The sequence below is a fragment of the Pantoea sp. WMus005 genome, from assembly GCF_013415305.1.
Taxonomy (GTDB): Bacteria; Pseudomonadota; Gammaproteobacteria; order Enterobacterales; family Enterobacteriaceae; genus Pantoea; species Pantoea rara.
In genome coordinates this window covers 57,672-114,272 of the sequence record NZ_JACBXU010000006.1, presented here as the reverse complement: position 1 = coordinate 114,272, position 56,601 = coordinate 57,672, and the positions used below count along the sequence as shown (strand labels likewise).

52 protein-coding genes (1 of these 52 cut by a window edge) are annotated in these 56,601 nt (G+C 56.4%); 26 read left to right on the top strand and 26 right to left on the bottom strand.

Going from position 1 to position 56,601, the window contains the following annotated elements:
• Positions 1–60: 60 nt before the first annotated feature.
• Positions 61–657, top strand: a complete 597-nt coding sequence (locus HZZ01_RS18800; RefSeq protein WP_179898972.1) for an HD domain-containing protein — start codon at positions 61–63, stop codon at positions 655–657.
• Between the two features lie 38 nt (positions 658–695).
• Here the strand turns inward: HZZ01_RS18800 and HZZ01_RS18795 are convergent, their stop codons facing one another.
• Positions 696–992 carry an HTH-type transcriptional regulator gene (locus tag HZZ01_RS18795; protein WP_003848045.1) on the bottom strand — a complete coding sequence of 99 codons (297 nt, stop codon included), beginning with the start codon at positions 990–992 and terminating at the stop codon, positions 696–698.
• A gap of 734 nt (positions 993–1,726) precedes the next feature.
• On the opposite strand from HZZ01_RS18795, the gene HZZ01_RS18790 reads away from it, so the two are divergent.
• The 6 genes from HZZ01_RS18790 (at position 1,727) to HZZ01_RS18765 (ending at position 8,932) form a co-directional block, all read left to right on the top strand.
• Positions 1,727–3,325 (top strand): gamma-glutamyltransferase family protein, encoded by a 1,599-nt coding sequence (locus HZZ01_RS18790; RefSeq protein WP_179898971.1) that lies wholly within the window; start codon positions 1,727–1,729, stop codon positions 3,323–3,325.
• A gap of 203 nt (positions 3,326–3,528) precedes the next feature.
• Positions 3,529–4,245: a DUF3053 domain-containing protein gene (locus HZZ01_RS18785; RefSeq protein WP_179898970.1), complete on the top strand. Its 717-nt coding sequence runs from the start codon at positions 3,529–3,531 to the stop codon at positions 4,243–4,245.
• A gap of 431 nt (positions 4,246–4,676) precedes the next feature.
• Entirely contained in the window at positions 4,677–6,611 is a 1,935-nt protein-coding gene (locus HZZ01_RS18780) for a PTS mannitol transporter subunit IICBA (protein WP_179898969.1), read from the top strand.
• Between the two features lie 96 nt (positions 6,612–6,707).
• Positions 6,708–7,856, top strand: a complete 1,149-nt coding sequence (mtlD, locus tag HZZ01_RS18775) for a mannitol-1-phosphate 5-dehydrogenase (protein ID WP_179898968.1) — start codon at positions 6,708–6,710, stop codon at positions 7,854–7,856.
• A 64-nt stretch (positions 7,857–7,920) separates the two neighbouring features.
• Positions 7,921–8,466 (top strand): mannitol operon repressor MtlR, encoded by a 546-nt coding sequence (gene mtlR / locus HZZ01_RS18770; RefSeq protein ID WP_133248908.1) that lies wholly within the window; start codon positions 7,921–7,923, stop codon positions 8,464–8,466.
• A gap of 103 nt (positions 8,467–8,569) precedes the next feature.
• On the top strand, positions 8,570–8,932 hold the full coding sequence (locus HZZ01_RS18765; RefSeq protein WP_013359626.1) for a YibL family ribosome-associated protein: 363 nt from the start codon (positions 8,570–8,572) through the stop codon (positions 8,930–8,932).
• Positions 8,933–8,941: 9 nt separating this feature from the next.
• On the opposite strand, the gene HZZ01_RS18760 is transcribed toward HZZ01_RS18765, so the two are convergent.
• From HZZ01_RS18760 to HZZ01_RS18750, 3 genes are all read right to left on the bottom strand, one after another.
• Complete coding sequence (locus HZZ01_RS18760) at positions 8,942–9,910, bottom strand: VirK/YbjX family protein (RefSeq protein ID WP_179898967.1); 969 nt, start codon at positions 9,908–9,910, stop codon at positions 8,942–8,944.
• A 202-nt stretch (positions 9,911–10,112) separates the two neighbouring features.
• Complete coding sequence (gene sodA / locus HZZ01_RS18755) at positions 10,113–10,730, bottom strand: superoxide dismutase [Mn] (protein WP_179898966.1); 618 nt, start codon at positions 10,728–10,730, stop codon at positions 10,113–10,115.
• A 282-nt stretch (positions 10,731–11,012) separates the two neighbouring features.
• Positions 11,013–12,353 (bottom strand): aspartate aminotransferase family protein, encoded by a 1,341-nt coding sequence (locus tag HZZ01_RS18750; RefSeq protein ID WP_179898965.1) that lies wholly within the window; start codon positions 12,351–12,353, stop codon positions 11,013–11,015.
• Between the two features lie 206 nt (positions 12,354–12,559).
• Here HZZ01_RS18750 and HZZ01_RS18745 point away from each other — a divergent pair, with 206 nt between their 5' ends.
• Complete coding sequence (locus HZZ01_RS18745) at positions 12,560–13,333, top strand: DeoR/GlpR family DNA-binding transcription regulator (protein ID WP_179898964.1); 774 nt, start codon at positions 12,560–12,562, stop codon at positions 13,331–13,333.
• Here HZZ01_RS18745 and fdhD read toward each other — a convergent pair.
• Positions 13,330–14,154 (bottom strand): formate dehydrogenase accessory sulfurtransferase FdhD, encoded by an 825-nt coding sequence (gene fdhD, locus HZZ01_RS18740; protein WP_179898963.1) that lies wholly within the window; start codon positions 14,152–14,154, stop codon positions 13,330–13,332. The genes HZZ01_RS18745 and fdhD overlap by 4 nt on opposite strands.
• Before the next feature lie 395 nt (positions 14,155–14,549).
• On the opposite strand from fdhD, the gene fdnG reads away from it, so the two are divergent.
• From fdnG to HZZ01_RS18715, 5 genes are read left to right on the top strand one after another with little or no spacing between them, the layout of a single operon-like run.
• A complete protein-coding gene (gene fdnG / locus HZZ01_RS18735) occupies positions 14,550–17,600 on the top strand; it encodes a formate dehydrogenase-N subunit alpha (protein WP_179898962.1) in 3,051 nt (1,016 codons plus the stop codon).
• Positions 17,601–17,612: 12 nt separating this feature from the next.
• Positions 17,613–18,512 (top strand): formate dehydrogenase subunit beta, encoded by a 900-nt coding sequence (fdxH, locus tag HZZ01_RS18730; RefSeq protein ID WP_179898961.1) that lies wholly within the window; start codon positions 17,613–17,615, stop codon positions 18,510–18,512.
• Positions 18,512–19,153, top strand: coding sequence for a formate dehydrogenase cytochrome b556 subunit (gene fdoI / locus HZZ01_RS18725; RefSeq protein ID WP_179898960.1), 642 nt, complete (start codon positions 18,512–18,514; stop codon positions 19,151–19,153). The genes fdxH and fdoI overlap by 1 nt, the downstream gene beginning before the upstream one ends.
• Positions 19,153–20,076, top strand: a complete 924-nt coding sequence (gene fdhE / locus HZZ01_RS18720) for a formate dehydrogenase accessory protein FdhE (RefSeq protein ID WP_179898959.1) — start codon at positions 19,153–19,155, stop codon at positions 20,074–20,076. The genes fdoI and fdhE overlap by 1 nt, the downstream gene beginning before the upstream one ends.
• A gap of 21 nt (positions 20,077–20,097) precedes the next feature.
• The gene (locus HZZ01_RS18715) at positions 20,098–20,709 is read left to right on the top strand and encodes a glutathione S-transferase (protein WP_179898958.1); all 612 of its coding nucleotides are present in this window, start codon (positions 20,098–20,100) and stop codon (positions 20,707–20,709) included.
• A gap of 405 nt (positions 20,710–21,114) precedes the next feature.
• Here the strand turns inward: HZZ01_RS18715 and glyS are convergent, their stop codons facing one another.
• Both glyS and glyQ read right to left on the bottom strand, forming a co-directional pair.
• Entirely contained in the window at positions 21,115–23,184 is a 2,070-nt protein-coding gene (gene glyS / locus HZZ01_RS18710) for a glycine--tRNA ligase subunit beta (protein ID WP_179898957.1), read from the bottom strand.
• Positions 23,185–23,193: 9 nt separating this feature from the next.
• Entirely contained in the window at positions 23,194–24,105 is a 912-nt protein-coding gene (gene glyQ, locus HZZ01_RS18705; protein WP_003849680.1) for a glycine--tRNA ligase subunit alpha, read from the bottom strand.
• Positions 24,106–24,325: 220 nt separating this feature from the next.
• Here glyQ and HZZ01_RS18700 point away from each other — a divergent pair, with 220 nt between their 5' ends.
• The gene (locus HZZ01_RS18700) at positions 24,326–25,321 is read left to right on the top strand and encodes an acyltransferase (protein ID WP_179898956.1); all 996 of its coding nucleotides are present in this window, start codon (positions 24,326–24,328) and stop codon (positions 25,319–25,321) included.
• Here HZZ01_RS18700 and HZZ01_RS18695 read toward each other — a convergent pair.
• Positions 25,306–26,238, bottom strand: a complete 933-nt coding sequence (locus HZZ01_RS18695; protein ID WP_179898955.1) for a GlxA family transcriptional regulator — start codon at positions 26,236–26,238, stop codon at positions 25,306–25,308. The genes HZZ01_RS18700 and HZZ01_RS18695 overlap by 16 nt on opposite strands.
• 11 nt (positions 26,239–26,249) lie before the next feature.
• Complete coding sequence (gene yieH / locus HZZ01_RS18690; protein ID WP_179898954.1) at positions 26,250–26,909, bottom strand: 6-phosphogluconate phosphatase; 660 nt, start codon at positions 26,907–26,909, stop codon at positions 26,250–26,252.
• Between the two features lie 152 nt (positions 26,910–27,061).
• Between yieH and HZZ01_RS18685 the strand changes: the two genes are divergently transcribed.
• Positions 27,062–28,375, top strand: coding sequence for an NCS2 family permease (locus HZZ01_RS18685; RefSeq protein ID WP_179898953.1), 1,314 nt, complete (start codon positions 27,062–27,064; stop codon positions 28,373–28,375).
• Between the two features lie 36 nt (positions 28,376–28,411).
• Here the strand turns inward: HZZ01_RS18685 and HZZ01_RS18680 are convergent, their stop codons facing one another.
• Complete coding sequence (locus HZZ01_RS18680) at positions 28,412–29,161, bottom strand: 4'-phosphopantetheinyl transferase superfamily protein (RefSeq protein ID WP_179898952.1); 750 nt, start codon at positions 29,159–29,161, stop codon at positions 28,412–28,414.
• A gap of 218 nt (positions 29,162–29,379) precedes the next feature.
• On the opposite strand from HZZ01_RS18680, the gene HZZ01_RS18675 reads away from it, so the two are divergent.
• Both HZZ01_RS18675 and HZZ01_RS18670 read left to right on the top strand, forming a co-directional pair.
• Positions 29,380–29,763, top strand: coding sequence for a DUF4440 domain-containing protein (locus tag HZZ01_RS18675; RefSeq protein ID WP_179898951.1), 384 nt, complete (start codon positions 29,380–29,382; stop codon positions 29,761–29,763).
• Positions 29,764–29,876: 113 nt separating this feature from the next.
• Positions 29,877–30,344 (top strand): helix-turn-helix domain-containing protein, encoded by a 468-nt coding sequence (locus HZZ01_RS18670; protein ID WP_179898950.1) that lies wholly within the window; start codon positions 29,877–29,879, stop codon positions 30,342–30,344.
• A 70-nt stretch (positions 30,345–30,414) separates the two neighbouring features.
• On the opposite strand, the gene HZZ01_RS18665 is transcribed toward HZZ01_RS18670, so the two are convergent.
• The 6 genes from HZZ01_RS18665 to rpmH form a co-directional block, all read right to left on the bottom strand.
• On the bottom strand, positions 30,415–31,005 hold the full coding sequence (locus tag HZZ01_RS18665) for a malonic semialdehyde reductase (protein WP_090966549.1): 591 nt from the start codon (positions 31,003–31,005) through the stop codon (positions 30,415–30,417).
• 263 nt (positions 31,006–31,268) lie between these two features.
• Positions 31,269–32,633 carry a tRNA uridine-5-carboxymethylaminomethyl(34) synthesis GTPase MnmE gene (gene mnmE / locus HZZ01_RS18660; RefSeq protein WP_179898949.1) on the bottom strand — a complete coding sequence of 455 codons (1,365 nt, stop codon included), beginning with the start codon at positions 32,631–32,633 and terminating at the stop codon, positions 31,269–31,271.
• 92 nt (positions 32,634–32,725) lie between these two features.
• Complete coding sequence (gene yidC, locus HZZ01_RS18655; RefSeq protein WP_179898948.1) at positions 32,726–34,372, bottom strand: membrane protein insertase YidC; 1,647 nt, start codon at positions 34,370–34,372, stop codon at positions 32,726–32,728.
• A gap of 2 nt (positions 34,373–34,374) precedes the next feature.
• Positions 34,375–34,632 carry a membrane protein insertion efficiency factor YidD gene (yidD, locus tag HZZ01_RS18650; protein ID WP_008926397.1) on the bottom strand — a complete coding sequence of 86 codons (258 nt, stop codon included), beginning with the start codon at positions 34,630–34,632 and terminating at the stop codon, positions 34,375–34,377.
• The gene (gene rnpA / locus HZZ01_RS18645; RefSeq protein WP_008926396.1) at positions 34,596–34,955 is read right to left on the bottom strand and encodes a ribonuclease P protein component; all 360 of its coding nucleotides are present in this window, start codon (positions 34,953–34,955) and stop codon (positions 34,596–34,598) included. The genes yidD and rnpA overlap by 37 nt, the downstream gene beginning before the upstream one ends.
• 14 nt (positions 34,956–34,969) lie before the next feature.
• Positions 34,970–35,110 carry a 50S ribosomal protein L34 gene (gene rpmH, locus HZZ01_RS18640; RefSeq protein WP_003849659.1) on the bottom strand — a complete coding sequence of 47 codons (141 nt, stop codon included), beginning with the start codon at positions 35,108–35,110 and terminating at the stop codon, positions 34,970–34,972.
• A gap of 597 nt (positions 35,111–35,707) precedes the next feature.
• Between rpmH and dnaA the strand changes: the two genes are divergently transcribed.
• From dnaA to HZZ01_RS18605, 7 genes are all read left to right on the top strand, one after another.
• Positions 35,708–37,123: a chromosomal replication initiator protein DnaA gene (gene dnaA / locus HZZ01_RS18635; RefSeq protein WP_179898947.1), complete on the top strand. Its 1,416-nt coding sequence runs from the start codon at positions 35,708–35,710 to the stop codon at positions 37,121–37,123.
• A gap of 4 nt (positions 37,124–37,127) precedes the next feature.
• Positions 37,128–38,228 carry a DNA polymerase III subunit beta gene (dnaN, locus tag HZZ01_RS18630; protein WP_090966562.1) on the top strand — a complete coding sequence of 367 codons (1,101 nt, stop codon included), beginning with the start codon at positions 37,128–37,130 and terminating at the stop codon, positions 38,226–38,228.
• A gap of 241 nt (positions 38,229–38,469) precedes the next feature.
• On the top strand, positions 38,470–39,555 hold the full coding sequence (recF, locus tag HZZ01_RS18625; protein ID WP_179898946.1) for a DNA replication/repair protein RecF: 1,086 nt from the start codon (positions 38,470–38,472) through the stop codon (positions 39,553–39,555).
• Between the two features lie 18 nt (positions 39,556–39,573).
• On the top strand, positions 39,574–41,982 hold the full coding sequence (gene gyrB, locus HZZ01_RS18620; RefSeq protein ID WP_179898945.1) for a DNA topoisomerase (ATP-hydrolyzing) subunit B: 2,409 nt from the start codon (positions 39,574–39,576) through the stop codon (positions 41,980–41,982).
• A gap of 192 nt (positions 41,983–42,174) precedes the next feature.
• Entirely contained in the window at positions 42,175–42,654 is a 480-nt protein-coding gene (locus tag HZZ01_RS18615) for a YhcH/YjgK/YiaL family protein (protein WP_179898944.1), read from the top strand.
• Between the two features lie 99 nt (positions 42,655–42,753).
• Positions 42,754–43,563 (top strand): sugar-phosphatase, encoded by an 810-nt coding sequence (yidA, locus tag HZZ01_RS18610; RefSeq protein ID WP_090966570.1) that lies wholly within the window; start codon positions 42,754–42,756, stop codon positions 43,561–43,563.
• 116 nt (positions 43,564–43,679) lie between these two features.
• Positions 43,680–44,948 carry a DUF3748 domain-containing protein gene (locus HZZ01_RS18605; protein WP_179898943.1) on the top strand — a complete coding sequence of 423 codons (1,269 nt, stop codon included), beginning with the start codon at positions 43,680–43,682 and terminating at the stop codon, positions 44,946–44,948.
• Here HZZ01_RS18605 and HZZ01_RS18600 read toward each other — a convergent pair.
• A complete protein-coding gene (locus HZZ01_RS18600; protein WP_304622179.1) occupies positions 44,914–45,282 on the bottom strand; it encodes a YceK/YidQ family lipoprotein in 369 nt (122 codons plus the stop codon). The genes HZZ01_RS18605 and HZZ01_RS18600 overlap by 35 nt on opposite strands.
• A 290-nt stretch (positions 45,283–45,572) precedes the next feature.
• Between HZZ01_RS18600 and ibpA the strand changes: the two genes are divergently transcribed.
• On the top strand, positions 45,573–45,989 hold the full coding sequence (ibpA, locus tag HZZ01_RS18595; RefSeq protein WP_003849623.1) for a small heat shock chaperone IbpA: 417 nt from the start codon (positions 45,573–45,575) through the stop codon (positions 45,987–45,989).
• 62 nt (positions 45,990–46,051) lie between these two features.
• On the opposite strand, the gene HZZ01_RS18590 is transcribed toward ibpA, so the two are convergent.
• From HZZ01_RS18590 to HZZ01_RS18565, 6 genes are read right to left on the bottom strand one after another with little or no spacing between them, the layout of a single operon-like run.
• Entirely contained in the window at positions 46,052–46,963 is a 912-nt protein-coding gene (locus HZZ01_RS18590) for an EamA family transporter (protein ID WP_179898941.1), read from the bottom strand.
• Positions 46,964–46,984: 21 nt separating this feature from the next.
• Entirely contained in the window at positions 46,985–47,485 is a 501-nt protein-coding gene (locus tag HZZ01_RS18585) for a YbaK/EbsC family protein (protein ID WP_179898940.1), read from the bottom strand.
• A gap of 29 nt (positions 47,486–47,514) precedes the next feature.
• Positions 47,515–48,315: a hypothetical protein gene (locus tag HZZ01_RS18580; RefSeq protein WP_179898939.1), complete on the bottom strand. Its 801-nt coding sequence runs from the start codon at positions 48,313–48,315 to the stop codon at positions 47,515–47,517.
• Between the two features lie 5 nt (positions 48,316–48,320).
• On the bottom strand, positions 48,321–49,028 hold the full coding sequence (locus tag HZZ01_RS18575; protein WP_179898938.1) for a class II glutamine amidotransferase: 708 nt from the start codon (positions 49,026–49,028) through the stop codon (positions 48,321–48,323).
• Complete coding sequence (locus tag HZZ01_RS18570; protein WP_179898937.1) at positions 49,016–50,290, bottom strand: acetyl-CoA carboxylase biotin carboxylase subunit family protein; 1,275 nt, start codon at positions 50,288–50,290, stop codon at positions 49,016–49,018. The genes HZZ01_RS18575 and HZZ01_RS18570 overlap by 13 nt, the downstream gene beginning before the upstream one ends.
• A gap of 17 nt (positions 50,291–50,307) precedes the next feature.
• Entirely contained in the window at positions 50,308–51,774 is a 1,467-nt protein-coding gene (locus HZZ01_RS18565) for a hypothetical protein (RefSeq protein WP_179898936.1), read from the bottom strand.
• Between the two features lie 166 nt (positions 51,775–51,940).
• On the opposite strand from HZZ01_RS18565, the gene HZZ01_RS18560 reads away from it, so the two are divergent.
• The gene (locus HZZ01_RS18560; protein WP_179898935.1) at positions 51,941–53,401 is read left to right on the top strand and encodes a PLP-dependent aminotransferase family protein; all 1,461 of its coding nucleotides are present in this window, start codon (positions 51,941–51,943) and stop codon (positions 53,399–53,401) included.
• On the opposite strand, the gene HZZ01_RS18555 is transcribed toward HZZ01_RS18560, so the two are convergent.
• The 3 genes from HZZ01_RS18555 to HZZ01_RS18545 form a co-directional block, all read right to left on the bottom strand.
• Entirely contained in the window at positions 53,398–54,648 is a 1,251-nt protein-coding gene (locus tag HZZ01_RS18555) for a valine--pyruvate transaminase (protein WP_179898934.1), read from the bottom strand. The genes HZZ01_RS18560 and HZZ01_RS18555 overlap by 4 nt on opposite strands.
• An 81-nt stretch (positions 54,649–54,729) precedes the next feature.
• Positions 54,730–55,704 carry a glyoxylate/hydroxypyruvate reductase GhrB gene (gene ghrB, locus HZZ01_RS18550; RefSeq protein WP_179898933.1) on the bottom strand — a complete coding sequence of 325 codons (975 nt, stop codon included), beginning with the start codon at positions 55,702–55,704 and terminating at the stop codon, positions 54,730–54,732.
• A 74-nt stretch (positions 55,705–55,778) separates the two neighbouring features.
• Positions 55,779–56,601, bottom strand: partial view of an MFS transporter gene (locus HZZ01_RS18545; RefSeq protein WP_179898932.1) — the 3' portion only. Its footprint extends 458 nt past the window's final position; the window shows 823 of its 1,281 coding nt (coding positions 459–1,281); its start codon lies beyond the right edge, outside the window; it ends in the stop codon at positions 55,779–55,781.

Sequence of the window (56,601 nt, the reverse complement as noted above, 5' to 3'; positions counted from 1 at the left end):
AGTTAATATAGATAGCGCGCTAGATAATTGCAAGCAAACTTTTAGTCAGGGGAGAAAAGCATGCAGGATTCACTGGAAGAACAGGCGCGTCGCTTCGCCACCGAGGCACATGCCAGTGCCGGACAGCGCCGCAAATATACCGATGAGCCTTATATTGTTCATCCGGCAGCAGTGGTGGAACTGGTGCGCAGCGTCAGCCATGACGATGCATTATTAGCGGCAGCCTGGCTGCATGATACCGTAGAAGATACCTCGACTACCCGGCATGATATCGAAGCCCACTTTGGCGCGCGCGTGGCCAGCCTGGTAGAGATGCTGACCGACAGCACACCCGCAGCGGCAAAAAATCGGGCGGCCCGTAAACTGGCGCACTTCCGCCATACGGCCAGCGCCAGTCCTGAGGCCCAGACCATCAAACTGGCGGACATCATCGACAACACCCGCGCGATTGTGCGTTTTGATCCTGACTTTGCGCGGGTTTATCTGGTGGAAAAGCAGATACAGATTGAGTTGCTGAAGCAGGGCGATGCACAGTTGTGGCAGCAGGCTTCGACAATCATTGAAAGCGGGCTTGCTCAGCTGCGGGAGCCGCCCTACAGCGTGCCGGAGAGCTGGTTTGTCAAACAGGCCGCTAAATACAGCGAAAGACACGCATAAAAAACCCGCCAATGGCGGGTTCTTTTCGGGATGTCTGGTTACTCAAGCAACTGGCGTCCCAGATAAGGGTTCGCCTGTAATAACTTCATCAGTTTCTGCGCCGTCGCGGAAGGACGGGTACGCCGGGCTTCCCAGCTTTTCACGGAAGAAACGCTCACGCCCATTACTTTTGCAAACTCATCAACCTGCATGCCTGTCATCTCACGCAGACGCTGCGGCTCTGGCTGGGCGGGTTGCTGACGCTGAATAAGTAACTCGGCGGCGCGATCATCACGTGTCAAAACAATCTGCTCAAGGCTGCTGAGCAATTCAAACATCGGGTCTTTTAATTCCATAGAGAACTCCTTAAAAACTCGCTATGAAGCACGTGAAAGTAGAGAGGTACGAGCCTGAAGTCAGGACTCTGAAACCGGGCCTGTTCAGGCTGGATCCCACAAGGGTTTGTTTTTGTTATGAGAAAAACCATTACGGGACTCAGCCTGCGGTGCATTGCTTTAAAGATGTCAGTTCAATGCAACAAATGCCGGGAGACTAAGTATGGATAGAGACCTGACTATTTGCCGCGCAATTTATAATTATTTTTTTAACTATCGTTAGCCGGAAAGGTTCCAGCACCTCTAACCTGCTGAGGCAGTTGATTTTTGTCCTTACATAGCGGGCAAAAAAATCAAATGATGTTTGCTATTTATGTGGATGCCATCAAGTTTTTTGCTGGCAGATTCTCATTTCTGTGAGCACTACACCTGTTCAGGTAGTGATTGCAAAATATACGCCAATGGTTTACTTCATGAACACTTATATTCACAGTTCTGATTAATTTAAGAATAGTCCTGGTTTGGCTCTGAGCCCTGGCGCGCTGCGGCTCACAGTGCAATGCGGGGAATTCTTTTATTCTGGACGCCGTTATTTGGTCAGATAAATCAGCAATCACCTTAACGAAACGGCTGACGCCTCATACCGGTGCAGAAACCTGTTATTTATCGCGCTGATGCGCGTTAAAAGTGCGGCCAAATAATAGCAATCTGATAACCGGCAAAAAGACACCTGTCCCCTGAAAGGATGAAGAGCGATGCGAGAAACAGATTTTAACGTTGGCTACCCTTCTCATCGCGTCCCGATGATGGGCCGTAATGCCGTCGCGACCTCACAACCGCTGGCGGCACAGGCGGGTTTACGGATGCTGCAGCAGGGCGGGAACGCCGTGGATGCGGCGATCGCCACCGCCATCGCTTTAACCGTGCTGGAGCCAACAGGAAACGGCATCGGCAGCGATGCGTTTGCCATTGTCTGGGACGGCAGCGAATTGCATGGATTAAACGCCTCAGGCCGCTCGCCTGCCGCCTGGCATCCTGAGCGCTTCACGGGTTTGAGTGCGATGCCTGAAACCGGCTGGGAGTCCGTTACCGTGCCAGGGGCCGTCTCGGCATGGGTCACACTGGCGCAGCGCTTCGGAACTTTACCCCTGACCACGCTGGCGCAACCGGCAATTGAGTATGCGCGCGACGGCTTTCCGGTATCACCACTGATTGGTCAGCTCTGGCAACGCGGCTATGACAAGCTGCGGGATCAGCCAGGCTTCATCGACTGCTTTGCGCCGCAGGGGCGACCACCCTGCACAGGCGAGCTGTTCTGCAATCCGGCTCAGGCCCGCACCCTGCAGGAGATCGCTGAGACCCGGGGCGAAAGCTTTTATCGCGGCGCACTGGCAGAGAAGATAACGGCGTTCGCCCGTGAGCATGGCGCGGCGCTGACGCTGGAGGATCTGAAAAACCATCGCGCCGACTGGGTTACCCTGCTGTCACATCCCTTTGCCGGGGGGTCGGTCCAGGAGTTACCGCCTAACGGTCAGGGCATTGCGACCTTAATTGCGCTTGGCATTCTGGAACAGTGGGAGATTCACCGCTATGCGCCCGATTCGTCTCAGTGGCTGCATCTCTCCATAGAGGCAATGAAACTGGCGCTGGTCGATCTGGAGCATCACGTCACCGATGAAGATCACCTCAGGTTTCCGGCTGAGTTACTGCTGAGTAAAGACTATATCCGCCAGCGGGCAGCGTTAATTGATCCGGACAAGGCGGGAGATTTCCGCTTTGGATCACCCCAGCAGAGCGGCACAGTGTATGTCGCGACGGCCGATGCCAGCGGTATGATGGTCTCATTCATCCAGTCTAATTACATGGGATTTGGCTCCGGCGTGGTAGTACCCGACACCGGCATCAGCCTGCAGAACCGTGGCGCGGGTTTTTCACTCGATCCGGAACATCCCAACATCGTGGCAGGCGGTAAGCGCCCTTTCCACACCATCATCCCGGCCTTTGCGCGGGATGAACAGGGCCAGCCGCTGATGGCGTTTGGCGTGATGGGCGGACCGATGCAGGCGCAGGGACATGTCCAGCTGGCGCTGCGAATTATGCTGCACCGTCAGAATCCGCAGGCCGCGATTGATGCGCCGCGCTGGCGCGTGGTGCAGGGACGCGAGGTGGTATTTGAATCCACACTCGATCGCAATACCCTGAGCACACTGCGCCGCATGGGTCACAACGTGGTACTGGAAGATCCCCTGAGCAATTACAACTTTGGCGGCGCACAGGCGATAGTGCGCGATCCGCAGGGTTTCTATATTGCAGCCAGCGAGAGTCGTAAAGATGGTCAGGCGGTGGTGTTTTAAGGGTGTGGCAGCGAGCCTCAGGCTGTTAAACGTTACGTTCAGGTACGTGCTTTAACGCGCAGGCGATGCCATTGTGTAACCGGTGTTGAAGAAAGCATCTGTTTCACAGGTGGTTTCACATTGTGCCGTGACGGCGGTTTGTTCTATTCTTTAGGCCATTCCTACCTGGACATCAGACAGTTTCACCGACAGGAGTTGACCCAATGGCTTCAGGACTTACACGCCTTATGGCACGTGGCGGTATTATGCTCGCTGGCGCGCTGATCGTGCTGCAACTCACCGCATGTGGTGATAAAGAAGGCGAGCAGCGCAAAGCATTTATCGATTTTCTCCAGAACACCGTGATGCGCAGCGGCGAACATCTTCCCAGCCTCAGCGAAAATCAGAAGCAGAGCTTTGGTAACTTCGCCAGCGATTACGCCATCATGTATGGCTTCTCGCAGCAGGCGAACAAAGCAGTTGAACAGGGTATGCGTCCGGTGGTGGATGAGCTTTCTGCCATTCGCGTTCCGCAGGATTACCTCACTCGTCGTGACTCCCTGCGGCAGGCTAACAGCGCACTGGTGATCGTCACCCAGCAGATTGAAAGCGCAAAAATGCAGGCTGACAGCAGTAAAGCGGCCCTGAAGCAGTCGGATGACCTGAAAAAAGTCTACGACACCGCTTACAACAAAGTGGTAACGGTGCCCGCCAATCAGCTGATTCCGCTGCTGCCAAAACTCCAGGCGCTAAGCCAGGGCGCGGTGCAGGCTGGCGATTTCCTGCAAACACAGGGAACCCGTGTCAGCTTCAATGATGGCGGTGTCCAGTTCCCGACTCAGGATCAGGCGTCGCAATATAACGCGCTGATGAGCACCTTATCCGCCAATTCGCAGGCGCTTCCTCAGGCACAGGCTGCCGTTCAGGGTGGTCTGCAGTAAACTCGCTTTACGGGCAGGCGTTGATCGTCTGCCCGTCTCTTCTGCTTTTTTCGCTCCCCCCATCACCCGCTGAATGAAGTGTGATCTGGCGCATTTTTGACCAAAAATAGTTTGTGATCTAAGTCACATTTATATAACAAATACCCCACAGCTCAGTGTGATCTACCTCACAGACAACCGCCCATCCTGCTTAAAAAAACGGCAAAACAACCGCTTACGCCTGTAAAAGTGTGATCTCAGTCACGATAACTACCCCTGCCCCCACCCTGAATGAGTGATATAGATCACACTTATTCCGTGCGCTACGCAGTGTCAAATTCGCGTGATAGAGTCCGCGTGCATACAGTAATACCACCGGCAATGCGTCGGGGTGGCTAAACAAAAACAAGCGCGCTCTCCTATTGAAGCGCGTCTCAATAAGGGGTGGGTTTATGTCCTCATCAGTTAAGGTCAAAGTACAGAGCTTTGGTCGCTTTCTGAGTAATATGGTGATGCCAAACATCGGGGCGTTTATCGCCTGGGGTATCATCACCGCGCTGTTTATTCCAACTGGCTGGATCCCGAACGAAACGCTGGCCAAACTGGTTGGCCCAATGATCACCTACCTGCTGCCACTGCTGATTGGTTTCACCGGTGGGCGTCTGGTGGGCGGCGATCGCGGTGGCGTGGTCGGTGCAATTACGACCATGGGTGTGATTGTCGGTGCCGATATGCCGATGTTCCTCGGCGCGATGATTGCTGGTCCGCTGGGCGGCTGGGCAATAAAGTCGTTTGACCGGGCGATTGACGGCAAAGTCAAAAGCGGCTTCGAGATGCTTGTTAACAACTTCTCGGCCGGTATTATCGGGATGATCCTGGCACTGCTGGCGTTCCTGGCGATCGGTCCGCTGGTTGAAGGTCTGTCACACATTCTCGCCGCAGGCGTGAATTTGATGGTGCAGAACAACCTGCTGCCGCTAACCTCAATCTTTGTCGAACCGGCGAAAATCCTGTTCCTGAACAACGCCATTAACCACGGCATCTTCTCACCGCTGGGTATTCAGCAGGCGAGTGAAGCAGGTAAGTCAATCTTCTTCCTGATCGAAGCCAACCCGGGTCCGGGTATGGGCGTGCTGATGGCCTACATGTTCTTTGGTCGTGGCAGTGCTAAACAGTCTGCGGGTGGTGCGGCAATTATCCACTTCCTCGGCGGCATCCATGAGATCTACTTCCCGTATGTGCTGATGGCTCCTCGCCTCCTGCTGGCGGTAATCCTGGGCGGTATGACCGGCGTCTTCACGCTGACCGTACTGAACGGCGGCCTGGTCTCACCAGCCTCACCGGGGTCCATCCTGGCCGTGCTGGCGATGACACCAAAGGGTGCCTACTTCGCGAACATCGCCGCGATCGCCGCTGCTTTCGCTGTCTCCTTTGTCGTGTCCGCTATCCTGCTGAAAACCAGCAAAGTCAAAGAAGATGACGATATCGAAGCCGCGACTCAGCGCATGCACGAGATGAAAGCGCAGTCTAAAGGTCAGGGCGTGGCGGGTGCAGCAATCGCCAGCGATGCCATGAGCGTTGAACTGCACCACGTGCGTAAAATCATCGTCGCCTGTGATGCCGGTATGGGTTCCAGTGCAATGGGTGCAGGCGTGCTGCGTAAGAAAGTGCAGGATGCCGGTCTCAGCAGTGTGTCGGTAACGAATACCGCGATCAATGCCCTGCCGGGTGATGTTGATCTGGTCATTACTCACCGTGACCTGACCGAACGCGCCATTCGTCAGGCCCCGCATGCGCAGCATATCTCGCTGAACAACTTCCTCGACAGCGCACTCTACAGCACGCTGACCGAACGTCTGGTCGCCGCTAACCGCAGTGACGTGCATCGCGCAACGGTGAATACCGCCCTGTCCGATAGCTACGACGAAGGTAATGCGCACCTGTTCAAACTGGGTGCGGATAACGTCTTCCTCGGCCTGACCGCCAGCAACAAAGAACAGGCGATTCGCTTTGCCGGTGAGCAACTGGTGAAAGGCGGTTACGTTGAGCCTGAATATGTTGAAGCGATGCTGGCGCGTGAAAAACTGACGCCAACCTACCTCGGTGAGTCGATTGCAGTGCCGCACGGTACCGTCGAAGCAAAAGATCGCGTGCTGAAAACCGGCGTGGTGTTCTGTCAGTATCCGGCAGGTGTTCTGTTTGGCGAAGAGCCGGACGATGTCGCGCGCCTGGTGATTGGTATTGCTGCCCGTAACAACGAGCACATCCAGGTGATCACCAGCCTGACCAATGCGCTGGATGATGACAGCGTGATTGAGAAGCTGGCGAACACCACCAGCGTGCAGGAAGTTCTGGATCTGCTGTCAGGTAAGCCTGCGATCGCGTAATTCAGAGCAATTATTTTCCCTGGGGCGGTCATGCCCGTCCCGATTTCCTGGGGCGGGTTTGCCCGCCCCATCGTCATTTGATATGGGTCAAAAATTATGAAAGCGTTACATTTCGGAGCAGGAAACATTGGTCGCGGCTTTATCGGCAAATTACTGGCTGATGCAGGTATCGAACTGGTTTTTGCTGATGTGAATCAGACGGTGCTGGATGCACTGAACGCGCGTCATGAGTATCCCGTTCATGTGGTTGGCGAGCAGGCCAAAGTGGAAATGGTTAAAGGGGTCAGTGCGGTCAACAGCACCGGCGATGAGATCATCACTCTGGTCTCTGAAGTCGATCTGGTCACTACCGCCGTGGGTCCGCAGATTCTGGAGCGTATTGCCGGCAGTGTGGCAAAAGGTCTGGCAAAACGCAGCGACAACGGCAATACCCGCCCGTTAAATATCATTGCCTGTGAGAATATGGTGCGCGGCACCAGCCAGCTAAAACAGCATGTGCTGAAGGCGCTGCCGGAGCACTATCACGCCTGGCTGGAACAGCATGTCGGCTTTGTGGATTCCGCTGTCGATCGCATCGTGCCCCCTTCTGACGCGGGCAGCACCGATCCACTGGAAGTGACTGTTGAGACTTTCAGCGAGTGGATCGTCGATAAAACCCAGTTTAAGGGCGACCTGCCGACCATTCCGGGCATGGAACTGACCGATAATCTGATGGCGTTTGTTGAGCGTAAACTCTTCACCCTGAATACCGGCCATGCCATTACCGCCTACCTCGGCCAGCTGGCCGGTCATCAGACTATTCGTGACGCTATCCTCGACGAAAAAATCCGGGCCGTCGTGAAAGGCGCGATGGAAGAGAGCGGCGCGGTGCTGATTAAGCGTTACGGTTTTGACGCGGATAAACATGCGGCCTACATCCAGAAGATTCTGGGTCGTTTTGAAAATCCGTACCTGAAAGATGATGTTGAGCGCGTAGGCCGTCAGCCGCTGCGTAAACTCAGCGCAGGCGATCGCCTGATCAAGCCGACGCTGGGTACGCTGGAATATGGTTTACCGCACGCCAGCCTGGTGCAGGGTATTGCCGCCGCGATGCGCTATCACAGCGATCAGGACCCTCAGGCGCAGGAGCTGGCCGCGCTGCTGGCAGAAAAAGGCCCACAGGCGACGCTGGCTGAAATTTCAGGACTGGATGCCGACAGCGAAGTCGTGGCTTCTGTGGTGAGCGCCTGGCACGCTATGGCATAATGCGCGCGTGTTAGTGACGCAAGCCGGGCGCAGTTCGCCTGCGCCCAACGGCGGTATAAAACCCATGCAGGCAATAATGGAAGAGAAGCAGGCTTTTGAGAACCGGGTGCTTGAGCGCCTGAACGCCGGTCGTTCGGTGAGAAGCTTTCTGATCGCCGCTGTTGAGCTATTGGCTGAAGCCGTCAATTTGCTGGTGCTGCAGGTGTTCCGCAAAGATGACTATGCGGTCAAATATGCGGTAGAGCCACTGCTGCTGGGCAATGGTCCTCTGGGCGAACTGTCGGTTCGCCTGAAGCTCATTTACGGACTTGGCGTCATCAGTCGCCATGAATATGAAGATGGTGAACTGCTGCTGGCGCTGCGCGAAGAGTTGAATCACGACAGCGGCGATTATCGTTTTACTGACGATGAAATCCTTGGTCCATTTGGTGAGCTGCACTGTGTCACCGCCTGGCCGCCCGCGCCGGTGTTTCACACCGAAGATGCAGAGCTGCGCAGCATGCAGCAGCAGCGCTATCTGCAGATGGTGCGATCCACTATGGTCCTGTCACTCACCGAACTGATTGCCCGCATCAGTATGAAGCAGGCGTTTAAAAAGTCCGGCAGCTAATCCTTTCAGGCGCCATCACGGCGCCTTTTTCGTCTTAACCTGAGCGGGAATATGCGCCAGATTTGGTGTATCCTTGCCCTGTTTTCCTCAACGAGTTGTTGTCATGAAAGAGCAAGAAAAGAACGAAATCAAACTTCTCAGCGATAAGCTGGACGCTTTGAACCGCAAAGAGCCGCAGTTACTCGAATCGGGTGATGTCGAGAAACTGGGCGCGTTGCTGAAAGAGAAAGAAGCGCTGGTCATTGAGATTGAGCGTCTGCGCGGTCAGCGGGTTGAAAAACTCAGTGCTGAAGCGCAGAAGCTGCAAAAAATGGGCTTCAGCCGCGAAATTACCAAGAAAGAGCAGGCAAATCTGGGTGCGCTGAAGAAAAGCGTGCGCGGCCTGGTGGTGGTGCATCCAATGACCGCGCTGGGACGTGAGATGGGTCTGAAGGCGATGACCGGCTTCGCTAAAACCGCATTCTGACGGGGTCGATCAGGCAGCAGCCTGATCGACATCGGCTTTGCGTTCGCCGGCGGCGGCATACACCTGCTCCGCCAGCGCATCCAGCAGTTCATAACGGCGGCGATACTCTGCCCGCTTCTTACTGGCGATCTCCTCCAGCGTTTTACGCGGCAGGCTCAGCGGCAGTGTAAACATCCCATCTTTGCGCGCTTCACCACTCAGCGACAGCCAGAACTCACTGTAGCTGGCAAAGAACTTATCCCCTTTGCTGTGACGATAACGCAGGCTGCGAAATACATGCGTCTCATCGCCCACCGCCTGAATACTTTCCACGCCGCACTGCTTAGCAACAATAAATACTGCTTCCATTAATAGGCGTTTCGGAAAGAGACCGTGAGCCGCTTTAGTCGCCTCGCGGATCATTTCATTATTGATATGTTTACGCGGTCCCTGTAATCCGCCAATTAACAGCGTGCGCTGGTTATTCTCGTTGAGAATAGAAAATGAGAGCGAAGCAATAATTTCGTCATTATAACGCAATACCAGCGTCACTTCCCCTTCCCTGTCGAAATAACCTGAGCTACAGGAGAGGATAAAGGTCTCACCATTTTTACCGGTCAGTGTAGCCAGCACATTATCCGTGGCGCTTTGCAGCAACTGACGCAGCAGGGGATTGTCCAGATTATTCATCAGGCTGTAATGATCAATTATCGCCTGCGCACGGGCAGCAATGCTCAGCCCTGAACGCAGATAGGGCCGGTGCAGCTTGGCTGGCAGCAATCCCTGCGTGCTCATCAACAAGGGGAGTTGCGGTAAGTGCGACAGCGCATTCAGGTAACGCAGCGTCGTCAGCGGCGATATTAACGTTCTTAATACAAATTTCAGGCGAAAACGTTTACTCCGCCAGAGTTTATCCGGAACGGTTTTCCCACTAATTAACTGAAAAAATAGCGATGCAGAGGATTCAGTCGTATTTTCCTGAGTAGTTATAATTGACATAGTCAGCGACACACTGTGAGTTAAGCAAGGAATGTCAGCGAACATAACATAGCCAATATCAACGGCAGGTTAATGTGGAATAACATATAAACTGATAATTGACGATTTCTGGTACATTTTGGTAAGGCACAAAATAGAGATAAAAAAAACCGGCGAAATAAATTTCACCGGTTTATCTTCATTGCGTTTACGTTTGGTTAACTTATTTAGCAGAAGCGAAGCGGGCTGCCGCTTCGTCCCAGTTAACGACGTTCCAGAACGCTTTGATGTAGTCAGGACGCTTGTTCTGATACTTCAGGTAATAAGCGTGTTCCCACACATCCAGACCGATGATCGGGAAGCCAGAAACGCCAGCAACCGCTTCACCCATCAGCGGGTTATCCTGGTTTGCGGTAGAAACCACAGCCAGTTTGTCGCCTTTCTTAACCAGCCATGCCCAGCCAGAACCGAAACGGGTCGCAGCGGCTTTCTCGAACTCTTCCTGGAATTTTTCAACGCTACCGAAATCTTTCTCGATAGCCGCTTTCAGGTCGCCCTGCAGCGTGGTGCCGATTTTCAGGCCTTTCCAGAACAGGCTGTGGTTAGCGTGACCGCCTGCGTTGTTACGCAGTGGGCCTTTTTTGTCTGCTGGCAGCTGATCCAGTTTGGTGATCAGCTCTTCTACCGGCAGATTAGCAAATTCAGTACCTTCCAGCGCCGCGTTCGCGTTGTTCACATAGGTCTGGTGGTGTTTGGTGTGATGGATCTCCATCGTCTGCTTGTCGAAATGCGGTTCCAGTGCGTCGTATGCGTAAGGCAGGGATGGCAGTGAATAACTCATGTTCTTCCTCTCCATTTAGTTTGAGCAGCACGACGAATTCGGGACGTGCCGCGTAAGCAGTCGAATCATTATAGTTAAATTCATGTAGCGTAAAAGGGTAATCAATGCCCTATTAACCCTAAGGATTTGCGAAACCCGGCATTAGCAACCCGTTGTTTTTTCAGTGTGCAGTTGCTGAATCGGCCTTTTCTGCCTCATCTGACCGGGAACGCGGCGCGCAGAGGTCAGGCTGCCAGCCAGCACGCCTCCCGCCCGGACGCCGCGTCTGCCCTGCCCTGGGCGTTACTGACCCAGCTCGCGCAGAGCATTGTCGAGTGCACCAACCAGCCAGTCGATGTCGCTCTCCTGGAAAGCCAATGGCGGACGCAGTTTCAGCACATTCCCATACGGACCGGCAACTGAAGTCAGCACACGATGTTCACGCAGCTTCTCGATCAGGTTCAGCGCCAGCGTTTTGTCCGGCGTTTTGCTGTGACGATCGGTGACCAGTTCAAAGCCGATAAATAGCCCGGCCCCGCGCACATCGCCTACGCACTCATAGCGGTCCATCAGAGTTCGTAGCTCAGCCAGTAACTTCGCGCCGACCACGCGACTGTGCTCCTGTAATCCCTCTTCAGTGATCACTTTCAGCACTGCCTGGGCCGCCGCCATCGCGACCGGATTGCCACCAAAGGTATTGAAGTAAGGAATTGAGTCACTGAAGGCAGCCAGCACGTCACTTTTTGCCAGCAGTCCGGAAACCGGAATGCCGTTGCCCATTGGCTTGCCGGTGGTGATGACATCAGGCACCACATCGTGACGGCCAAAGCCCCAGAACGCGTCGCCGGTACGGCCAAAGCCAGGCTGAACTTCATCAGCAATAAAGATGCCGCCGTTGGCATGCACCACCTCGACTGCTTGTTTCAGGAAGCCGCGCGGATTAGGCAGCACCCCATCTGATGAGAAGATCGAGTCCGCCAGGAAACCGGCAAATTTAATGCCGTGCGCCGCCATGTCATCAATCTGCTGCTGAATCTGGTCAGCGAACCAGTCGCCCAGGTCAGGCGCATCCACACGATAAGCATCCGGCGGCATCACCAGCCGCGTAGTCGGAGCCAGCGGCTGTCCACTGCCCAGCGCCGGAGACGCGCCAGAGGTCAGTTCACTGGTGCCGTGATAGGCCTCTTTACTGACAATAATGCCGGTTCCGCCGCTGAAAGCACGCGCCACGCGGATCGCCAGGTCATTGGCTTCCGAGCCGGTGCACATGTACATCGCGCGATCGATCGCCTCAGGCGTGGTCGCCAGCAGCGCTTCGCTGTAATCCAGAATATTTTCATGCAGATAACGGGTGTGGGTGTTCAGCATTTTCATTTGCTGCGTCACCGCTTCAATCACGGCCGGATGGCAATGACCGATGCTCGCTACGTTGTTGTAGACGTCGAGATATTTATCGCCCGCCGCGTCCCACAGATATTGCCCTTCACCCCGCACCAGATGAACCGGTTTGCGGTAGAACAGGCGATAGGATTCGCCAAGCACTTTACTGCGTTTATCGGTCAGTTTGCGCGTGTCGCTGTCGAGCGCATCGGCATGTTCGGCGCGGAAACTGTTGGTATCCATAATAGTGGAACGCGTGGCCATAATGACTCCCGTTACAAGGATGAAGGAGGAAGAGCTGACCCTTGTATCATGCCTGCCTGAATCTAAAATGCAACCAAATACACAAACACAATAAAATACACATGACGCAGACCAATGACCGCGTTAAGCTTGCCTCTGATTCAGACGGAATCTTTCGCTTCAGTGGCGTATCATCCAGGCTCTTCGCGCTTTAAAAGGAAAACTCTATGCTGCAGGAAACGCGCCTTCATCGCATCCGTGCCTTACTGACCCGACTTAATCAGGTGAGTACTGAGCGCATTATCAGGGAGCTGGGGGTGTCTCGCGAAACCGCGCGCCGCGACATCATTGAGCTTGAAGCACGGGGTCTGGCGCGCCGCGTTCATGGCGGACTGGTGGCGATTGAAACGGCGGCTGAACCGCCGCTAACGGAACGCCGCAGCACCCAGACCCGCGAAAAGCGCACCATCGCCCGCGCCGCTGCGCAGTTGCTGCAGCCCGGACAGACGCTGTTTCTGGATGCGGGCAGCACCACCACACTGCTGGCGGAGGAGCTACATGCTCTTTCTGGCCTGACCATAGTGACCAACAGCCTGCAGGCCGCGCTGGCGCTGAGCGCCGGAGAAGAAGATCAGCCGCTGAATAATCAGATTATTTTGCTGGGCGGGATGATGTCGGCGGGTGCGCAACAGACGCGCGGCGAAATTACCGTGGGCGAGATCATCCGCTATCGTGCTGATGTTGCGCTGCTGTCGCCGGTGGGCATTGAAGCGGGTAACGGTGCCAGCAGTTTTCACCCGCATGAAGCGGCTATCGCCAGGGCGATGGTGCAGCAATCCGCTGCCTGCTATCTGCTGGCCGATTACACCAAACTTGGCGTGGTCAGCCGCACGGTTTACGCGCCGCCGCAGGCAATCTCCCTGCTGATTACCGACAGCGGCGGCGAGGGTGACGCTCTTGAGGCATTACAGCAGACGCTGCCAGAGGTGATGGTGGTTTAACGCAGTCGCTGAGGATGGCTGTAGACCGTGGCGCGGCCAGGTTTACTGAACCCGACCAGCGTCAGATTGCAACGCTCAGCAACCTCAACCGCCAGGCGGGTCGCGGCTGAGACCGCGAACAGGATCTCGACGCCGCACATGGCGGACTTCTGCACCATTTCATAGCTGGCGCGGCTGGAGACCAGCACCGCGCCCGGTCCCCACTCTGACTGGCTGCGATACCCCAGCAGCTTATCCAGCGCCACATGGCGACCCACATCTTCACAGCCACCAGCCAGCTGACCATCGGGCTGGATCCATGCGGCCGCATGGGTGCAGCCGGTTTTTTGTCCCACAGGCTGATAATCTTTCAGCTGACCCAGGGCCCGATCCAGCTGGTCCAGCGCGAAGGTCTGGGTAAACGGCAGCGGAGAGAGTGGCTTACCGATCTGGTCCAGCTGTTCAACGCCACACACACCGCAGCCAGTCCGGCCCGCCAGCGCGCGACGCTGCGCTTTCAGCGCCATAAAGCGGCGGCTGGATAGCTCAATCTGAACCTCAATACCGTGACAGCCCGGCACGATGTCCATGCCGAAAATGTCGCCAGGCGCGTCGATGATGCCCTCTGACAGCGAAAAACCCAGCGCAAACGCCTCCAGATCTTTGGGTGTGGTCATCATCACCACGTGAGAGATACCGTTGTAGACCAGCGCCACCGGAACTTCGTCCGCCAGCCAGTCATCCTGTGCATCAGTCAGATCAGCACGCTGCCACACCTGCGTCTTGCTGACGCCAGCCTGAGTTGTTAAATCTTCGCCTGAAGCAGGCTGGAAAGCTTTCAAAATTTACGACCCGTTGTTAACAAATTATGTCATTCAGTGCCCGATGCGGCACAGCACTGACGAGCCCTGATTCTGCCTTTTAGACCCATTCAGCGCAAATAAACAGCGGAGCAATTCATGCGGTTCTCTTCCCCAAAAGGCGTAGCCACGCCTGCTGGCGAAGACAATGCGAATAGTTATCTTTTACGCGTTAACATCGGTAAGCATAAAACAACAGTAATCATCTGGGCCGTCTGAAAATCTGCTTGCAGCGCCGATCCGTTAGCGAGGGTTTTTAACAAAATTGAGAAAAAGAATTACTAATGACTAACCTGTTGACCCTGGTCAACTTACAGGCAAAGAGTGCTGCTATTTTGCAAGGCTTCGCAATGGAGCCAATAAAGAAGAACGATAAAATGCAAATGAACAGACGGCGTTTTTTCAAAATCTGTGCTGGCGGGTTGGCGGGCACCAGTGCGACGTTACTTGGTTTTGCCCCCACCACAGCCTTAGCCAGCGTCCGAGAATTCAAACTCATTCGCGCCAGAGAAACCCGTAATAACTGCACCTACTGTTCAGTCGGCTGCGGCATGCTGATTTACAGCCTGGGTGATAGCGCAAAAAATAGCTGCGCCTCGATTTACCATATTGAAGGCGATCCTGACCATCCGGTCAGTCGCGGCTCGCTCTGCCCTAAAGGCGCAGGCGTGCTCGACTTTATTCACAGCGAACAGCGACTGAAGTACCCGGAATACCGCGCGCCAGGTTCTGATAAGTGGCAGCGCATCAGCTGGGATGAGGCCTTTGAGCGCATTGCCCGCCTGATGAAGGAGGATCGCGATGCCCATTTCCAGGCCACCAACGCCGCTGGCGTCACGGTTAACCGCTGGCCCACCACCGCCATGCTCTGCTCCTCTGCCGCCAGTAATGAGACTGGCCTGCTCGATCAGAAATTTGCCCGCGCGCTGGGTATTCTGGCGCTGGAAAACCAGGCTCGCCTGTGTCATGGCCCGACCGTGGCTGCGCTGGCCCCCAGCTTTGGGCGCGGTGCGATGACCAACAACTGGAATGACATCAAAAACGCTAACGTGGTGATGATCATGGGCGGCAACCCCGCCGAGGCGCATCCGGTTGGCTTTAAATGGGTGATTGAAGCTAAAACCCATAACAATGCGCAGGTCATCGTGGTCGATCCGCGCTTTAATCGCTCTGCGGCCGTCGCCGATCTCTACGCGCCACTGCGTGCGGGCAGTGATGTGGTGTTCCTGATGGGGGTGATCAACTATCTGCTGCAACACAATCAGATTCAGCAGGAATATGTTCGCGCCTTCACCAATGCTGCACTGATCGTCAGCGAAGGCTTTAGCTTCAGCGACGGGTTGTTCAGCGGCTACAATGCTGAAACCCGTCAGTACGATCGCCAGAGCTGGCACTATGAGCTGGATGAAAACGGCCATGCGCGACGCGATGAGAGCTTCACTCATCCCCGCTGCGTGCTGAATCTGCTGAAAACCCACGCCAGCCGTTACACCCCGGAAATGGTGACGCGCCTGTGCGGCACGTCGCAGGAGTCCTTTATTGCGGTGTGCGAGCAGCTCGCTTCCACCTGTGTGCCGAATCGCACCGCAACCATCCTCTATGCGCTGGGCTGGACCCACCACACTAACGGCTCCCAGATTATCCGCACGGCAGCAATGATCCAGCTGCTGCTGGGCAATATCGGTATGCCAGGCGGCGGCATCAATGCACTGCGTGGCCACTCTAACGTACAGGGTTATACCGATCTCGGTCTGCTGGCGCAGAGCCTGCCAGGCTATCTTCCTCTGCCCTCCGAGAAGATGACTACACTGGCAACGTATCTGCAGCAGGCCACGCCGGTTTCACCGCTGCCAGGTCAGGTCAACTACTGGCAGAACACCGACAAATTTTTCGTCAGTCTGATGAAGAGTTTCTACGGCGATAACGCCACGGCAGAAAATCAGTGGGGCTACGACTGGCTGCCGAAGTGGGACAAAAGCTACGACTGCATGGCGCAGGCGGAGATGATGGAGCAGGGGGCGCTGAACGGCTGTCTGATTCAGGGTTTCAACCTGCTGGCCGCCTTCCCGGACAAAAACAAAGCGGTCCGGGCACTGTCGCGCCTCAAATTTATGGTGGTGATCGATCCGCTGCGCACGGAAACCGCCAGCTTCTGGCAGCATCACGACGAGTTCAACGACGTCGATCCAGCTAAAATTCAGACCGAAGTGTTTCGCCTGCCCTCTTCCTGCTTCGCGGAAGAGTCAGGCTCGGTGGCGAACTCGTCACGCTGGCTACAGTGGCACTGGGCTGCCGCCGAACCCCCTGCGGAAGCCCTGCACGACGGTAAAATCCTTGGCAATCTGTTCATGCGTCTGCGCGCGCTTTATCGCGACGAAGGCGGTGCAACGCCTGAGCCGCTGATGGCGATGCGCTGGGACTATCGCGATCCGTCTAATCCTGAGCCGGAAGAGGTCGCGCAGGAGAACAACGGCCAGGCGCTGACCGACATTTACGACGCCAGCGGCAAGCTGCTGCTGAAAAAAGGCCAGCAGCTCAACGGCTTCTCAGAGCTGCGTAACGACGGCACCACCGCCAGTGCCTGCTGGATCTACAGCGGCAGCTGGACGCCGGAAGGCAACCAGATGGCACGACGTGACAACGCCGACCCATCGGGGTTGGGCGCGGTCTCCGGCTGGGCCTGGGCCTGGCCCGCTAACCGCCGCATTCTCTACAATCGCGCCTCCGCTGATGCGCAGGGTAAAGCATGGGATCCGAATCGCCGGCTGATTGAGTGGGATGGCACACGCTGGCACGGCATCGACGTACCGGATTATCCGGTAACGCTGTCGCCGCAGCAGCAGGCCGGTCCGTTTATCATGCAGCCTGATGGCCTCGGCCACCTGTTTGCGCTCGATAAGATGGCAGATGGCCCCTTCCCGGAACATTACGAACCGATGGAAAGCCCGCTCGCTGACAACCCTCTGCATCCGCATCAGCGCCATAGCCCGGTCGTTCGCCTGTTCAGCAGCGACGCTGCGCAAATGGGCGAGGCCGCTGATTATCCCTGCGTCGCCACCACCTATTCCATCACCGAACTGTTCCGCCACTGGACCAAGCATGCCCTGCTGAACGCGATTGCGCAGCCGGAGCAGTTTGTTGAAATCGGCACAGAACTGGCAGAGGAGAAAGGCATTCAGGCCGGAGACAGCGTCAAAGTCTCGTCGCGCCGTGGCTATATCAAAGCCAAAGCGGTGGTAACACGTCGTCTGCCACGTCTGATGATAGATGGCAAGCCGGTCGATACCGTGGGCATTCCCTGTCACTGGGGCTTTGAGGGCACCACGCGTAAAGGCTTCCTCGCCAATACGCTGACGCCTTCAGTTGGCGATGCCAACTCGCAGACCCCGGAGTACAAGGGATTTTTAGTGAAAGTGGAAAAAGCGTAACGGTAGATGACAATGGCTTATCAATCACAAGATATTATCCGTCGCTCAGCGACCAACGGCTTTACCCCACCGCCGCAGGCGCGCGATCATCAGCGCGAAGTGGCGAAACTTATCGACGTCACCACCTGTATCGGCTGCAAAGGCTGCCAGGTCGCCTGCTCCGAGTGGAACGACATCCGCGATGAAGTCGGCCACAACATCGGGGTCTATGACAATCCTGTCGATCTGACCGCCAAATCCTGGACGGTGATGCGCTTTTCGGAAGTTGAAGAGAACGGCAAGCTGGCCTGGCTGATTCGCAAAGATGGCTGTATGCACTGCGCCGATCCTGGCTGCCTGAAAGCCTGCCCGTCGGCTGGCGCTATCATTCAGTACGCCAACGGCATCGTCGATTTCCAGTCTGAGCAGTGCATCGGCTGCGGCTACTGCATTGCGGGTTGCCCGTTCAACGTGCCACGGCTCAACAAAGAGGATAATCGCGCCTATAAATGCACCTTGTGTGTGGATCGCGTCAGCGTCGGCCAGGAACCCGCCTGTGTGAAGACCTGTCCGACCGGTGCCATTCATTTCGGCAGCAAAAGCGACATGCTGACGCTGGCGGAGGAACGCGTGGCAGAGCTGAAGTCACGTGGGTTTGCGCAGGCTGGCCTCTACAACCCGGAAGGCGTGGGCGGCACCCATGTGATGTATGTGCTGCATCATGCTGACAAGCCTCAGCTCTATCACGGCCTGCCTGCTAATCCGTGCATCAGTCCGACCGTGACCTTCTGGAAGGGGATCTGGAAACCGCTGGCAGCGGTGGGTTTTGCCGCGACGTTCGCCGCCTCGATCTTCCACTATGTTGGCGTTGGCCCGAATCGCGTCACTGAAGCGCACGACGAGAACGACGATCAGCCTGAGGAGCACCAATAATGAAAAAGCCCGATCACCTGGTGCGTTACCGCGCACCTGAACGCATCAATCACTGGATCGTCGCGATTTGCTTTGTCATGGCCGCATTAAGCGGATTAGGGTTTTTCTTTCCGTCATTCAACTGGCTGATGCAGATATTTGGCACGCCACAGCTGGCGCGTATTCTGCATCCGTTTGTCGGTGTGGTGATGTTTGCCGCTTTTATGCTGATGTTTTTGCGTTACTGGAAACATAACCTGATCACTCGCGATGACCTTTACTGGGCCAGAAATATTCACCGGATTGCGATGAATGAAGAGGTGGGAGATACCGGTAAATATAACTTTGGTCAGAAGTGTGTGTTCTGGGCTGCTATCATCAGCTTAGTATTGCTGCTTGCCAGTGGCATTGTCATCTGGCGACCTTACTTTGCTGATGCCTTTGCCATTCCGCTGATTCGTCTGGCGCTGATTGTGCATTCGGTGTCAGCGGTGGCGCTGATCATCGTCATTATGGTGCATATTTATGCTGCATTGTGGGTCAAAGGCACACTGACCGCGATGGTAGAAGGCTGGGTCAGCTCTGAATGGGCCAGACAGCATCATCCTCGCTGGTATCGTGAGCAGCGTAATCCGCCAATAAAACAGGAAAAACGCCCCTGATGAGTATTCGCATAATCCCGCAGGACCAGCTGGAGAAAGGCGAAAAGACTACGGCGGAGATGATTCCGCCGTTACTTTTTCCACGGCTGAAAAATTTATACAGTCGTCGTGCCGCGCGACTGCGCGACCTGGCGGCGAAAAATCCACTCGGCGATTATCTGCGCTTTGCGGCGGTGATCGCTGAAGCGCAGGAGATTGTGCTGTATGACCATCCCCTGCACATCGACCTGCATGCCCGACTGACGCAGAGCGCCAGCGAGGGCAAGCCGCCACTGAATATTCATACCCTGCCGCGTGATCCGCACTGGCAACGGCTGCTGCACTCGCTGATTGCCGAGCTGAAGCCGGAGATGAGCGGACAGGCGCTGGCGGTGCTGGAGAATCTGGAGAAGGCATCCGCCACCGAGCTGGAGACGCTGGCCAGCGCGCTTTTTACCGGCGAGTATGCGCTGGTCAGCAGCGACAAAGCGCCCTTTATCTGGGCAGCACTTTCGCTCTACTGGGCGCAGATGGCGGCCCTGATCCCGGGCAAAGCACGCGCCGAGATGGGCGATCAGCGTCAGTTCTGTCCGGTCTGCGCCAGCATGCCGGTCGCCAGCGTGGTGCATATGGGCAGCCATGAAGGCGCGCGCTATCTGCACTGCAATCTGTGCGAAAGTGAATGGCATGTGGTGCGCAGCAAATGTACCCAGTGCGAACAGTCCCGTGATCTGCACTACTGGTCGCTCGACAGCGAAAAGGCGGCGGTCAAGGCGGAGAGCTGTGGCGACTGCGGCACCTACCTGAAGATGCTCTATCAGGAGAAAGATCCGGCTATTGAACCGGTGGCCGATGACCTGGCGTCGCTGATACTGGATGCCAGAATGGAGCAGGAAGGCTTCGCGCGCAGCAGTCTCAATCCTTTTATGTTTCCTGGCGAATAGTCACTGAATCCGGAGAACCCGATGAAACTGATTGGCAGCTATACCAGCCCGTTTGTGCGTAAGATTTCGATTATCATGCTGGAAAAAGGCATTACATTTGAATTCGTTAACGCATCGCCTTACAGCGATGACAGCCACGTGCCGCACTACAATCCGCTGGGCAAAGTTCCGGCGCTGGTTGCTGACGATAAGCAAATCTGGTTCGACTCCAGCATCATCGCCGGGTTTCTGGAACTGCGCGGCGAGGAGCCCGCTCTGTTGCCTGCCGATCCGCTTGAGTCGCTTAATATCCGTCAGCTGGAGAAGCTGGCGGATGGCGTTAGCGATGCCGCGCTGGTGATCGTGCGCGAGCAGATGCGACCGGGTGACCAACAGTCGGAAGAAGTGTTGCTGCGCAATCGTGAAAAGATTCAGCGCAGCCTCGATATGCTGGAAGCCGTGGCCGCTGAGGGAAAATGGCTTAACAACGGCCAGCTCAATCTGGCGGATATCGCCGCCGGCTGCATGATTGGCTACCTCAATTTCCGCCGCGTGGTCCCTAACTGGTGTGTCGAACGTCCGGCGCTGGTGAAGCTGGCGGAAACGCTGTTTGCGCGCGAGAGTTTTGCGCGCACGACGCCGCCTGCGGCGTGATTGAGTTCTGAGCCAGCCCCCTTAAGAGGGACAATGGTGTCTGGCTGGATAACCGGGCAATCGACTATCAGGACGGGGAAGATGTTCATTCGCCTGCGGCGCATTCTGCTGTTGCAGCACGCGCTCGCGCGACGGCCACCATGGCGAGAAGACGTTCTGGCGGATGCCAGAGCGATAAACAAATCCTTTTCATGAAAATTCCATTTCACTAATTATAACGCGGTGTAACGTTCGGCGAATTATCCATCCGGAAAGGGGAAAAACAAGAAGGTTGGCTATTTTTCGGGCGGTTTCTTAACCCCCCGGTTTTACGAAAAAGCGTCCGTGTACTCAGGCTATCCCGGCCCAAAAAATTCCATAAAAAAAGGGACGATTGCTCGTCCCTTTTCCGCACAGCGAATAGCATTACTGCAGCAGCGAGATATCCGCGACCTGCAGGAACAGCTCACGCAGTTTTGACAGCAGCGTCAGGCGATTAACCCGCACCGCCTGATCGTCGGCGTTAACCATCACTTTATCGAAGAAGTTGTCTACCGCAGTACGCAGTTGCGCCAGTTCGACCAGCGCATCCTGATAGCGGCCTTCAGCGAAGTAAGGCTGCAGCTTGCTGCTCAGCGCGGTGACAAACGTCGCCAGCTGGATCTCTTCGTTCTCTTTCAGCAGTGACGCCTGCACGCTCTCATTCAGCGTTTCAGTCGATTTCGCCAGAATGTTAGAGACGCGCTTGTTCGCCGCCGCCAGTGCTGCAGCGGCCTCCAGGGAACGGAAATGCGACACCGCTTTCATACGTGCATCAAAGTCAGCCGGACGGGTCGGACGACGCGCCAGGACTGCCTGCAGCGTATCGATGCTGTGACCCTCTTCCTGATACCAGGCGCGGAAGCGACCCAGCATAAAGTCGATCACATCATCCACCACGCGGGCGTTGCTCAGCTTGCTGCCATACAGGCGCACCGCTTCTTCGGTCAGGGTTTGCAGATCGAGCGGCAGGTTCTTCTCAACAATGATACGCAGCACGCCCAGCGCCGCACGACGCAGTGCGAACGGATCTTTGTCGCCTTTTGGATGCTGACCAATGCCGAAAATCCCGGCCAGCGTATCCATTTTATCAGCAATCGCCAGCGCACAGGCGACCGGGCTGGACGGCAGCTCGTCACCGGCAAAGCGCGGCTGATACTGCTCGTTCAGCGCAACCGCCACATCTTCGGCTTCGCCGTCGTGACGCGCATAGTGCATGCCCATCACGCCCTGCGTGTCGGTGAACTCGAAGACCATGTTGGTCATCAGGTCACACTTCGACAGCAGACCTGCGCGGGTCGCATGATTCACATCGGCGCCAATTTCACCGGCAATCCAGCCCGCCAGGGCCTGAATGCGATCGGTTTTATCACGCAGCGTACCCAGCTCTTTCTGGAACAGGACGGTTTCCAGACGCGGCAGGTGATCTTCCAGACGCTTTTTGCGGTCGGTATTAAAGAAGAACTCCGCATCGGCCAGGCGTGGGCGTACCACTTTCTCGTTGCCGGAGATAATCTGGCGCGGATCGCTGGATTCGATGTTGGTGACGAAAATGAAGTTAGGCATCAGGTTGCCGTCATTGTCATACACCGGGAAATATTTCTGATCGCCTTTCATGGTGTAGACCAGCGCTTCCGCTGGCACTTTGAGGAATTTCTCTTCAAAAGTCGCGGTCAGGACCACCGGCCACTCCACCAGCGACGTCACCTCTTCCAGCAGGCTGTCGCTGATATCGGCGTTACCGCCTAAGCGACGTGCGGCCGCTTCGGCATCAGCTTTAATCATCGCTTTGCGGACCTGATAGTCGGCAATGACCTGGCCGCGTTTTTCCAGCACATCAGGGTACTGATCGGCGTTGTCGAGCGTAATTTCGCTTTCACCCATAAAGCGGTGACCACGAATAACGCGATCTGACTTAATGCCCAGAATGGTGCCAGGAATCAGCTCATCGCCCAGCAGCATCGTCACGGTGTGAACCGGGCGAACGAACTGCACATCGCTGTCGCCCCAGCGCATCAGTTTTGGCACTGGCAGCTTGCTGAGTGCGGTCGCAATCATCGCTGGCAGCAGTGACTGAGCCGCTTCGCCTTTGACCTGGGCGCGATAAACCAGCCATTCGCCTTTATCGGTGGCGAGGCGTTCAGCCTGATCGACAGTAATGCCGTTACCACGCGCCCAGCCTTCAGCAGCTTTAGTGGCGTTGCCGTCAGCGTCAAACGCCGCAGCGAACGCCGGACCGCGCTTCTCCACTTCCCGATCGGGTTGTGAAGCGCTCAGGTTTGCGACTTTCAGCGCCAGACGACGCGGCGCAGCAAACCAGCTGACCTCGCCGTGGTTCAGGTTGGCCGCATCCAGTTCAGCGGTCACCTGCGCGGCAAAGGCTTCTGCCAGGCTGCGCAGGGCTTTTGGTGGCAGCTCTTCGGTGCCGATCTCCACCAGGAAGGTTTGTTCAGTCATGGCTGCCTCTTACTTTTTGTTATTGCACATCGGGAAGCCCATTGCCTCGCGAGAGGCGTAGTAAGCTTCAGCCACGGCTTTGGTCAGGGTACGAATGCGCAGAATATAGCGCTGACGCTCTGTTACCGAGATTGCTTTGCGGGCATCCAGCAGGTTGAAGCTGTGTGCCGCTTTCAGAATGCGTTCGTAGGCGGGCAGTGGCAGCGGTTTTTCCAGCGCCAGCAGATGCTGCGCCTCTTTCTCGTACTGCTCAAAGCAGGTAAAGAGGAAATCGACGTCGGCGTATTCGAAGTTATAGGTGGATTGCTCCACTTCGTTCTGATGGAACACGTCGCCGTAGGTGGTTTTGCCCAGCGGGCCATCGCTCCAGACCAGATCGTAAACGCTGTCGACGCCCTGGATATACATCGCCAGACGCTCCAGACCGTAAGTGATCTCACCGGTTACCGGCTTACACTCCAGGCCGCCAACCTGCTGGAAGTAGGTGAACTGCGTCACTTCCATGCCGTTGAGCCACACTTCCCAGCCGAGTCCCCAGGCACCCAGCGTCGGGTTTTCCCAGTTATCTTCCACGAAGCGAATGTCATGCACCGTCGGATCCATACCCAGCTCTTTCAGCGAGCCAAGGTAGAGCTCCTGAATGTTGTCCGGTGACGGTTTGATGATTACCTGGAACTGGTAATAGTGTTGCAGACGGTTCGGGTTTTCACCGTAGCGGCCATCGGTAGGACGGCGTGATGGCTGCACGTAAGCGGCAGCAATCGGCTCCGGGCCGAGTGCGCGCAGGCAGGTCATCGGGTGTGAAGTGCCAGCGCCCACTTCCATGTCCAGCGGTTGGACAATGGTGCAGCCCTGACGCGCCCAGTAATCCTGCAAGGTCAGGATCAGCCCCTGAAAGGTTTTGGTATCAAACTTTTGCATGTTGAGTGTGCACGCGCTTCGGTTAGATTAAAAAAAGAGGCCGACAGTATACCCTTTGACCGCGCGATGTGCAGCCGTAAATCCCAGGCGGTGCCGGCGCGTTTAAGCGGCGATTCCGGGCGCTGGCATACAGATGGCTCCGAATCCTGCTGGCAGCAGTTGTTGCGCTGGTCGCATTTGACTACCCTCTTGCGCACGGAGCGATGCGCAAGAGGACGCCATGCCGCAAAAGATTTACTGGATCGATAATTTACGTGCGGTTGCCTGCCTGATGGTGATCGTGATTCATACCACCACCTGGTATATCACCGGACCGATGGCGGTGACCGGCGCCACCTGGGATGTGGCGAACCTGCTGAACTCGGCATCACGCGTCTGTGTTCCGCTGTTCTTTATGATCTCCGGCTATCTGTTTTTCGGCGAACGCAGCGCCCAGCCGCGCCATATGCTCCGGCTGGTACTCTGTCTGCTGTTTTACAGCGCGGTCTCGCTGGCCTATATCACCTGGCTGACGCCGATTAGCGAAGGCCGTTCGATCCTCAGGATGCTACAGAAGCCCGTTTTCTATCACCTGTGGTTCTTCTTTGCGCTGATTGGCATCTATCTGATGTCGCCACTGATTCAGGTGAAAACCGTGCAGGCGCGTTACGTGGCGCTGCTGGTGCTGGTGCTGGCGGTGCTCGCCAATCCCAATACGGTCAGCCAGTCGCTGGGCCCGTTTCATTTTCTGCCGGTTAATCTCTATGTCAGCGGCGACAGTATTTACTACCTGCTCTATGCGCTGCTGGGACGGGCGATTGGCACCATGGAGACCAGCCGACGCGGCCTGACACCGCTGGCTGCCGGGCTGTTTATCGCCTGTGTGGTTGGCATTACGTTAGGGACGAAAAAGGCGCTGATCGTCAACGGGGCGTTTAATGACACCTGGTATCTCTACTGCGGACCGCTGGTGTTTATCGCCGCGATCAGCCTGCTGATCGTGTTTAAAAACAGCCTGAACCAGCGCACCCTTCCCGGTTTTACGCTGATTGCACGCTATTCACTGCCCATCTACGGCTTTCATGCGCTGTTCATTCACTATCTGCGCACGCATCATTACGATGATATGTCGCGTCCGTGGCTCGACCTGCCCTGGGTGTTCGGGCTGACGCTGGGCGGCAGCCTGCTGCTGGGAATGGCACTGAAACGTGTCGATACCCGTCACTTTGTCAGCTGATCGGTTTCGCGCTGGCGTGCGCGTCGTAGCTGGCGCGCCGATGAAAACCCCGCCGCCAGCGCCGCTTTTTCGGCAGATTCACCCTGCTGCTGACGCTGGCGCGCCACGCCAACCCGCAGCTGCTCATGATATTCCCGCACGCTGATCCCCAGATGCTGACGAAACAGCCGCGCCAGATGGCGGCTGCTGACATGGGTGCGTCCGGCCAGCTCGATCAGTGTCCAGCCGTGCTCAGGATGGGCAATCATCAGATCCTGTGCGCGGTGAATGGCCGGATGCATGTGATTGCGGTAACGCAGCCAGGGTGAAAGTTGTGGGTCGTCACCGGCGCGGCGGAACCAGACCACCATTTCCCGTGCCACAGCCAGTGCCGTGGGCGTATCACAGAGCTGAGTGATCAGATGCAGTGCCAGATCGATGCCCGCCGTGATGCCCGCGCTGGTCCAGATATTCTCATGCCCGACAAACACCCGGTTCTCCTGCACCCGTGCGCGCGGAGCGGCCGCTTTCAGGCGGGCAATCACATCATGATGAGTGGTGCAGAGTACGTCATCCAGCATGCCCGCCTGCGCAGCCAGCAGCGCGCCCGAACAGACGCAGACCAGCATAAAGGTCTGCGCGCGCAGCGCGGCCTGCTGACGCATCAGCCATTCGCGTGCTTCTGCGGCCTGCGGTGTGGCATAACAGATCTGCGAATCATAAACGCCAGGCACCACCAGAAGGCTCCCGGCGGGCAACTGCTCCGGTAAGGGTTCGATGCTACCAATGGTCATGCCGGTGGAGCAGACCACTTCCGGCTGCGGGCCGATGTAGCGCAGCGTAAAGCGATCGTCCGCCAGCTTCAGCGTCTCGGCCGGGCCGGTGAGATCCAGCGCCATCACGCCCGGCAGGGTTAAAAACCAGACGGTGTATGTCATGCTGGCCCGCGCTACACCAGATCCCAGCCACGGGCGCGCCACAGCGCAGGCAGTTGCGCCATGTCGTCGAAGCGCGTCACCAGCGGATGATCCAGTTCGGGGTTGTGCGGGTCAGCGCAGTAGTAGTAGACCGGGATCCCGGCGGCGATACCGGCGCGGGCGCCCGCTTCGGAGTCATCCACCAGAATGCAGCGCTCAATCGGCACCTGCATCTGTTCCGCCGCGTGGTACATCAGTTCCGGATCAGGCTTCCAGTGCAGAATGTCATAGCCGCTGTAGAGGTGCTCTTCAAACAGCGGCAGCATGCCGGTTAAGCCCAGCGAGTGCTGCATCTTTTTTACCGTCCCGTTTGAGACCACGCACATCGGCACTTTGATTTGCTCAACCAGCGCTTTCGCACCCGGAATGGGCTGCAGCTGCAGATCGAACAGTCGCGCAACTTCTGCGCGGTAGGCGGTTTCCACCTCTTCCATCGGCAGCGACACCTGATGGGCATCGCCCACGTCACGAATGATATCGTAGAGTTTGACGCCCTTATACTTCTCAAACATCTGCTGCAACGAGAGCTCCAGGCCGTAACGGGCAAAGGTGTTGACGTAGGCCTGGGTGCAGAGCAACTCACTGTCCACCAGCGTGCCATCGCAATCAAAAAAGACGCATTCAACTGACATCAGACTCTATCCTTCGATTCAGGGGTGTGCTCCACACTCTACCGCACTCAGCGCAGATTGCGAGACTGGCAATCGGTTGCGAAAAATCATTGTATTGGCCCGGTAAAATCGCCAGGATACGCGCCGATGATTTTTTCTTCTGGATGGATGGCATGAGCAAGCAAGGCGTTTTGCAGCGCATCTTCAGGCTGCAGGAACATGGCACCACGGTGCGCACCGAAGTGATCGCGGGTATCACCACTTTTCTGACGATGGTCTATATCGTCTTCGTCAATCCGCAGATCCTCGGCGTCGCCGGCATGGATACCCAGGCGGTGTTTGTGACCACCTGCCTGATTGCCGCCTTCGGCAGCATTCTGATGGGACTGTTTGCTAATCTGCCGGTGGCGCTGGCACCCGCAATGGGCCTGAATGCCTTCTTCGCCTTTGTGGTGGTCGGGGCGATGGGCTATTCGTGGCAGGTCGGTATGGGCGCAATCTTCTGGGGTGCAGTCGGCCTGTTGATCCTGACGCTGCTGCGGGTTCGCTACTGGATGATTGCCAATATCCCGCTGAGCCTGCGCGTCGGCATCACCGCCGGTATCGGCCTGTTTATTGCCATGATGGGGCTGAAAAATGCCGGCATTATCGTGCCGAATCCCGATACCCTGGTGGCGGTGGGGAATCTGACCTCACACAGTGTGCTGCTGGGCGCACTGGGCTTCTTTATTATCGCCATTCTGGCATCACGTAATATCCACGCGGCGGTGCTTATCTCAATGGTCATCACCACAGCGATTGGCTGGATGCTGGGCGACGTGAAATTTGTCGGCCTGTTTTCTGCGCCACCCTCCATTACGTCTGTCGTGGGTCAGGTCGATATCAAAGGTGCCTTTAACATTGGTATGGCGGGCGTGATCTTCTCCTTTATGCTGGTGAATCTGTTCGACTCCTCCGGCACACTGATCGGCGTCACTGACAAAGCGGGACTGACCGATGAAACCGGCACCTTCCCGCGTATGCAGCAGGCGCTTTATGTCGACAGCATCAGTTCAGTGAGTGGCGCGCTGGCGGGGACGTCATCCGTGACCGCCTATATTGAAAGTACCTCGGGCGTAGCGATTGGCGGCCGAACCGGCCTGATGGCCGTGGTGACCGGCCTGCTGTTCCTGCTGGTGACCTTCCTGTCACCGCTGGCCGCGATGGTGCCATCCTATGCTGCTGCGGGCGCACTGATTTACGTTGGCGTTTTGATGACCGCCAGCCTGTCGCGCGTGCGCTGGGATGATTTAACCGAAGCCGTGCCGGCGTTTGTGACCACTGCCATGATGCCCTTCAGCTTTTCCATCACCGAAGGCATTGCGCTGGGGTTTATCGCTTACTGCGTCATGAAGCTGGGCACCGGCCGCTGGCGTGAAATCAGCCCCTGCGTGGTGATTGTTGCCCTGCTGTTTGTGCTGAAGATTGTCTTTATCGACGCGCACTAAGCGCTTTCAGGGCCGCAACCTCCGGGTTGCGGCTTTTTACATTTCAGGATGCAGACTGCGCTCGCTGGGCAGACTGGTCAGCCGCAGGGCATGAGGCCCGATGTTGGGCTTACCCATCTCCATTTCACGTAATGCGCGCCACTGAAAGGTACTATCCATCTCCCAGAGATGCAGACGCTGGGTCGCAGATGACAGCGCGCACGACCAGACCAGCACAGGCTCCGCATCACAGACCACCTGAATATCAGGATAGAGTGACGATCGCAGCCGACCCGCTCCCGGCAACAGACGCAGCGAATCCAGTCCCTGATCAACCTGTCCCGTCAGCTTGAGAATGCTCTGGCGCAACGTCCAGATTTGCGTCACCGCTTCCATGGCATCCTGCTGGGCATTGATCCAGGCGATCTCGCCCGAGGTTAATCCCTGAATCAGCTGCTCCTGAGTCTGACGACTGCGCGCATGTACAATCTCCATATCCAGACCCGCACGTCCTCCCTCTTCGGCCAGCAGCACACCCACCGTATTGCCCGCATAGGCGATGCTGAAATCGGGCAGATCACTGTCAGCAAATGCGGGGCGTCCATTGCTCTGGATAACCAGACCCGGCAGCTCACTAATGCCATAAACCCGCAGCATCAGTTGCGCCAGCAGGGTACGTGCGGCAAGAAATCGCCCACGGCGTTTGTCAGCAAACTGCTGTGCCGTGTCGGTGATAGCCTGGGGAATGCGTAAATCATTAACCGGGAAGCCGGGATCGCCCGTCCAGCGTACAAAATGACCAGCCATCTGTCGCTCCGTGAAAATGGTCAGATAATCATCAGATGCATTGTAGGAATTTTCTTATCGGAATGCACCCGGCAACGCAAAGATTAGGTTAAATTCGGAATTAGATGAACGGAGTCGTGAGGGATGGCAAACCAGACACTCCGCCAAAATGACACCCTCAACCGCTTAACGGAATGATTGTCGCTGCCTGTCAGCACAGAACAACAGGAGGATAAGCCATGCTGCTGGACGAAATGGTGAAACGAGAGCGCAGCCTGCACGGTGTCAGACGCCGCCAACTGGCGTGGCTGGAGCAGATACTCCATCCTGACTTTTGTGAGATAACCCGTTCAGGGCAATTAGTCACTCGCGCGCAGACCATTGCGGCGCTGATAGAAGAAGAAACGCTGCCTGACATGCTCAGTAGTAACTTTCAGGTGGTGAGCACGGGCGAGATGAGTCTGATACTGCATTACCAGAGCTGTGATGCCGATGGCAGTCGGGCCGCACTGCGTGCGTCACACTGGCTACGCGAGGGTAAGAACTGGCAAATGGTGTTTCATCAGGGAACGCCTGCAACTGAACCGGATTTTATCCGTGAGCCTGATTATTCTCATTACTGACAACGAGCTGAGCTGTGACAATGCTGTCAGGCTGCTGTCGGGTCAGGATCGTGTTACTGCCGGACGTTTCGCCGCACACTTTTCCTTCCTGTCTGTTACTACGGAGAATGTGAATGAACAGCATCAACAGATTCAAAGAACATCGACTGGCCCGGGCGTGGTCACAGGAACAACTGGCAGAAATGGCGGGACTGAGCACCCGCACCGTGCAGCGGATTGAAAATGGCGAGCGGCCGGGGCTGGAAACCCTGAGTGCGCTGGCTGCCGTCTTTAAAGTGAACGTTGCTGATCTGACCGGTCCACAGAACGGGGAAGATCAGGCGCTGGATCAGCGGATTGTTGATGCGCGCAGCAGAATTGCCAGAGAAGCACGCCTTTACCGTTCACTGATTACTGCGGTGGTGGTTTGCGGACTGCTGTTTATTCTTAATCATGTGACTGCGCCGGATACTAACTGGTCGCTCTGGGTCGCGGCAATCTGGGGAGCACTGCTGATTGTCCGGGCAATGCGGACCTTTGTTTTTCGTGGGCTGACACAGCGCTGGCAGCAAAAGCGACTACAAAAAATGCTTCGCCGCTGAGCGGTTCGTATGGTGGCTATCTGCTAATAAGATAATCCGCGTCGCGAACCGAATCGCGACGCGGACAGCATCAGGCGAAGCGGCTCGCCTGCTCAAAGCTCAGGCGCGGCAGGCGCGGATGCAGTTTCGATGCCTCTCCATAGCCGAGGTTAATCAGCAGGTTAACCTGATACTGACCGTCGGGGAAAAAGGCGTCATTGACTTTGGCCGGATCAAAACCGGACATCGGACCGGCATCCAGACCCAGCGAGCGGGCCGCCAGAATCAGGTAGCCCGCCTGCAGGCTGCTGTTACGGAAAGCGGTCTCTTTTGCCGCTTCCGGGCTGCCCGTAAACCAGCTACGCGCATCCGCATGCGGGAACAGCGCGGGCAGCTGCTCATAGAACTCGCGGTCCCAGGCCACAATTACTGTGACCGGCGCGCTCATGGTTTTGTCCAGATTGCCGGAAGAGAGTGCCGGTTTCAGCTTCTCTTTGCCTTCCGCAGACGTGACGAAAACAAAACGCGCAGGCGAGCAGTTCGCCGAGGTCGGGCCCAGGGCCGTCAGGGCATAGAGCTGTTCCAGCAGAGCGTTATCGACGGGCTTCGCCTGCCAGTAACTGTGGGTACGGGCGTCATTAAATAGCGTGTCCAGTGCGGCAGTATCGAGCGGTGTACTCATGCAACTCTCCTGTTTCAGGCGAAAAGGTTCGCCCAATGGTGTTCACGTAGTGGGTTTGCGTCCGGTCAGACGCGGCGTGCTGAGGCGGGGGTATTCACCGCAATCCGTTGCCGCACGTCAGATCGGCGCTTCAACCGTTATACGACAATGCTGTGCCGCCGCAAAATAACATATCAGCAAGAATCATCGCGCAGACAGGAATCAGGAGAGACAGTGTGGCGGGAAATCAGGCCTGACAGCGCGTTGCCGTCAGGCCTGCACGGTTATTTACCGATACAGAAGCTGGAAAAGATACGACCCAGCAGATCGTCAGAGGTGAACTCGCCGGTGATCTCGCTTAACGCCTGCTGAGCGACACGCAGCTCTTCTGCCAGTAACTCACCGGCTCGGGCACCAAGCAGTTGCGCTTTACCCTGCTGCAGATGTGTGGCCGCTAACTCCAGCGCCTGCAGGTGACGACGACGAGCCAGAAAGCCGCCTTCCATGTTGCCCGCGAAACCCATGCTCTGCTTCAGGTGATCCCGCAGCTCATCGACGCCTTCGCTGGTTCGTGCCGACAGGCGAATCAGTGAGTGACCATTTACTTCTGACAGGCCGGGTGTTTCGCCAGTGACATCCGCCTTGTTGCGAACCACGGTAATCGGCAGTTCCGGCGGCAGACGGGAGACGAAATCGGGCCAGATAGCCGCCGCTTCGGTGGCATCGGTGGTGGTGCCGTCCACCATAAACAGTACGCAGTCGGCCTGTTCGATCTCCTGCCAGGCGCGCTCAATACCGATACGCTCCACTTCGTCGCTGGCTTCGCGCAGACCGGCGGTGTCGATGATATGCAGTGGCATACCATCGATATGAATATGCTCACGCAGTACGTCACGGGTGGTGCCTGCGATATCTGTGACGATGGCGGCATCACGGCCCGCCAGCGCATTCAGCAGGCTCGATTTGCCCGCATTAGGCCGGCCCGCAATCACCACTTTCATCCCTTCACGCAGCAGGCTGCCCTGACGCGCTTCGGCACGGACGGCATCCAGGTCCCCGATCACCGTATTCAGCTGCCCTTCGATTCTGCCGTCAGAGAGGAAATCGATCTCCTCATCCGGGAAGTCGATAGCGGCTTCGACATAGATCCGCAGGTGAGTGAGTGCTTCCACAAGATGATTGATGCGGGTGGAGAACGCGCCCTGCAATGAGTTAACCGCCGAACGCGCCGCCTGCTCAGAGCTGGCATCAATCAGGTCGGCAATCGCTTCGGCCTGCGCCAGATCGAGCTTGTCATTCAGAAACGCCCGCTCAGAAAACTCACCCGGCTGGGCGATACGCACGCCAGGCAGCGCCACGATGCGCTTCAGCAGCAGATCGAGGATCACCGGGCCGCCGTGGCCCTGCAGCTCCAGCACATCTTCGCCGGTAAAAGAGTTAGGACCGGGAAACCACAGCGCAATGCCCTGATCCAGCACGCTGCCGTCGCTATCGGTGAACGGCAGATAATCGGCGTAACGCGGCTTAGGCAGTTTACCCAGCAGCTGGCGGGCGACCTCTGCCGCCTTCGCGCCAGAGACGCGCAGAATGCCTACGCCGCCGCGTCCGGGTGGCGTTGCCTGGGCAACAATGGTATCGCTGTGGCTCATAAATTTTCTCTCGCTACAAAAAACACAGGCGGTCGCTTTGACCGCCTGAGAATAGACTATTTTAGGGCGGGATTACTCCCGCTTTAGATCGCTTACGCTTTCTTCTTGTCGCGGCTATGCAGACCACGTTTTTCCAGCCCGCGATAAATCAGCTGCTGCTGGAGAATGGTGACCAGGTTGCTGACGATGTAGTACAGCACCAGACCTGACGGGAACCACAGGAAGAACACGGTGAAAATCACCGGCATGTAAGTCATGATCTTCTGCTGCATCGGATCGGTCACGGTGGTCGGTGACATCTTCTGAATGAAGAACATGGTGATGCCCATCAGAATCGGCAGGATGTAGTACGGGTCCTGCGCTGACAGGTCATGGATCCACAGAACGAATGGCGCATGACGCAGTTCAACCGAGCCTGACAGCATATAGTAGAGCGCCAGGAAGATTGGCATCTGAATCACCAGCGGCAGACAGCCACCCAGCGGATTCACTTTCTCTGCTTTATACAGCGCCATCATTTCCTGGCTCTGCTTCTGCTTGTCATCACCCAGACGCTCACGCATCGCCTGAATCTTCGGCTGCAGCATGCGCATCTTAGCCATCGAGGTGTACTGCGCTTTGGTCAGCGGGTACATGATGCCGCGCACGATGAAGGTGATCACGATAATGGAGAAGCCCCAGTTACCGATGAAGCTGTGGATGAATTTTAACAGTTTGAACAGCGGCTGAGAGATAAACCACAACCAGCCATAATCCACGGTCAGGTCAAGGTGCGGCGCAATCGCTGCCATCTTGTCCTGAATTTCAGGGCCGACCCACAGCGTTGCACCCAGATTCTGCTGTGCGCCCGCGGCAATGGTGACCGGTGCAGATTTATAGCCAATCGCTGCTACGCCATTACCCAGGTTGCTGGTGTAAAGGGTGTTGGTGCCGTCGGTGCGTGGAACCCATGCCGTCGCAAAATACTGCTGCAGCATCGCAACCCAGCCATTACTGGTTGTCGCGTTCAGGTTCTCGTTATCCGCGATAGTATCGAATTTATACTTCTCATATTTCGACTCGCTGGTGGAGTAGGCCGCGCCACGGAAGGTGTGCAGAGCAAAGTTGTTGCTGCCGGTATCACGATGCTTAGGCAGATCAATTGTCTGCTTCAGCTGGCCAAACAGCGACACTTCCAGCGGCTGCTGGGTGGTGTTGTTGACATGATAATCGACATTAACGGCATATTCGCCACGCTTGAAGACGAAGGTTTTGGTGTAAACCACGCCATTTTCAGCGGTATAGGTCATCGGCACACGCAGTTCGGACTGGCCATCTGCCATCTCGAAGTGATCCTGGGCAGCGTTGAACAGCGGACGCGCGCCGTTGTTCGGGTTATCCGGGCCATTACGACCGGTTAAACCGCTCTGTGCCTGATAAAGGAACGCTGGGGTTGTTTCAAGCAGCTGGAACGGCTGACTGGAACCCAGTTTGTCCGGGAAAGTCAGCAGCTGTGCTTGTTCAACATCACCGCCTCGGGTGTTGATATTCAATGACAGGACATCAGTCTTAACGGTGATCGTCTGGCCCTGACCGCTGGCCGGTACACCCTGACTGGCGGTATCACCCGCTACGCTGTTAGTGCCTTGTGTGGTCTGCGTCTGCTGTGGCTGCGGAGCGTGGTCCGTCTGCCAGGCTTGCCAGATCATAAAGGTCACGAACAGAAAAGCGATGAGAAAGAGATTGCGTTGCGAATCCATCGTTAATGTTCTCTGGTATCAAAGGTTTTTGGCGGCACAGGATCGTCACCACCCGGGTTCAAAGGGTGGCATTTTAATACGCGTTTTAATGTCAACCAACTGCCTTTTATCAGGCCGAACCTGCGTAATGCCTCAATTCCGTAATGAGAGCAGGTCGGGTGAAACCGACAGTGTGGTCCCAGTAATGGACTAATACCGCGTTGATAGACGCGTATCAGGACGATCAGGAGCCGCGCGCCAGGCGACAGTGACGACGCCATAGTTTCTCCAACGCTTCCGCCAGCATACGGTTATCCAGATCGGCAACCCCCTTCTTCGCGACCACCACGAAGTCCATCGACGGCAGTTCATGTTGACGCAGACGAAAGCTTTCGCGGGTCAATCGCTTGATCCGGTTGCGTTCATGAGCGCGTTTCACATGTTTTTTAGCGACGGTGAGACCGATGCGGGGATGCCCCAGCGCGTTAAGGCGGCCGAGAATAGTAATTTGCGGCGTGCCAGCCCGTTGTGGCTGCTGGAAGACGAAAGTGAAATGAGTGGGAGTTAACAAACGTAACTCCCTGGGAAATGCGAGCTTACCCATCAGGGCTTGCTTTATTACTTAGAAACGGTCAGACGAGAACGGCCTTTAGCACGACGACGTGCCAGAACCTGACGACCATTTTTTGTTGCCATACGAGCACGGAAACCGTGTGAACGGTTGCGCTTCAGTACGGACGGTTGAAAAGTGCGTTTCATGGCGGTTTCTACCTAAACTTGAAAATTTTCACTGGATGACGCGTTTCGGGCCAATAAATCGACCTACGCCTCAATGTGTCTTTAATAAAGAGGCGGGATTGTAATAATTGTACAGTCCCGAGTCAATTTACTTCGCGTGTTGTAGTACCTGAAAACCCGCATACAGCCCGCTGAGTCCCGACGTTGCGCCTTACAGCATAATGTCGGGTGAAGGATTATACGGGCTCCGTTCCAAAGCGCAAGGATCGTACGGGATCTTATTGCGATCGGCTTGCCCAATCCTGGGGATAAAATGAGATGTCGCCCGAAAATTTCATGCATTGCGTCAGATCCCTGCTGGTTTTTCCCGCAACTGGCGTAAACTTCTTTGCGCGTCTCTGGCCTGTGGATAAAAAGGATCGAAACTGTGTAGAAAGGGAAGATCTCTGCCTCGCTTTGCGCTATGATCCGCCCTTCCGCTGACGATCCTCCGGTGATTGCAGGACGGAAAACCGCTGATAGCGGTCGCAGGCGCTTTCTTAGCGTCTGTGTCAAAAATGAACGTTTCTTAGAGTAACGCCTACTATTCTTTTCGAATTTGTACGAGTGGAGTCCGCCGTGTCACTTACGCTTTGGCAACAGTGTCTTGCCCGTTTGCAGGATGAGCTTCCTGCCACCGAATTCAGCATGTGGATTCGTCCACTGCAGGCTGAGTTAAACGACAATACGCTTGCCTTGTATGCTCCAAATCGCTTCGTACTCGACTGGGTTCGGGACAAATACCTTAATAGTATCAATGCGCTGCTGAATGAATTCTGCGGACCAAACGTGCCAGCACTGCGTTTTGAAGTGGGTACACGCCCGGTTCAGCAGCAGACGGCAGCGTTCAACCAGCCGGTCATGGCCAGCGTCAGCGCGCCCGTGATGCCTGTACAGAGTCACATCCGTCCGGCCCCGACGCAGATCATGCGTCCCAGCTGGGATAATGTCCCGGCACCGGCCGACGTCACTTATCGCTCGAATGTGAATAACCGTCATAACTTCGATAATTTCGTTGAGGGTAAATCCAACCAGCTGGCGCGCGCGGCGGCACGTCAGGTGGCGGATAATCCAGGCGGCGCTTATAACCCGCTGTTTCTGTATGGCGGCACCGGTCTCGGGAAAACGCACCTGCTGCACGCGGTAGGCAATGGCATCATTGCCCGTAAACCGAATGCAAAAGTGGTTTACATGCACTCTGAGCGCTTTGTTCAGGACATGGTTAAAGCGCTGCAGAACAATGCGATTGAAGAGTTCAAACGCTATTACCGTTCTGTCGATGCGCTGCTGATCGATGACATTCAGTTCTTTGCGAATAAAGAGCGATCGCAGGAAGAGTTCTTCCACACCTTTAATGCCTTATTAGAAGGCAATCAGCAGATCATCCTCACCTCGGATCGCTATCCAAAAGAGATCAACGGGGTGGAAGATCGTCTCAAATCACGCTTCGGCTGGGGTTTAACGGTAGCGATCGAGCCGCCTGAGCTGGAAACGCGAGTGGCGATCCTGATGAAAAAAGCGGATGAGAACGATATCCGTCTGCCGGGTGAAGTCGCCTTCTTTATTGCCAAGCGTTTACGCTCTAATGTGCGTGAGCTGGAAGGCGCGCTGAATCGCGTGATCGCCAACGCCAACTTTACCGGCCGGGCGATCACCATCGATTTCGTGCGCGAAGCGCTACGCGATCTGCTGGCGCTGCAGGAAAAGCTGGTCACCATCGATAATATTCAGAAGACCGTGGCTGAGTACTACAAGATTAAGGTAGCGGATCTGCTTTCCAAGCGCCGTTCGCGCTCAGTGGCACGTCCGCGCCAGATGGCGATGGCGATGGCGAAAGAGTTGACGAACCACAGCTTGCCAGAAATTGGCGATGCTTTTGGGGGTCGCGACCACACAACGGTGCTTCATGCCTGCCGCAAGATTGAGCAGTTGCGTGAAGAGAGCCACGATATCAAAGAAGATTTCTCTAATCTCATCAGAACATTATCTTCCTGACGCTATGAAATTTATTGTTGAACGTGAGCAGCTGCTGAAGCCGCTGCAACAAGTAAGTGGCCCCCTGGGTGGTCGTCCGACACTGCCGATCCTCGGAAACCTGCTGCTGCAGGTAACAGAAGGTTCGCTGTTGCTGACCGGTACCGATCTGGAAATGGAGATGGTCGCACGCGTGGCGCTGACTCAGCCACATGAGCCTGGCTCCACCACCGTTCCGGCGCGCAAATTCCTCGATATCTGTCGTGGATTGCCGGATGGCGCAGAAATCACGCTGGCGCTGGAAGGCGATCGCATGCTGGTTCGCTCTGGTCGCAGCCGTTTTTCGCTGTCGACCCTGCCCGCCAGTGACTTCCCGAATCTCGACGACTGGCAGAGTGAAGTTGAATTCACCCTGCCGCAGGCGACCCTGAAACGGCTGATCGAAGCGACCCAGTTCTCGATGGCGCATCAGGATGTGCGTTATTACCTCAACGGCATGATGTTTGAAACCGAAGGGGAAGAGCTGCGTACCGTCGCGACTGACGGTCACCGTCTGGCTGTCTGTTCGATGCCGATTGGTCAGGCGCTACCGAGTCACTCGGTGATCGTGCCGCGTAAAGGCGTCATTGAGCTGCTGCGTCTGCTGGATGGCGGTGATACGCCCCTGCAGGTCCGGATTGGCGGCAGCAATATTCGCGCGCACGTCGGCGACTACATCTTTACCTCCAAGCTGGTTGATGGCCGTTTCCCGGATTATCGCCGCGTATTGCCGAAGAATCCCGACAAAGCACTGGAAGCGGGCTGCGATCTGCTCAAACAGGCTTTTGCCCGTGCGGCGATCCTCTCTAACGAGAAGTTCCGTGGCGTTCGTCTCTATATCACCGAAAATCAGCTGAAAATCACCGCCAACAACCCTGAACAGGAAGAAGCGGAAGAGATGCTGGATGTCAGCTACAACGGCACGGAACTGGAAATTGGCTTCAACGTCAGTTATGTGCTGGATGTGCTGAACGCGCTGAAATGCGAAAACGTCCGCCTGCTGCTGACGGATTCAGTGTCGAGCGTACAGATCGAGGATGTGGCGAGTCCGGCAGCCGCTTACGTCGTCATGCCCATGCGCTTGTAGAAAATATCGGCCTGGCTTACTTGCCATTCTGATTCCGGGCAGTGCTCGCTCCTGGTCACATACTTCAGTATGCTCCCAGGTTCTGCGCGCTGGCCGGAACCAGACTGGCGGCGACGCCGACGGCCTGGTGACTGGGATGTCGGGCAAACCTGCTTTGCCGTCGACGCCCTGGATTGCTAAAGGCAAGTCCTGAGTTTTTACTATGTCATCCCGATCATTGCCCTTCACGCTGGATTGATTCATGGCTTTAACCCGCCTTCTTATCAAAGATTTTCGTAATATTGAGCAGGCTGACCTGCAACTGGCACCCGGCTTTAATTTCTTGGTGGGAGCCAACGGCAGTGGGAAAACCAGCGTTTTAGAGGCGATTCACACGCTGGGGCATGGCCGATCGTTTCGCAGCTTGCAGGCCGGGCGCGTAATCCGTCACGACGAGGCAGCGTTTGTGCTGCACGGACGTCTGGAAAACAAAGAGCGTGAAATTTCAGTCGGGCTGACCAAAAACCGGGCCGGTGACAGCAAAGTGCGCATTGATGGCAGCGATGGTCACAAGGTCGCGGAGCTGGCGCAGCTGCTGCCGATGCAGTTAATCACGCCGGAAGGTTTTAGTCTGCTGAATGGCGGTCCCAAATACCGTCGGGCCTATGTCGACTGGGGCTGTTTCCATAACACACCCGGCTTCTTTAATGCCTGGAACAACATGCGTCGCCTGCTTAAACAGCGGAACGCGGCGCTGCGCCAGGTCTCCCGCTACAGCCAGATTCGTCCCTGGGATCAGGAGCTGGTTCCGCTGGCGGAACAGATCAGCCAGTGGCGGGCGGAATACAGTGCGGCGATTTCCACCGAGATTACCGCCACCTGTGGCCAGTTTTTGCCGGAATTTGAGCTGCGCTTCTCCTTCCAGCGTGGCTGGGATAAAGAAAGCGACTACGCCGAACTGCTGGAACGTAACTTCGAGCGTGATCGCGCGCTGACCTATACCGCCAGCGGCCCCCATAAAGCCGATTTTCGTATTCGGGCTGAAGGGACGCCGGTAGAAGATTTACTCTCACGCGGGCAGTTAAAACTGCTGATGTGTGCATTGCGTCTGGCACAGGGCGAGTTCCTGACAAGCCAGAGCGGACGCCGCTGTATTTACCTCATTGATGACTTTGCTTCTGAGCTGGATGAGAGCCGACGACGCCTGCTGGCGGACCGGTTAAAAGCCACTCAGGCGCAGGTGTTTGTCAGCGCAATTTCTGCCGGACATGTAATCGACATGACTGACGAAAAGGGCAAGATGTTCCGCGTGGAACAGGGTAAAATAGCGGTTCAACCTGAAGATTAAAATGAGCGAGAAACGTTGATGTCGAATTCTTATGACTCCTCAAGTATTAAAGTCCTGAAAGGACTTGATGCGGTACGCAAACGCCCGGGCATGTATATCGGCGATACCGATGACGGTACCGGTCTGCATCACATGGTATTCGAGGTCGTGGATAACGCAATCGACGAAGCGCTCGCTGGTCACTGTAGTGACATTGTGGTCACCATCCACGCGGATAACTCCGTTTCGGTGCAGGATGATGGACGCGGCATTCCTACCGGTATTCACGAAGAAGAAGGCATCTCTGCCGCTGAAGTGATCATGACCGTACTGCATGCTGGCGGTAAGTTCGATGATAACTCCTATAAAGTCTCCGGCGGCCTGCACGGCGTAGGCGTCTCCGTGGTTAACGCCCTGTCACAGAAGCTGGAACTGACCATCCGTCGCGAAGGCAAAGTGCATCAGCAGGTTTATGTCCATGGCGTACCGCAGGCACCGCTGGCCGTGACCGGTGAGACCGACATCACGGGTACCCGCGTGCGTTTCTGGCCGAGCCACGAAACCTTTACCAATGTGCGCGATTTTGAGTATGAGATCCTGGCGAAGCGCCTGCGTGAACTCTCATTCCTGAACTCGGGTGTGTCGATTCGCCTGGATGATAAGCGTGATGGCAAAAGCGATCACTTCCACTACGAAGGTGGCATCCGGGCGTTTGTTGAGTACCTGAACAAAAATAAAACCCCGATTCACCCTACCGTATTCTATTTCTCTACCGAGAAAGATGGCATCGGTGTGGAAGTGGCACTGCAGTGGAACGACGGTTTCCAGGAAAATATCTACTGCTTTACCAACAACATCCCGCAGCGTGACGGCGGTACCCACCTGGCCGGTTTCCGTTCAGCGATGACCCGTACCCTGAATGCCTACATGGAAAAAGAGGGTTACAGCAAGAAGGCCAAAGTCAGCGCCACCGGTGATGATGCCCGTGAAGGCCTGATCGCCGTGGTCTCGGTGAAAGTGCCGGATCCTAAGTTCTCCTCACAGACCAAAGATAAGCTGGTCTCCTCCGAGGTGAAAACAGCGGTTGAGCAGCAGATGAATGAACTGCTGGCAGAATACCTGCTGGAAAATCCGTCAGATGCCAAAATCGTGGTCGGCAAAATCATTGACGCTGCCCGTGCCCGTGAAGCAGCACGCCGCGCCCGTGAAATGACCCGCCGTAAAGGCGCGCTGGACCTGGCTGGTCTGCCGGGCAAACTGGCGGATTGCCAGGAGCGCGACCCGGCGCTGTCTGAAATCTACCTGGTGGAGGGTGACTCCGCAGGCGGTTCGGCCAAACAGGGTCGTAACCGTAAGAACCAGGCGATTCTGCCGCTGAAAGGTAAGATTCTTAACGTTGAGAAAGCGCGTTTCGATAAGATGCTCGCCTCTCAGGAAGTGGCCACGCTGATCACCGCACTGGGTTGCGGCATTGGTCGCGATGAGTACAACCCGGACAAACTGCGCTATCACAGCATCATCATCATGACCGATGCCGACGTCGATGGTTCACACATCCGTACCCTGCTGCTGACCTTCTTCTATCGTCAGATGCCTGAAATCATTGAGCGCGGCCACGTTTATATTGCTCAGCCGCCACTCTACAAAGTGAAGAAAGGCAAGCAGGAGCAGTACATCAAAGATGACGAGGCGATGGATCAATACCAGATCGCTATCGCGCTTGATGGTGCAACGCTGCACACCAATGCCAGCGCCCCGGCGCTGGGCGGTGAGCCGCTGGAAACGCTGGTCTCTGACTTCAACAGCACTCAGAAGATGATCAAGCGTATGGAGCGCCGTTATCCGATGGCGATGCTGCGTGCGATGATTTATCACGACACGCTGAGCGATCTGAGCAACGAAGCGGAAGTCACCACCTGGCTGAACGGTCTGGTGAGCTATCTGACCGAACGTGAAGCGCACGGCAGCACCTATCTGGCACAGGTGCGTGAAAACCGCGAATCGAATCTGTTCGAGCCGGTGTTGCGCGTCCGTACCCACGGTGTGGATACCGACTATCCGCTGGAAGCTGATTTCATTCAGGGGCCTGAGTACCGCAAAATCTGCGCGCTGGGTAGTAAACTGCGTGGTCTGCTGGAAGAAGATGCTTACATCGAGCGTGGTGAGCGTCGTCAGCCAGTGGCAAGCTTTGAACAGGCCATCGAGTGGCTGGTTAAAGAGTCGCGTCGCGGCCTCTCCGTTCAGCGCTACAAAGGTCTGGGCGAGATGAACCCGGAACAGCTGTGGGAAACCACGATGGATCCTGACAGCCGTCGTATGCTGCGCGTCACCATTAAAGATGCGATTGGCGCTGACCAGTTGTTCACTACGCTGATGGGTGATGCGGTTGAACCGCGTCGCGCCTTCATCGAAGAGAATGCGCTGAAAGCCGCTAATATCGATATCTAACCGGCAGCGGACGTAACAGGCCATCACTCAGGTGATGGCCTTTTTTTTTGTGCGTTACGGGCGGAAACCCGGCGAGCCGCGCTTTCCTGCCCAAATGCTGGGATCGCGATCACGTTTTACCCCGGTCAGCTCCCTTACTCTTGCCTCTCTTTGCGTTATTCCGGCGCACTGTTTATTACAGGGAGTGTCACCATGATAGTTTGCGATCGTCTCGACTGGGACAGAGAACGTCACGCCTTTCATCCGGTAGTCGATCAGGCGATAAGCTGGATTGCCAGAACAGATTTCAGCCAGCTGGAAACCGGAAAAGTTGAGATACTGCCCGACAATATGATGTTCTGTCTGGTGCAGGAGATGATGACCGAACCAGCCAGCGCGCGTCGTGCGGAGTCTCATTTCAACTACATCGATATTCAGTATCTGCTGGCAGGCAGCGAAAATATTGGCGTGGCCCGGGCTCATCCCGATCAACACATCACCGAAGATTTCGCCCAGGAGCGCGACGTCGTTTTTTATCAGAAGATATTGAATGAGTCAGTGATTACGCTGATGCCGGGCATGTTCGCACTCTTTTTCCCGCACGATATTCATCGTCCCTGCTGCGCGCCAGGCGAACCGGCAACTATCCGAAAAGCTGTGATTAAAATCCACCGCGATCTCTTCACCGCCTGAACCTGCTGGCCAGCTGACCGTTATCGCCTGCCATGGAACTGGTCAATGTGCGCTGAATCGCGCTAGCATTGAATAAAACCCAGACGCTACGAGGACTCTATGGCTATTAAATTGATCGCTATCGACATGGATGGCACCCTGCTCAACCCGCAACATGAGATCACGCCGGGGGTGAAATCTGCCCTGGATCGCGCCCGCCAGAAGGGCGTGTCGATTGTGCTGACCACCGGTCGGCCCTTTGTGGGTATCCAGCGCTATCTGATGGAGCTGGATATGCAGGCGCCCGGTCAGTATGCGATCAGCAACAATGGTGCGCTGGTTCATCAGGCCGAAGATGGTGAGTGCGTGGCGGAAGTGACGCTGACCTTTGACGACTACCTCTACATTGAAAATCTGGCACGTGAGCTTGGCGTGCATTTCCAGGCGTTCGACAAATCCCATCTCTACACACCCAACAAAGATATCAGCGAATACACCATCCATGAGGCGAGCCTGACCGGTATTCCGGTGCGTTATCGCGCCGTGGAAGAGATGGATCGCGCCACGCGCTTCCCGAAACTGATGATGATCGACCGTCCGGATTTGCTCGACGCAGCAATTGCCCGTCTGCCCGAACATGCTCACCAGACTTACACCATTCTGAAGAGCGCGCCTTACTACCTGGAAATCCTCGATCGTCGGGTGAATAAAGGTCAGGGCGTCAAAATGCTGGCTGAGAAGCTCGGTCTGAAGCAGGAAGAGGTCATGGCAATTGGCGATCAGGAGAATGACCTGGCGATGATCGACTATGCCGGAACCGGCGTCGCAATGGGTAATGCCATTGATTCGGTTAAGAAAATCGCGCAATTCATCACCAAAACCAATATGGAAGATGGCGTCGCGCATGCCATCGAAGAGTTAGTGCTGTAATCGTCCTGTTCTCTGCCGGGCCGCTGCGGCCCGGATCCCCTGGCCCGGCAAAAAATCTGCACCGTAAAACAGAATCGCGTAATTTGTCGGGCAACTCTTTCTCCGCGGGTTTCATCATGTCAGAAAAACAGGTCACCTTTGCTGCCCGTCAGCATCAGCTTACCAATATCAATGTCTGGACTGCCGACAGCCAGTGGCTGGCGTTTGACGTCCGTCCCTCAGGCGCGTCGTTTACCAGCCAGACCATTGAGCGGGTGAATGTAATAACCGGTGAGGTGGAGGTGCTCTATCAGGCCCACCACGGCGCACACGTCGGCGTCGTCACGGTCAGCCCCGATCTGCCCCCGCGCTACGTCTGCATTCATGGCCCGGAACATCCCGATACCCGCTGGCAGTATGACTTCCACCATCGGCGCGGTGTGATCGTTCAGAATGGCGCGGCAGTGAATCTGGATGCCTGCGATATCACGCCGCCGTTTACCCCTGGCGCACTGCGTGGCGGGTCGCATGTGCATGTCTTTAGCCCTGACGGTTCACGCCTGAGTTTTACCTACAATGACCACGTGATGCATGAGCTGGATCGCCGCCTCGATCTGCGCAACGTCGGCATTGCGGTGCCGCTGCATGCAGTGACGCCGATTAAGCAGCATCCGCGCGAGTACGACGGCAGCTATTTCTGCCTGCTGGTGAGCAGGACGCATGCGGAACCCGTTCCAGATAGTGACCAGATTAATCGTGCCTATGAAGAGTGCTGGGTGGGTGAGCGCGGCTATCAGAAACCGGATGGAAGCTGGCAGCGCTGGGCCATCGCCTTTGTTGGCGACACGCTGACGGCGCAGGGCGAGAAACGGCCTGAAGTCTTTATTGTCGATCTGCCTGATGCGCTGGAGGATTATGCCCGTGCCGGAGAGATGCCGCTGGAGGGCAGCAGCCAGCAGTTACCTGCGCCACCGGCTGGCGTGCAGCAGCGTCGCCTGACGCACAGCCGTGGCGTGGCGCTGCAACCGCGCCACTGGCTGCGTGCAGCACCCGATGGCAGCCAGATCGCGTTTCTGATGGCGGATGCCGCAGAGGTTATCCAGCTCTGGATGGTGTCACCCAACGGTGGCGAACTGCGTCAGATTACCCGACTCAGCCACAGCATTCAGTCTGCGTTTAGCTGGCATCCTGACGGCCAGGCGATTGCCTTTATCTGCGATAACAGCGTGATGCGATGTGACGTTGAGAGCGGCGCGTGTCAGCGGCTGACCCGCAGAACGGAAGAGGCGCCGTCAGGTGACGCCGTGGTCTGGTCACCTGACGGTACTCAGATTGCTTTTATGCGTGAAGTGAATGGCTGGCGGCAACTCTTTACAGTTGCGGCTGCGACCGCACAAGAGGCATAGGCTGCGCCTGTGCCAGGCTTTCGTTGGTATGCGCCAGCCTTTCGCTCTGCAGGATGCGTTCACGTGGGGAGTCGAGAGTTTTGTCTTTGTCGCTACGGTAGTAGTCCCACGGTAGCAGCAGCGTATCCAGCACGGCAGAGAAAGGAAGATCGATTAACGCCAGTGGTTTCAATGCCCAACTGGTACCACCATCGGCCAGCATGTCAGCGCTGGCACGGGTGCCGGGATAGTAACCCTGACTCGCACCAGTGTGAGACATCACGCTGGAACAGCCGGTTGTTGCCATTGCGCAGCACACCATTCCAGCCAGAGGTAAGGTCTTCATTAATTTCATCATCATCATCCCTTCAGCCATGGCATAAGCCTGGCTGAGTTGGCTTGCCAGACAACGTCAACACTCTGAGGCGAAGTCCGTTCTGGTCTGGCAAAAGTAGTTCTGAGTGTATGTCATTTCCTCAATATGGCGAAAAAAATTGCATTTCGCCCTCTTGAAAATCCTCTTCTGACACCCATTTTTAGTTTACGGACGCACTCACCGTTGCCGCAAGGGACAGTGAGGTGCCGTATCCAGCCTGTCCAATAGTGGAAGGTTGCCAAAACTTGCTGAACTTCAGGAGTCTTAATATGCGTAATTTTGATCTCACCCCACTTTATCGCTCTGCTATCGGTTTTGATCGCCTGTTTAATCTGCTCGAATCTAATCAGAATCAGAGTAATGGCGGCTATCCTCCTTATAACGTTGAACTGGTCGATGAAAATCACTATCGCATTACCATTGCAGTGGCCGGTTTTTCTCAGAGCGAACTGGATATCACGGCGCATGATAACGTGCTGATCGTGCGGGGTGCCCATCCTGAAGAGCAGGCCGAGCGTAAATACCTGTATCAGGGGATTGCCGAGCGCAACTTCGAGCGTAAATTCCAGCTCGCCGACCACATTGTGGTACGCGATGCCCGCCTTGAAAATGGTCTGCTGAGCATCGACCTTGAACGCCTGGTTCCGGAAGAGGCGAAACCACGCCGTATTGAGATTCTGAAGTAATCCTGACAAACGCCGCATTAGCGGCGTTTTTTTTGCCCTTATCTCTGAAGCCAGGCTTTTCCTTACAGCTGGGTTCGCATCGCTAAACGCTGACCCAGCACGCCGCCAAACACATTCACCAGCAGTCCCAGAATAATCACCCCCGCTCCCAGCATCTGCTGCCCGGAGAGACGCTCATCCAGCACCAGCGCGGCGGTCATCAACCCCACCACCGGCACCAGCAGCGACAGCGGCGCGACGCGCCAGGTTTCGTAGCGACTCAGCAAGTTTCCCCAGATAGCGTAGCCCACAATGGTGGCGACAAACGCCAGATAGATCAGCGCCAGCACGGTCTGCAGGCCGATATGCAGCAGACTGTTAACAATAGCGGCCTGGCCATCAAACAGCAGCGAACAGGCAAAGAAAGGAATGATCGGTACGAGCGCGCTCCAGACCACCAGCGACATGATCGGCACGCTACGGTTTCGCATGATGATCTTATTGGTGATATTCCCCAGTCCCCAAGACAGCGCTGCCGACAGCGTGAGCATCATGGTCGTCAGCGTAATCCCGGCGCTGGTCTGCCCTTCCATTCCAGCTGTCGCCAGCATAAACATCCCCAGCGTGGCGATAATAATCCCGACGATATGATTCCAGCGCAGCTTCTCCGCCAGCAACAGCGCGCCCAGCAACAGGGTAAAGAATGCCTGCGCCTGAAGCACCAGCGAGGCCAGACCGGCTGGCATACCCAGCTTGATTGCCAGGAACAGAAACGCAAACTGACCAAAACTGATGGTCATGCCGTAAACCACCAGCCAGCGCAGCGGAATCGGCGGGCGTCGCACAAAGAAAATGGCGGGAAAGGCGACCAGGGTAAAACGCAGTCCGGCCAGTAAAAAAGGCGGCATGCCCTGCAGCCCCAGCTTGATCACCACAAAATTCACGCCCCATGCCACCACCACGCACAGCGCTAACAGCATATCTTTTACCGACATCAGAAACTCCTTGCCCCGCTGTCAGGCGGTGATCGCAATCGGGGATGCGATATCTGCACAGCACGCTTCACCCACGATGCGAAAATAATCATCTGTAGCCAGCGCGATCGACTTCTCCAGCTCGCCCGCGTTAAACCATAACGTGCCGACCTGTTGCAGCCGGGTATCCACCCGCAATGCCAGCCGGTCATCAAAACTAAACGGTGGCACCGCACCCATCACACAGCCGGTCAGCGCCTGCGCCAGCTCCGGCGGGGCGAAAGAGGATTTTTTTCCGCCGATGGCGCGCGCCGCGTTTTTAAAATTGATCCGACAGTCACCCGGCACAATGGCCAGTAGCTGTCGCGACGGCGCACCGTCCGGCATACTGACCTCCAGTACCATCGCTTTGGCCGCCTGACCCAGCGCGTTGCCGCGTATCTGGCTGATCTCCTCGGTCTGCCCTACCGCCTCATGCTCCACCACGCGGTAACTGGCCTGATGCTGATCCAGCAGCGCAGTAATTTGTTCAAATGCCGTCATCCCCTTCTCCTTTTCTGTCATAACCCGGCTTAGCTCCAGGCGATAGCGTGTTTCATCTTTTTATCAGTCAGCCCGAAAAAGAACCCCATGGTGATGCGGGTGTCACCTTCGACCCGGTCGATCTCATGATAAAAAGCAGGATTAAACAGATAGATATCGCCGCTGCGCGGTGAAAATTCACAGATTTCGCTGTTTTCAATCACCCCACTGCGATAACCCAGCTCACCGGCGGTTTTGAACTGCTCATCCTCCGGCGTCCACTTTTTGTTGTAGATGCGCAGTGCTCCGCCCGCATTGCACTCCTGCAGGCAGACCACGCAGCTGAGCTGATGCAGAATCTGCGTCACCATCAGCGACGTTGCTGCGGCGTCGCGCACGATGTTGTCGTTATGCAGCGGGTTCGCGACGCCATCGGCATGAAAGCGCACGATAGAACCGGCGTAGTCACCACAACCCGGTTCGTGGGCGATGTTTAAGCTCTCCAGCCGCAGCGCGTGCTGCACCCAGCGGTAAACCTGTTCCCGCAGCTGGTTCAGGGATGTCGGCAACGCTGGCTGGATATCGCGCAGCTCAGTGAAATAGTTATCAGGTGCCGCCGTATGGCGTGCCAGATAGGGGCCAAGCGTGGTCAGCGCGCCATTGGGATAGTGAGAGACACGGATCTTTTTCCGGCAGCGCTGAAGGTCAGCCACCACCGCTTCCCGCACCTCTGGCGTCAGGAAATTACGCAACACCAGCAGCGGCACCCGTGCAGTGACGATGTCATCCAGCCAGGTCGATTCCACAAACATGTTGGGATTAATCACGCGGAACTGATTGAAAATAGCCATGTTTATCACTCCCTAAACGGTATTTCATAGAGTTCATGATTGTTCATTCGCCGCCAGCTACCGGCGCTGCCGGGTATTGTCACGGGTTCAGAGGCGATCAGCGTGCAATCCTCCTGTTGCCGAACATGCATCGTAAAATAGTCGGGCCAGGGGGTGTCGTGCGGATACCACTGCCACGCCCAGGCTTTGTCGCGGGTGACGATAATGGCATTGCCTGCACTGCCGCCGGGCTCAACCTGCGCCATCTTTGCGCGCAGAAAGTCGCGGGTGAAATCGGCAGGCGTAGTCTGATCCACCAGATAGCGCAGATACTCTTCAGAATCGAAGCGCGATTCCGCCAGGCCAAGATGGCGATAAATCGTCGGCAGAAAACCGTTATGCATCATGTACCACTGATGTCCGGCGCTGTTGCGCCACAGCGGATGCGAAAACGCCAGCCCCTGATTTTTACTCAATGTGGCGTGACGTACATGCACCGCCAGAAACCGGCTGCGCAGGCGATCCACATCAATGCCCGGCAGGGCCTCTGCGAACGGACCGGTGCCGTGCAGAGTCCGAATCTCGCCCTCTTCCAGCCACAGGCAGCCCCAGCCGTTAGGATGTGACTTGATGGGGCCATCGTGTTCAGCACCTTCACCGCAGCTCATGGCGCGCGCCGCCTCTAAAACCTGTGCGCTGTCGAACTGGCCATGTGCCAGAATCATCCTGCACATACTTTGTCTCTCCCGGCTGTGACGGATTGCGCGGCAATCACCTGCTGAAACGTGCTCATGATCGGCTCACGCGTCGTGGCCGTCAGGCTGAAGGTGGCAAGAATGCCTGCGTGACGGGTCAGATCGGCATAAAGCGAGGAGCGGGGCGAAACCTGCAATGCAGGTAATCTGAGTGGTGGTAACAGCGCGCCCTGCTGATGCTGATCGATCCAGCGTTCGGCCGCCTGCAGCTGCGCCGGTTGCCGTAAACGCAGCTGACCGACCGCACCGGGTGTGGTGAAGGCAAAGGTGGGCAGTGCGTCGCCCGCTTCCAGCCGGAAGGTGACTTCCGCCCAGTTGATGCCCGTCGCCTCCTGCACCAGCGTCGCTACGCCCATGCCGGAGAGCCGGAACCCCATCTCCAGGAAATGCGGCACGCCGTTGACCACAATAAAATCGATATGAAAGGCGCCCTGCCGATAGCCAAAGGATTCACAACAGAATTTCATCAGGCTGCTGAACGATGCCGGCAGAGCGGCTGCCGCCATCGCCACATGGCCTGATTCATAAAAGCTGATGCAGCCCTCCGCATCCCGATGCTGCTCAATCACCTTCTGGCAGCAGGTCAGCGCCTGGGGATGTCCCTGATGCACCACGCCCTGCAACGAAAACTCATCGCCGGCCAGCACATTCTCCACAATAAAGCCGCTGAAGCTGCGTCCGCCGTAGTTCATGGTCTGCACCAGTTTTTTCACCACGCTGTGCAGCTGATCGGCGCGCTCAATCAGCCAGATGCCCAGCCCGCCACCGCCATCTACCGGTTTGACGACGCAGGGATAGATCAGCGCCTGTTCCGCATCCAGAATACTGAGCGGTGAAGCGAAAAAGCGGAACTCCGGCTGCGGGAAGCGCGGCCAGGCTTTTTTCAGCGCCATGCGCTGCGCATATTTATCCAGCGGAATAAAGGCGGCGGGCGCGTCGGGCCCGGCCAGCATCTCGCGCAGCCGGCCGGCACTGGCGTTATAGGCTTCAAAGCCCGCCAGCACCACCAGCGGATGCGCAAGTAAACCGGCATGCAGATAAGCCTGCATCACCTCCCACGGATTCTCAGGGCGGTCGAGGCGAATGATCAAATCAAACGGCAGGGCCAGGCTTAACGACTGGTAATCGACAAAATCGCCCATTTCCGCCAGCACGGTAAAATAGCCGTCGCGCTTCGCCACCGCGCAGTAGGGGTTTTGTCCGTCGCGGGTGGCGCCAATTTGCAGGAAAATCTTTTGCATCGCCTCGCCTTACCGGGTCAACGCCCGGAAATAATTTCTGTCACGATGTCATTGAGCACACCGTTATTGACCTGAATCACCGCTTTGTGAGGATCAAAACGCAGCACGCGCGACAGCGGATCGCTGCTTTTGCCCTCCAGCAGCGAACTCACCGGCCTGCTCTGCCAGCAGTGCCGTATCTGCATCAGCGTCATACCGGAGAGCTGCGTTAACTGCTGTGCCAGCGCGAGATCCTCACTGCGCTGCTCAAGCAGGTCGCGAATGGCTATTTCATCCAGCGCAATCTGTTGCTGCGACAGCCAGTGGCCGAGCTGTGCTCCCTGCGCCAGGAACGGTGAGTAGATCATGCAGATCAGCTGATCTTCACTGAGGTTAAACGCCTGCATGGCGAAATCTGCCGCGCGCTGCCGCTGCTGCCGGATGGCATCGTCGTCCTGATAGCGCGCCGCCATCTCATTAATGAGCGCAGGTGGAAAATCTTTCTTCACCATCAGCCCCAGCGCGAAGCGCACATACTCGCGGATCCCTTCGGCATAGTGGCGCTGCAGCAGCGTTTCAGCCCGCAATCCGCGCAGATGCGCCATCAGCGTTGGATTACCGCAGTCGGACTCGGAAAAGCTGAACATCAGTTCATCAAAACGGAAGCGCATAAATTCGCTGAGCAGCGCCCAGTGCGCGCCCGCTTCATAGGCGGTGTCCTGATAGATGTTGAAAAACAGCGGGTCGCGTGCGAGCTGGTGGGTGATGCGGTGCGCAGGTGTCAGCTGATCGGCACCGTAAACATCGCTGAAGTAGCGCTCTGCCACACCGTCCAGCGTCTGGAGAAATCCGCTGAAGCCCCGGCTTTTGTCCGCTACCGGCGCATCAAACAGCCGGGAAAGGTGTCTCGCCCAGGCGACATAGGCGGCCTGCTCCTGCGGCGAGTCGCCGGTGATAATCAGATCCACGCCGCCGTTGTAGTCTGCCGCCAGGCCAAAGGAATTCACCATGCTGAGATTACAGGCGTTGCAGAAGGTCGAGCGCGCATCAGCGCGAAAACGGTGGCCATTCATCAGCACGTCATTGCGGTTCTGCTGCCGTACGCTCTCAGGAATCGTCAGGTCGCGGGCAAACGGTCGGATCAGCAGGCCATCCACCACCAGACATTCCGCCCGTTCATCGTCATGCATCGCCAGCGCCTGATAAACGCGGTGGATGTTCTCCATCACGCTCTGATTCATCGCCGCATGACGGTTAGTACTGACCCGCAGATGAAACGTGCTGCCCTGCTGCAGCCAGATCAGCCCCTGAAGGTAACGCACGTAAGCCACCATGTAGCTACTGTCTTTTCCGCCGCCATAGGCGAGCAGAACGCGGTTATTTTCCAGCGTCTGCTGATCCGGCAACGCCGCCAGCAGGCGAACAGAGCAGCGCTGAGCCGATTCAATGATGGCGGGCGACAGATACGCTTCAATCTCCTTCATCATGGCGGGCAGATTGTTCATTTTTCACGTTTCCCTCAGTTGAACAGTATCACTTTATGGCCTGAAGCCGGCGGCTGACGGGGCGTCGGGCCGTTTAGCGTCATGAATAATTAAGAGATGCAGCCTAAACTACTTTGAATGTACTCTGTTGAATATGCACAGATCAGCCCGATATGGGGTGGAACAGATGGCCGATATTATCGGGGAACAGGAGAGTCAGAACAGTCGTTACCGCCAGATCGCAGAACAGATTAAGCAGGCCATTCACGGCGGTTCACTGGCACCCGACAGCCGTCTGCCGTCGGTGCGGACGCTGGCAACACAGTACAATGTCAGCCTCACCACCGCCCTGAAAACACTGCGCACGCTGGAAGATGAGCGCTACGCCGTCGCCCGTCCAAAATCGGGCTTTTTTGTTGCCTCGCAGCGGCCCGCCTCGCGTCAGCTGCCCGCCGTCAGCGAACAGCCGCGCGCCATCGCGCCGCTGGATGAGCAGACAGAACTGCATCTGGCGATGCTCGGCTCAGACTGCCGGGTGCGTCTCGATCTGGCTAACGGCGACAGCGCTCTTTATCCGGTCAAGCGCATCGGCCTGCTGATGCGCCAGATGGGCTACAGCAAACCGGCGCTGCTCGGCAATACGGTCAAAGGCACTGGCTATGCGCCGCTGAAAACTGAGATTGCCCGACGAGCGGTCGATTACGGCTGCAATATCAGCGCCGACGACATTCTGATCACCAACGGCTGCATAGAGGCGATTTCGCTGTCTCTGCGCGCCACCACCCAGCCGGGCGATGTGGTGGCAGTCGAGTCACCCTGCTATTTCGTGCTGCTGCAGATGCTGCATAACCTCAATTTACGGGTGATTGAAGTGGAAGCCGGGCCGGAAGGCTATGTGAATGTGGCGAAGCTGACCGGATTATTTCAGCGCAAGGCGGTACGGGTTTTTCTCACCCTGTGCAACGTCAATAATCCGCTGGGCAAGAGCATTCCTAACGAGCATAAAGCCTATATAGCGCGGCAGGCGGATGAAAACGATGTGGTGATCATCGAGGATGATATTTTTGGCGATACCGCCTTTGGTGAGCGTCGCCCCTTCCCGATGCGCGCCTTTAGCCCCAACGCCATTCTCTGCAGCGGCTTTTCCAAAACCGTGGCACCTGGCATTCGCATTGGCTGGGTTCACAGCGTCAATTACATGCGCAAAATCGCCTCGCTGAAATATACCTCTACGATGGGCACCTCGGTGTTGTCACAGGCGGCGGTGGCGGAGTTGCTGCGCAGCGGGGGCTATGATGCTCACCTGCGCAAGCTGCGTCGCGAGCTGGCGCGGCAAATCCGTGAGATGCGTCAGTCGGTGCTGCGGGAATTTCCGGCGGGAACACGCGTGTCCGATCCGGAAGGAGGCTATGTGCTGTGGGTTGAGATGCCACGCAAGGCGCTGAACGTGCGCGAGCTGTTTCTGAAAGCGCGTAATGCGGGCATCGGCATTGCGCCGGGCCACATTTTTGCCACCGACCAGCGCTACGATCACTGTTTCCGGCTGAATGCCGGTTTTGGCTGGAATGCTGAGGTGGAACAGGCCATTAAGCAGCTGGCACAGTGGTGCCAGCTGTCGTTAACCGATCCACAGGAAGAGCAGGATTAGCTGTCGCGCCAGGCGATCTCAACCTCTTCCGCCAGAATCTGCACCGCCCGTTCAATGTTCTCTGCATCCGGCACGTAATTCATCCGCATACATTGATGGGTGTGCGGCCACGCCTGCTCCAGTCCCGGGAAGAAGAAGTGGCCCGGCACCATCAGCACGCCGCGCGCTTTAAGCCGCTGATAAAGCAATTCAGTGGTGATCGGCAGATCGCGGAACCAGAGCCAGAGGAAAATTGCCCCTTCCGGCTTGTGGATCAGGCAGCGATCTTCAGGCAGATAGCGCCGCAGGATCACGATGGTCTGCTGCACCTTCTGCTGGTAGAACGGCTTGATCACCTCTTCGGAGAGCCGCAACAGATCGCCGCGACGGATCATCTCATTGGCGATGGCCGGACCGATACTGCCTGGCGCCAGACTGATAATGCCGTTCATGTTGCTCAGCGCAGTAATGGTCTTCTCGTCCGCGATAATGATGCCGCAACGCGCACCCGGCAGGCCAAGCTTCGACAGACTCATGCAGAGAATGATGTTGGGATTCCACAGCGGGCGCACCTCGCTGAAGATGATGCCGGGGAACGGCACGCCATAAGCATTGTCGATCAGCAGCGGCACGTCATGTTGTTGAGCCAGCGCATCAAGCTGCATCAGCTCATCATCAGTGATCACATTGCCGGTAGGATTGGTGGGGCGCGAGACGCAGATCAGCCCGATATCATCGTTCATCGGCAGATGCTCGAAGTCGACATGATATTTAAACTGGCCTTCCGGCAGCAGCTCAATATTCGGCTTCGCCGACACAAACAGCTCTTCTTCCAGACCGGCATCCGCATAGCCAAGATATTCCGGTGCCAGCGGGAACAGCACCCGCTTTTTGCTGCCATCGGCCCGGCGACCGGCGTACAGGTTAAACAGATAGAAGAAAGCGCTCTGGCTGCCGTTGGTCAGCGCGATGTTCTCTGCGGTGATTGACCAGCCAAGCTGTTCACGCAGCAATTCAGCCAGCGACGCCAGCAGCGTCGCTTTGCCACGCGGACCGTCGTAATTGCACAGCGCTTCGCTGAGTTTGCCTTCCTCATGCATCTGCTGCAGCAGTTGCTGAAAGTAGTCGTTCATCGCAGGAATTTGCGCCGGATTGCCGCCACCCAGCATGATGGTGCCGGGCGTGCGGAGGCCCGCGCCCATATCTTCCATCAGACGTGAGATGCCGGAATGTTGGGTAAATTTGTCGCCGAACTGAGAAAAGGACATAGCGGTTAAATATTTGTGATAACGAATCGGGGGTCCACCATAACGCCCGCCATCGGCGGGCGCAATGGGAAGGCGTGGGGATTACTTCAGCGCCTGCGGGTTAACGCAGTTTTTCCCGACGCTTCCGCCGAGTGCGGCGATGAGATTCTCAACCGCATCCTGCATCATGCCGTAACGGGTTTCGTGAGTAGCAGAACCGATGTGCGGCAGCGTCACCACATTCGGCAGCGACAGCAGCGGCGAGTCGGCTGAAACCGGCTCCTGCTCAAACACATCCAGTCCGGCGGCATGCAGTTTGCCCGCCTGCAGCGCGGCGATCAGCGCCTTCTCATCCACCACCGGCCCGCGGCCAGCGTTGATCAGCACTGCATCCGGCTTCATCAGTTCAAGCTCGGCGGCACCAATCAGATGGTGCGTCTCTTCAGTCAGCGGCAGGCTGATGCAGACAAAATCACTCTGCTTTAATAGCGCCTCAAGTTCACAACGCTGCGCGCCAAAGCGCGACTGCGCCTCTTCATGCTCGCGGCGCGCGTTGTAAAGGATTTTCATGCCGAAGCCGAAGTGGGCACGCTGCGCCAGCGCCATCCCGATACGCCCCATACCAAGAATACCCAGCGTTTTATGGTGCACGTCGATACCGAACTGCGCCGGACCGATGCTTTTCTGCCAGTTACCCGCTTTAACCCAGGCATCCAGTTCCGGCACCCGACGCGCCGTGCTCAGCACCAGCGCCATCATGGTGTCAGCCACAGTTTCGGTCAGCACGGTCGGCGTGTGCATCAGCACCACATTACGCTGATTCAGGGCGTCTACATCAAAATTGTCGTAGCCCACAGAGACGCTGGAGCAGACGCGCAGATTGGGCATTTTCGCCAGCAGTTCGCCATTCACTTTTCCGCCCGATCCCAGCAGGCCTTCTGCCTGCCGGAAAGCCGCAGCATGTTCCTGCTGGTTCTCTGGCGAAAGATCGCTGATTTCCGTCACGTCACACTGTTCAGCCAGGCGTGCATAAAGATCGTCAGGCAGTTTTTTATAAAGAATTACAGCGGGTTTCATTCAGTGGCTCCCGGTCAATATGTTGCGGGCGGCTTGCAGGCCGCCCGGAGAAATAGAGGCTAACGTTTACGCTTTCAGGCCGGTTTCGCACCCTGCAGCGGTGGCGCTTTATTCTGCGCCGGTTTCACAATCAGCGTCAGCCACACCGAAACCAGCAGGGCCGATCCCATAAAGATGTACGAGGCGGACGGGCTGCCGGTGGCTCCATTAAGATAGCCGACAATCCATGAACCGATAAACGACCCCAGCGCACCCATGCTGTTGATCAATGCCATCGCGCCACCGGCGACATTACGCGGCAGCATCTCAGGGATGATGGCGAAGAAGGGTCCGTAAGGCGCATACATCGCGGCACCTGCAATCACCAGCAGGGTATAAGACATCCAGAAATGGTTCGATCCCACCAGATATGAACCGAGGAACGCCAGTGCACCGATCAGCAGCAGTGGCCAGACGAACAGCTTGCGGTTCTGGGTTTTGTCAGACGCCCAGGAGACCACTACCATCGCAATGGTCGCCGCCAGATAAGGTACCGCTGACAGCCAGCCCGCTTCTACCATGCCCATCTGCGTGCCGTTGCGCAGAATCGACGGCAGCCACAGCACAAAGCCATACACGCCAATGCTCCAGGCAAAATATTGCAGGCAGAGAATGATCACATTGCGGTTACGGAACGCTTCACCGTAGTTGCGCACCGCTTTGATGTTTTCCTGCTCTTTCTGCAGTTCAGCCTTTAACGCCGCTTTCTCGGCATCGCTCATCCAGCGCGCCTGCGCCGGTTTATCCTGCACCAGGAACCACCAGGCGATCGCCCAGACCACCGCCGGAATCCCCTCGAAGATAAACATCTCGCGCCAGCCAAAGGATTCGATCAGATAGCCAGACACCACCGACATC

Excerpts from the sequence above, each read along its gene's own strand:
- HZZ01_RS18570 (WP_179898937.1), bottom strand. The coding sequence starts at position 50,290 with ATGCAAAAGATTTTCCTGCAAATTGGCGCCACCCGCGACGGACAAAAC.
- HZZ01_RS18565 (WP_179898936.1), bottom strand. The coding sequence starts at position 51,774 with ATGAACAATCTGCCCGCCATGATGAAGGAGATTGAAGCGTATCTGTCG.
- HZZ01_RS18790 (WP_179898971.1), top strand. The coding sequence starts at position 1,727 with ATGCGAGAAACAGATTTTAACGTTGGCTACCCTTCTCATCGCGTCCCG.
- glyS (WP_179898957.1), bottom strand. The coding sequence starts at position 23,184 with ATGACTGAACAAACCTTCCTGGTGGAGATCGGCACCGAAGAGCTGCCA.
- HZZ01_RS18785 (WP_179898970.1), top strand. The coding sequence starts at position 3,529 with ATGGCTTCAGGACTTACACGCCTTATGGCACGTGGCGGTATTATGCTC.
- fdoI (WP_179898960.1), top strand. The coding sequence starts at position 18,512 with ATGAAAAAGCCCGATCACCTGGTGCGTTACCGCGCACCTGAACGCATC.
- ibpA (WP_003849623.1), top strand. The coding sequence starts at position 45,573 with ATGCGTAATTTTGATCTCACCCCACTTTATCGCTCTGCTATCGGTTTT.
- HZZ01_RS18580 (WP_179898939.1), bottom strand. The coding sequence starts at position 48,315 with ATGGCTATTTTCAATCAGTTCCGCGTGATTAATCCCAACATGTTTGTG.
- HZZ01_RS18715 (WP_179898958.1), top strand. The coding sequence starts at position 20,098 with ATGAAACTGATTGGCAGCTATACCAGCCCGTTTGTGCGTAAGATTTCG.
- ghrB (WP_179898933.1), bottom strand. The coding sequence starts at position 55,704 with ATGAAACCCGCTGTAATTCTTTATAAAAAACTGCCTGACGATCTTTAT.
- HZZ01_RS18795 (WP_003848045.1), bottom strand. The coding sequence starts at position 992 with ATGGAATTAAAAGACCCGATGTTTGAATTGCTCAGCAGCCTTGAGCAG.
- yidD (WP_008926397.1), bottom strand. The coding sequence starts at position 34,632 with ATGGCGTCGTCACTGTCGCCTGGCGCGCGGCTCCTGATCGTCCTGATA.
- HZZ01_RS18555 (WP_179898934.1), bottom strand. The coding sequence starts at position 54,648 with ATGTCCTTTTCTCAGTTCGGCGACAAATTTACCCAACATTCCGGCATC.
- HZZ01_RS18670 (WP_179898950.1), top strand. The coding sequence starts at position 29,877 with ATGAACAGCATCAACAGATTCAAAGAACATCGACTGGCCCGGGCGTGG.
- mtlD (WP_179898968.1), top strand. The coding sequence starts at position 6,708 with ATGAAAGCGTTACATTTCGGAGCAGGAAACATTGGTCGCGGCTTTATC.
- HZZ01_RS18560 (WP_179898935.1), top strand. The coding sequence starts at position 51,941 with ATGGCCGATATTATCGGGGAACAGGAGAGTCAGAACAGTCGTTACCGC.
- HZZ01_RS18685 (WP_179898953.1), top strand. The coding sequence starts at position 27,062 with ATGAGCAAGCAAGGCGTTTTGCAGCGCATCTTCAGGCTGCAGGAACAT.
- mtlR (WP_133248908.1), top strand. The coding sequence starts at position 7,921 with ATGCAGGCAATAATGGAAGAGAAGCAGGCTTTTGAGAACCGGGTGCTT.
- HZZ01_RS18680 (WP_179898952.1), bottom strand. The coding sequence starts at position 29,161 with ATGGCTGGTCATTTTGTACGCTGGACGGGCGATCCCGGCTTCCCGGTT.
- HZZ01_RS18575 (WP_179898938.1), bottom strand. The coding sequence starts at position 49,028 with ATGTGCAGGATGATTCTGGCACATGGCCAGTTCGACAGCGCACAGGTT.
- HZZ01_RS18780 (WP_179898969.1), top strand. The coding sequence starts at position 4,677 with ATGTCCTCATCAGTTAAGGTCAAAGTACAGAGCTTTGGTCGCTTTCTG.
- fdnG (WP_179898962.1), top strand. The coding sequence starts at position 14,550 with ATGCAAATGAACAGACGGCGTTTTTTCAAAATCTGTGCTGGCGGGTTG.
- HZZ01_RS18665 (WP_090966549.1), bottom strand. The coding sequence starts at position 31,005 with ATGAGTACACCGCTCGATACTGCCGCACTGGACACGCTATTTAATGAC.
- HZZ01_RS18585 (WP_179898940.1), bottom strand. The coding sequence starts at position 47,485 with ATGACGGCATTTGAACAAATTACTGCGCTGCTGGATCAGCATCAGGCC.
- sodA (WP_179898966.1), bottom strand. The coding sequence starts at position 10,730 with ATGAGTTATTCACTGCCATCCCTGCCTTACGCATACGACGCACTGGAA.
- HZZ01_RS18600 (WP_304622179.1), bottom strand. The coding sequence starts at position 45,282 with ATGAAATTAATGAAGACCTTACCTCTGGCTGGAATGGTGTGCTGCGCA.
- HZZ01_RS18800 (WP_179898972.1), top strand. The coding sequence starts at position 61 with ATGCAGGATTCACTGGAAGAACAGGCGCGTCGCTTCGCCACCGAGGCA.
- HZZ01_RS18590 (WP_179898941.1), bottom strand. The coding sequence starts at position 46,963 with ATGTCGGTAAAAGATATGCTGTTAGCGCTGTGCGTGGTGGTGGCATGG.
- fdxH (WP_179898961.1), top strand. The coding sequence starts at position 17,613 with ATGGCTTATCAATCACAAGATATTATCCGTCGCTCAGCGACCAACGGC.
- HZZ01_RS18615 (WP_179898944.1), top strand. The coding sequence starts at position 42,175 with ATGATAGTTTGCGATCGTCTCGACTGGGACAGAGAACGTCACGCCTTT.
- rnpA (WP_008926396.1), bottom strand. The coding sequence starts at position 34,955 with ATGGGTAAGCTCGCATTTCCCAGGGAGTTACGTTTGTTAACTCCCACT.
- HZZ01_RS18675 (WP_179898951.1), top strand. The coding sequence starts at position 29,380 with ATGCTGCTGGACGAAATGGTGAAACGAGAGCGCAGCCTGCACGGTGTC.
- HZZ01_RS18605 (WP_179898943.1), top strand. The coding sequence starts at position 43,680 with ATGTCAGAAAAACAGGTCACCTTTGCTGCCCGTCAGCATCAGCTTACC.
- yieH (WP_179898954.1), bottom strand. The coding sequence starts at position 26,909 with ATGTCAGTTGAATGCGTCTTTTTTGATTGCGATGGCACGCTGGTGGAC.
- HZZ01_RS18760 (WP_179898967.1), bottom strand. The coding sequence starts at position 9,910 with ATGTCAATTATAACTACTCAGGAAAATACGACTGAATCCTCTGCATCG.
- rpmH (WP_003849659.1), bottom strand. The coding sequence starts at position 35,110 with ATGAAACGCACTTTTCAACCGTCCGTACTGAAGCGCAACCGTTCACAC.
- HZZ01_RS18700 (WP_179898956.1), top strand. The coding sequence starts at position 24,326 with ATGCCGCAAAAGATTTACTGGATCGATAATTTACGTGCGGTTGCCTGC.
- yidC (WP_179898948.1), bottom strand. The coding sequence starts at position 34,372 with ATGGATTCGCAACGCAATCTCTTTCTCATCGCTTTTCTGTTCGTGACC.
- HZZ01_RS18695 (WP_179898955.1), bottom strand. The coding sequence starts at position 26,238 with ATGACATACACCGTCTGGTTTTTAACCCTGCCGGGCGTGATGGCGCTG.
- recF (WP_179898946.1), top strand. The coding sequence starts at position 38,470 with ATGGCTTTAACCCGCCTTCTTATCAAAGATTTTCGTAATATTGAGCAG.
- HZZ01_RS18750 (WP_179898965.1), bottom strand. The coding sequence starts at position 12,353 with ATGGCCACGCGTTCCACTATTATGGATACCAACAGTTTCCGCGCCGAA.
- HZZ01_RS18765 (WP_013359626.1), top strand. The coding sequence starts at position 8,570 with ATGAAAGAGCAAGAAAAGAACGAAATCAAACTTCTCAGCGATAAGCTG.
- gyrB (WP_179898945.1), top strand. The coding sequence starts at position 39,574 with ATGTCGAATTCTTATGACTCCTCAAGTATTAAAGTCCTGAAAGGACTT.
- yidA (WP_090966570.1), top strand. The coding sequence starts at position 42,754 with ATGGCTATTAAATTGATCGCTATCGACATGGATGGCACCCTGCTCAAC.
- glyQ (WP_003849680.1), bottom strand. The coding sequence starts at position 24,105 with ATGCAAAAGTTTGATACCAAAACCTTTCAGGGGCTGATCCTGACCTTG.
- mnmE (WP_179898949.1), bottom strand. The coding sequence starts at position 32,633 with ATGAGCCACAGCGATACCATTGTTGCCCAGGCAACGCCACCCGGACGC.
- HZZ01_RS18745 (WP_179898964.1), top strand. The coding sequence starts at position 12,560 with ATGCTGCAGGAAACGCGCCTTCATCGCATCCGTGCCTTACTGACCCGA.
- dnaN (WP_090966562.1), top strand. The coding sequence starts at position 37,128 with ATGAAATTTATTGTTGAACGTGAGCAGCTGCTGAAGCCGCTGCAACAA.
- fdhE (WP_179898959.1), top strand. The coding sequence starts at position 19,153 with ATGAGTATTCGCATAATCCCGCAGGACCAGCTGGAGAAAGGCGAAAAG.